Below are 57287 nucleotides of genomic sequence, written 5' to 3' on the forward strand. Positions count from 1 at the left end.
TTGCCCTAGACACGGTGATTCGCAAAACGGCGAAGATTGGGTACGAAGGCAACATCAAAGGCGCCCTGCTGGCCCCGCGGGAGCTACCCGCCACCAGCCCCGCTACCGACGTGGAACACGTCCGCCAGCAGCCCCAGGACTACACCATCGTGGACATCCGCAACCGCACCGAGGCCCGGCAGCCCATCTTCGAGAATGCCTTGGTGATTCCGCTGCCTGAACTGCGGGAGCGCGCCCAGGAAGTACCGACCAACAAGCCCGTGCTGGTGCACTGCGCCGGCGGCTACCGCTCGGCCGCCGGGGCCAGCATCCTGCAGGCCGCCCTGCCGCCAAGCGTACCCGTGTACGACCTGGGCGAGGCCATCAGCACCTTCCAGCCCCAATCGGCGCCAGTGTAGGTGGTAGTGCAACCTTTTTAGCTTAGCCCATACTCTCTTGGAAAGACCGGACCCGCCAGGTTCGGTCTTTCTGTTTATCAAGCAATAAGCTCCGATGCAAAAAACGTTATACCTGATATTAGTGGCTACTCTCACACTGGCCGCCTGTGACGAAGCCGATATTGAGAAGGGCACCCCAAGCTGCGTGCGGCAGAAAACCATCAACCTGGCCAGAGCTTCTACCTGCCAAGAAGGTGGAGCCAGTGTGGTGGAGTACACGTTTCAGGGCCAAACGGTGTACTCCTTCAACCCCGGCCAATGCTCCGTAGTAGGCGCGGAAATAACCGACGGGAACTGCAATACGCTGGGCTACATAGGCGGCCGAGGATTTGTGGTTAACCTCAAAATCAATGGGGAGCTGTTCAGCAATGCAGTGTATAAGCGCACTATCTGGGAGCAGTAAGCCTTTGTCGGGGTGGGGCATAGTGTGCATCAGGCAGATATCAATGCAACCTTCCGGCGCGGCCAATACTCCCAGAAAGACCAGACCCGCCGGGTTTAGTCTTTCTGTCTTATTTAATCCATAACCTCCATGAAAAAAGCGCTATACCCGATGCTGGCCGCAGCCTTGTTTTTATCTGCCTGTGATGAAGCGGATATAGAAAAAGGCACGCCCAGCTGCATCCGGCAGAAAACCATCAACCTGGAGCGTGACACGCCTTGCGACGAAGGTGCCTACGTGAAAGAGTATTTTTTCCAGGGCAAGACGGTGTACATGTTCGACTCAGGCAACTGCATTGCCGATGGCAGCGCCGAAGTAACGGATGCCGACTGCAACACGCTGGGATATCTGGGTGGGTTTGGAGGAAATGGAAAAATCAACGGTGAAGATTTTCGCTCTGCCGAGTACAAGCGCACTATCTGGGAGCAGTAGCGGCCCGGCATTTCCCTACCCCTCGCCCGGCCTGAACTTGCCGGGCGCTTTTCTTCCCCCCTTGAAGATGTAGTATCTTCGTAGTCATGCGCGTACTACACACCGCCGACTGGCACCTGGGCCAGCGGTTTATTCAGGGCCACGAGCGAACCGAGGAGCACCGTCATTTTCTGGAGTGGCTGGTGCAAACCGTGCGCGAGCAGCAGGTAGAAGTGCTGGTAGTGGCCGGCGACATCTTTGATACCGGCTCGCCCTCCAACCAGGCCCTGGAGCTGTACTATTCTTTTCTGCTGAGCATGCGCGGCACTACCTGCCGCGACATTGTGGTGGTAGGCGGTAACCATGACTCACCGGCCACTCTGAACGCCCCGGCCCGCCTGCTGCGCCACCTGCGCGTGCACGTAGTGGGCTGCGTGCCCGACTGCTTCGAGGACCAGGTGCTTGTGCTGGACGATGCCCAGGGCAAACCCGGACTGGTGGTGTGCGCTGTGCCCTTCCTGCGCGACCGGGACATTCGGCTCTCGGTGCCCGGCGAAACGGCCGAGGAACGAGAAGCCCGCATCAAGCAGGGCATAGCTGACCACTACAGCCGCTGCGCCGAGGTAGAGCAGGTGTGGCAGCTCAAGGACTTGGGGCTGCCCGTGCTAGCTACCGGCCACCTCTACGCCGCCGGCGCCGCTCCTTCTGATTCGGAGCGCACCATTCACGTGGGCAACCTGGGCCAGATTACCGCCGACCACTTCCCCTCCGTGTTCGACTACGTGGCGCTGGGACACTTGCACCGCCCGCAGCGGGTAGGCGGCCGGGAGCATATCCGGTACTCGGGCTCCCCTATTCCGTTGTCGTTTTCAGAAATCGACCATCCCAAGGAAGTGCTGCTGCTCGACTTCCGGGAGGGTAAGCTGGCGGAGCTGCAGAGCCTGCCGGTGCCGGGGGCGCGGCGGCTGGTGCGCTTCCATGGCACCCTCGACGAGGTAACCCAGGGCCTGACTACCTACGATAACACCGGCTACCCCCTCCCCGCCTGGGCCGACGTGCAGGTGCATTCCGAGCTAACCCAGCTGGAAGTGGCCGAAGCCCTGCTCAACGTGATTCAGGAGCTGGACCGCCGTCACCTGGAGGTGCTGGCCCGCCGCCACTTCCGCCTCGTGAAGCTACGCGCCCTCGGCGAGGCCGAGGAAACCGAGGAAGCCCCCCTCACCCGCAGCCTCCACGACTACACGGCGCGCGAGGTATTTGAGCAGCGCCTGGAAGCCGAGCCCGAAGACAGCCGTGCCGAGTTGCTCCGCACCTTCGATGAGCTGCTGGAGCGGATGTAGATTGACTTCCTAAATACTATTCTTGATTTGCCTAAACCTAGCTAATAATTCCCCTCCTTAGATAAGGAGGGGTTAGGGGTGGTTGAAAGACTAGAGTTAGAAATTAGAGCTAAACAGTCGTGCAGACGGCGGGTCAACCACCCCTAGCCCCTCCTCATCTGAGGAGGGGAACTAGTAGCTAGCTCTCGTCTAGCGTCAAACCTGTCCCCTATGTAGGAGCATAGTTCTCTAGCCCATACCAGCCCCACAAGCTTCCATCGGGCTCTGTGAATTCTTCCTGCAGCTGCAGACCCAGCTTTTCCAGCACCCGGCGGGAGGCTGCGTTGTCGAGCATTACGGTGGCGTTGATTTCCGGGAGTTGGAGCACGTTCAGGCCGTAGTGCAGGGTAGCGCGGGCGGCTTCGGAGGCGAAGCCCTGGCCCCAGTGCGGGGGTAGCAAACGGTAGCCAATGTCATAGTAGTTGGTGCGGCCGTTCACTTCGCTGTCGTTTACCAGTTTGAGGCCGCACCAACCGATAAACTCCTGCGTGTCCTGGCGCACCACGGCCCAGCGCCCGATGCCGTTGCGCTCGTACTGCTGCCGGATGTACCGGATGATAATCTCCGCCTCCGCAAGGGTGCTGATGGGCCTGTTGGGCACGTAGCGCAGCACGTCGGGGTTGGAATCGAGGGCCAGGATGCCGGGCGCGTCGGTGAGAGTGATGTCGCGCAGCAGCAGGCGGGGCGTTTCCAGGCGGATCATGGGCGCCGCACGGCGTAAATCAGCTCGTCGATGTATTCGCCGTGCTTGAAGAACGTTTTCTCGAAGCGCGCTTCCAACACGAAGCCGGCCTTTTCCAGCACCCGCTGGGAGCGGGGGTTGGTGCCGAAGGGCCGGGCGAAGATGCGGGTGATATCGAAGGTGCGGAAGCCGTAGTCCACCATCTGCCGCACGGCTTCCGTGATGATGCCCTGCCCCCAAAATGGCTCGCCCAGCCAGTAACCCAGCTCGGCGTTCTTGCGCTCAATGTTGGCGCGCACATGCAGCCCAATACCGCCCACCGCTTCGCCGCCTACCTCAATTGCCATAATGTTCACTGGGCTTTCCTCGGTAGCCAGGGCAATAAAGTCGCGGCCGTCTTCCTCCGTGTAGGGGTGCGGAAACTGGTCGTTCATGAACTGGGCAATGGCCGGGTTGTTAGCATAGCGGACGAGGCTAGGCAAATCGGCAGGCGCCCAGGGGCGAAGGGTGAAAGGCATATGGTGGAAGATGCTAGGGTAGCAACAAAAAGAAACGAAAAGGCCACCGAACAGAAAAAAACAACGTCATTCCGAGCGCAGCCTAGGAATCTCGCTTGGCTGACGTCAGGTTACCATTGCAATATCATAACGCGAGATTCCTCGGCTGCGCTCGGAATGACGTTCGAGTGATTCCAGGCTGGTTTCCATCTTCTACTTCCCCTTCACATAAAACGGAATATTGGCCGTGGCCACGTTGTCCTTGCCATCGTAGGCGTACACGAACAGCCGGTAGGCCCCCTCTTTGTTGGGCGCTTTGAGGGTCGTCTGGGCTTTGGCGCCGGCCGGAATGAGGCCGGGTATGGCGGCCGGTCGGCTTTCCCGGTCGCCGCCCGATTTGAGGTCGGTGCTTTCCGGAAGCAGCTCGTAGCGGTAAGTGAGCGGGTCTTTGTCGGGGTCGGTTACGGCGGCGGCCACGGGGTAGCTCTGGCCGGGCTGCAGCTGCACGTTGTCGGTAGCCTGCTTGCCATCCAGCTTAAAGCCAGCAAGGTGCGGGGCGCGGTTCTTCGGCCACTGCCCGCTCCAGAGGTACTGCATTACATCCACCACTTCCGACTCTTTGCCGTCCTCCGTGAAGATGCCGTACCAGGTGGGCGTGCGCTCCTGCTTCTGGCCCCAGAGGAACACGTAGGTGCCCAGGCACTGGGTTTTGTCTTTGGCCACGGAGGCCTCGTAGCGGCTCTGGTACACGGCAGCTTTCTGGCTGCTGGTTTCCTCTACGGAAGCCTTCCAAGGCGTAACGGGGCTTTCCCAGTGGCCGGTGGGTCCCCACTCCGCTACCACGTAGGGGCCGGTCCAGCCGGTGGTGCGTACCTGCTGCGGTATCTCAGCCAGGCCAGCGTAGGTGTTGATGCTCAGGATATCCACGGCCGGGCACTTGGCCTTGATGTAGTCCACCTCTTTCTGGTTGAGGCCGGCCAGCACAGTGCTGGTGGGGTGGTTGGGGTCCACCTCATGAATCATCTGGGCAATCTGCTGCACGGCGTCCCACACTTTGGGGTTGGTGTACTCCAGGTTCAGCTCGTTGCCGATGCCCCAGAACAGCAGAGCCGGGCTGTCTTTGTATTTCAGTACCTCGGCGCGGAGCTTCTGCAGCTGCTCAGCCACGGCCTGGGGGTTGTTGTAGTCGAAGCCGTGCCGCTCTCGGGCTACATCGAGGCCCATCATCACGGTGAGGCCGTTTTTCTGAGCTTCGGCCAGCACTTTGTCGGCGTTGTGAGTGCTCCAGGTCCGGATGGAGTTGCCGCCGTAGGCCTGCACCCGCTCCGGAAACTGGCCGCCGCCGGCCCCCTTAATGAAGTAGGGCTGGCCGCCGCGCAGCAGCTCGTAGCGGCCGTTGGCTTGTTTTACTTCCACCTTCACCGGGGCGTTTTGGGCGAAGGCGGGGGTAGCGAAAGAAAGCAGGGAGAGTAGCAGGCAGGGTTTCATAGATACACAGGGGGTAGCAGACAGGTCCGGCCCGGGGCCGTGAGCGTTAAAGTAACGGGTATTTTTCACTGATGCCCCTACCCCTGGTTTCCCGTCAGACCTTGTGCTCCGCCACCCGAACCGCCGCCGACACCTCCCTACCCTGCCAGCGCGGCCAAACCCGCACCAGCCACGCCGCGCCCGGCAGCGCCACCGTCATTGTGGACAGGGCCGCCACTTCCCAGAACGAAAATCCCGGCACCCGTACCAGCACCTCCGCCACCAGCGCCACGTAGAGCTCCAGCACCGACCCGTACATAAACCCAGCGTGCAGCTGCTGCCACGCGCGAGCAGGCTTACGCCGCAGTACCGGCGCCATACCGGCTACCAGGGTAAGCGCGCTGAGCACGGCTGCTACGTGGAAGATGCCGAAGCCATGGAACTGCCGGTAAATCCCGAAACAGGTAACCAGCATGACCGCCAACGCTCCTACATAGCCGTAGCCCAGCCGCTTGTGCAGCAGGCCAGACTTGGGGCGCACGAGCACGGTGGTGCCCAAAACCAAGGAAGCCAGAGCTGCCAGCAGGTGCACCAGGCCCCAGGAGCTATAAACAATACTGTGCATGTTGTGCGTACTTATTAGGCTGCCGATGGTTCGGCAATGGCAGCGGTGCCTGCCTGAACAGTACATACTCATCCGTATATCGTTTTTCGCGGGGGCGGGGGCCGGCCGTGCCTGTTCGCCGCCCGCCGGAGGCGGCCGCGGAAAAAAGTTGCTGCCCCGCTGTAACCATCCGAAACATGCCCGGTTTCCACGCCCGAATCCGGATACTCACCTGCCTTTTTCTGCTTCTGGCGCTCTCAGCTACCTGGTCAGGACCTGACTAGCGGCTGAACCCCAGCAACCTGCCCGCCTGCTGCCCTCCGACGCCATCTTTTGCGCGTCGCGGATTGCTGTTGCCTATGCGGAGCGGGGTCAGCCTTCTGCCGTGCCGTACTTCTCCCTACCCCCTTCACCTGCCTCTACCCTTGAACTCAACCTTCTACCCTCTTTCCCGGGCAAAAGCCAGCCGACTACTCCTGGGCTTGCTGCTCCTGCTGACGGCCCCGGTGGCCCTGGCCCAGCAGACGGGCCCGCTCACGGGCCTGGTACGCACCGCCGCCGGCTTACCCCTCGACTACGCCACCGTGACTCTGCACCGCGCGGCCGACTCCGTGGTGGTGAAAACCGAATTCAGCGACGCGGCCGGGGCCTACCGGTTTGAGCAGCTAGTCCCGGGCCGCTACCGCGTGTCGGCGGCGCAGGTGGGTTACGCGCGCGGCTGGAGCGCAGTCTTTGAATGGCCAACCAGCGCCCGGGCCCTACCCCCTATCAGCTTGCCAAACAGCGCGTCAACCCAACTCCGGGAAGTGCAGGTAGTGGGCCAGAAGCCGCTGTATGAGCGCCTGGCCGACCGGACGGTGGTAAACGTGGAAGGCTCGGCGCTGGCTACCGGCAACACCACCCTGGACGTGCTCAGCCGGGCACCCGGCGTCACGGTGGACGGCAACGACAACCTGGCTTTGCGTGGGCGGCAGGGCCTGCTGGTGCTTATTGATGGTAAGCGGCAGCCCATGACGGGCTCCGAGCTGGCCGACTACCTGCGTAGCCTACCGGCCGACCAGCTGAAAAGCATCGAGCTGATTACCAACCCGCCGGCCAAGTATGATGCCCAGGGCAGTGCAGGTATTATCGACATCAAGCTGAAGAAAGATCAGCGCCAGGGTACCAATGGCAGCGGCACCATCAGCTACGGGCGCGGGGAGTTCGGCAAGTTTACCACCAGCGCCTCCGGCAACCACCGCCGCAAAAACCTGAACGTGTTTGCGTCCACCACCTACACCCGGCGCAACAACTTCAGCGTCCGGAACACCTACCGCTCCTACTACGAAACCCTTGATGGGCAGCCGGTACTCGTAGGCTCGGCCGATCAGCGCAACTACCAAACCGGCTCCGACCACTTTCTGATCTGGCGGCTGGGGGCCGATGTGAGCCTGGCGAAGAATACCACCCTGGGCGGGGTAGTAACCAGCTTTGCCGTGCCCAGCCCGCGCCCAAATGGCATTGGCACCAACACTAGCACATTTTACGATGCCAACGGGCAGGTGCGCGACTTTTACACGGCCCGCAGCACCAGCCAGGGCTACAACCCCAACCTCACGGCCAACCTCAACTTCCGGCACACTTTCGGGGAAGCTGCGGCCACCAAGCGCGAGCTGACGGCCGACCTGGACTACGCCCGCTACTACCAGCACCGCCTCCAAAGCCAGACCACGTTCTTTGAGCTGTCGGGGCGGCCGCAGACCCTGCTGACCGGCGACCAGACCGGCGAGCTGCTTATTCAGGCCGCCAAGGCCGACTACACCCAGGCCCTGAGCGCCACGGCCAACCTGGAGGCCGGCGCCAAGGTGAGCCGGGTGTTTTCTGATAATGATGTGCTGTTTGAAAACACGGCGGAGGGCGTAACCACCGTGGACCGGGGCCGCACCAACCGCTTCCGCTACAACGAGGTTATTTCGGCGGCCTACCTGAACCTGAGCCGCAGCTTCGGGAAGCTGAACGCACAGGCCGGCTTGCGCGGCGAGCAAACTCACGCCACCGGCCAGCAGATGGTAGCCGCCGACAACTTCCGGCGCGACTACTACCAGCTCTTCCCGAGCGCGGCGCTGAAATACGTTGCCAACGACCGGCACGAGTGGGCGGCTTCGCTGAGCCGGCGCATCAACCGCCCCTCCTACCGCCAGCTTAACCCCTTCCGCTTCGTCATCGACCCGACCACTTCCGGCAAGGGCAACCCCGAGCTGCGCCCCGAAACCAGCTACAACCTGGAGTTAACCCACACGTTCCGGCAGAAATTCACTACCGGACTCAGCTACAGCCTCACCCGCGCCCCCATTACGGATGTGGCCCAGCCCGAGTCCGACACGTCCACCGTTTCGATGTACGTGAACCTGGACCGCCAGCACTACACGGCCCTCACGTTTACGGCTCCGCTCACGCCCGCCAAATGGTGGCAGGTGTACAACAATGCCGTGTTATATTACATCCACTACCAGGGCACGTTGGCCGGCACGGCTCTTAACCGCGGCCAGGGTGCCTTCACGCTCAGCAGCAACAGCACCTTCACGCTGGGCAAGGGCTGGGGCGCCGAGCTAAACGGCAATTACTACTCGCGGCAGCGCGTTGGTTTCTTTGTTTTCGAAGATTTCGGCCAGGTAGGGCTGGCCGTGCAAAAGGCTTTCTGGGAAAAGCAGGCCACCCTGAAGCTGGCTGCCACCGATATTCTTTACACCTCGCCCCTGCGCGCTACCTCCCGCTACACCAACTATCAGGAAAATCTGTTTCTGCGCCGCGACTCCCGCGTGGTAACCCTTTCTCTGGGCTGGAAGCTCGGCAACGACAAGCTAACTGCCACCAACCGCCGCAGCGGCGCCGAGGAAGAAAAGCGCCGGGCCCAGTAAGCAGCAGGTAAAACAGAGGCTGGAAGCACTGACGTTGAGGTAGCGCGGCATGCCCCAGACTGGGAAAGTCTTACTTTGTTGGGACGAGCTTGCCCCGGGTGTGTAATATTCGGAGCTTATAGCACATTGCCTGAAAACAGGCCACAAAATTGCAAGGAGGAGCAGCTGCCTCCCTTTTTCTGCCCGTGCTATTGCTATGGATATTCTTCGCCGTCATCATGTTTCTTCCTATGGTACCGGGAGCCAACCCCTGGTTTTCTCTCACGGATTCGGTACCGACCAGCAGGCCTGGCAATACGTGGCTCCGGCCTTCGCCGCCCGGCATCGAGTAGTGCTTTTTGATTTGGTGGGGGCCGGCTCCTCCGACAAATCTGCCTACGATTTCGCGCGTTACGGCACGCTGGCGGGCTACGCCGATGATCTGGTAAACCTGCTGCGTAGCCTACAGCTGCCCAAAGTGGTGTACGTGGGCCACTCCGTGAGCGGCATGATTGGGGTACTGGCCGCTATTGAGGCGCCGGAGCTGTTTGAGCGGCTGGTGCTGCTGGCGGCCTCCCCCTGCTACCTCAACGACGGCGAGTACCCGGGGGGCTTTGAGGCCGCTGACCTGGAAGAGCTGCTCGACTTTCTGAACCGCGACTACCGGGCCTGGTCCGACACTATGGTTCCCAATTTGGTAGGCGGCGACATGCGTCCCGAGCTGGTGGACGAGGTGCTGGCCAGCTTTTCGCGCGTTGAGCCCGCCATTGCCCGGCAGTTTAGCCGCGCGGCCTTCCTCTCCGACTACCGCGCCCAGCTCACCCAGCTTCGGGTGCCGTCCCTGATTATTCAGTGCGCCGAAGATTCCATTGCCCCTGCCGCGGTGGGCCGCTACCTGCACGAGAGACTGGCCGGCAGCACCCTGGAAATCCTGAACACCACCGGCCACTACCCTCACCTCAACGCCCCGGTGGCTACCATTTCCTGCCTGGAACGCTACCTGGGTACTCCCCTGGCCAGTGCTTAAGCCCTGAAACGCTGCCCGGCGGCTTGAATCCAGGCCGGATGGCTTCCATTCAACAGCTCAGGCCCGGTGTGTAGCACGCCGGGCCTGAGCTGTTGAATGGGGGCGACAGGGGCGCTACAAGGGCTCGTCGTTGCTGGTGTTGCTGGCACCGGGGTCAGCCCCCGCACCCCCGTCTGGGCCGGTAGTGGAGGCGGTGGCATCGGCGGGCATCTCATGGTCAGGTTCCGTCGGGGCCGCCGATGCTTTTTCTTCGGTATCGGGCGCTGCCGGGGTGCTTTCGGGGCGCGGCAGGTTGGTGCCTTTGTCGGCATCGGAGCTCTGTGTATCGGGGGTGCCTTTGGCGGGCAGAGTAGGTTCGGCTGGGTTGGGTGGGGCAGGGTTGGTTCGGGGGTCCATGGGGGGTAGTGTCTGGTAGTAACTGGGGTTACGAAGAGCTGCTCATGCGGCGGCGGCCCAACCCTGTGTACGCTGAAGCTGAACCGTTGGATATCACCAACCCTAGCAACCGCCTCTGCGTTATAGTAGCATTCACCATTTCCTTTGTCCATCATGAGCATCTTTGGTTCCAATAGTCCAAGCGGCACACTAGGAGGCCTGATTTCGGGCCTGTTCGGCGGCAGAAACGCCGTAAACTCTTCCACCGGCGCCTACAACACGCCGGCCCGCTCCGGCGGCAACCGCAAGCTGCTGGGCGGCGCCCTGCTGGCAGCCGGCGCGGCCTACCTCTACAACCGTAACCGCAACAAGAACGCTCAAGCCACCTCCTTTAACCCGAACCTGTAGGTTGCTGGCCTGAATAGTTGAAAGCCCCACCAATGACCAGTTTCGGTTAGTGGTGGGGCTTTTGTTTGCGTGGGGTCCGTGGTAGCTTATCTCTCAAAGGCACCTACAGCTACTTCTCTCTTCCGGGAGGTGCAGAAAGCCGTAGGAGCAGCTGCCAGGCCGCTCAATGTGCTTTATCCATCGAGCCTCTTCAGCGCTTCGGGCGCAACCGGCGTAAAGAAGTTTACCAGGTTACCGTCCGGGTCGCGGAACAGCAACGAGCGGTTGCCCCAGGGCATCGTGGTAGGCTCCTGCACTACGGCGCCGCGGAGCACCTCGGCCAGCCGCTGATAATCCGCATCCACGTCTGCTACGCGGAACTCCAGAATGACCGAGCGATTCTGCGCGGCGGCAGCAATTTCAGCGCCCCCAAACAGCTGCAAGGTGTGTGTACTGCCAATGGCCAAGGTAGCCGTAGGGGTCTGCAGCTCGGCAAAGTTTTCGGTGTAGTACGTCAGCGGCATACCGGTAATCTGCTCGTAAAAGTGCACCAGGCGCTTGATGTCGGCGGTGATAATTCGGACGGAGGCAAACTTCATGGAAGTAGGTAAAAAGTGAATGATGCCCCAAAGCACTACCCTCCCACTGACAGCCCTATGGCAGTCTGCACGGCCACCCCGAAAAAATTTACACCGCGTGGGGTAGGCCCAGACCGGCAATATACTCCGTGAGCAGCAGGTGCTCGGTCTTGGTAAAAGGCCTGGTGGTAGCCGTAAGCCGTTGGATGCGCGTCACCTTAAAGTCGCGGTAGGCCTGCCGCAGCTGGCACCAGCCCACTACGTGCCAGGCAAAGTTGTAGAACGCCAACCCTGTCGGCTCGATGTGCCGCTGGCTGCTGCGGCCGCTTTTGTCGCAGTACTCCATGGCTACCACTTTGCGCTCGGCCAGCGCCGACTGCAAGGTGGCCAGGTAATCGGCCGGACCGCGGAAGTACTCCGGCACGTGCATTTTGATGCTGCTGGTAAACTGCTGAAGCTTCGCTCGTTCCCGTTCGCGCAGCACGGCCTTCACCTTGGTCAGGGCAGTAGCGCAGTGTGCCTGAATGGAGGCATCGGCCAGGGTGGCGGCCAGGGTTTCCAGCAGCACCAGGGCATTGGCTTCCTGCGGGGTAAAGGACACTGGCGGCAGAAAGTAGCCCTGCACCAGAAAATAGCCCTTGTGCGGCTCGAAGCTCACCGGAATGCCTTGTTCGCCCAGGGCTTTGATGTCGCGGTACACCGTACGCACGCTAATGGCAAACTGCTCGGCCAGCTGCTCGGCCGTAACGTACTTTTTCGCCTGCAGCAGGGTAGTAATGCCGAAGAGGCGGTCAATGCGGTTCATGGGGAGTAGTGCGGTACTGAGTAGGAAGGTGCGTGACCGGTGCGGGTTATGCCACACGAAGCTCGCCCCCACGTTACCACTTCCACAGTTTCCCGGCGTGGCTGGCTACAAGATACCGCGTCAGATTCGCGTCAGGCAAAGGGCGGGCACATATGCTGGTGCGGCTAGAGCAGGCTACCAGCGAGGCGGCAGTTACTGGGCTTGTTTTTCCAGTACGTACACGTGCAGGCGTTTGCGGAGCTGAAACCCCATTTTTTGGTACAAAGCATACGCCGGAACATTGTCCTCATAGACGTGTAGGAAGGGAGTGTTGCCGGCTGCTAAAATGTGGCCCAGCTGATACCGAACCAGCTGGTGGCCATACCCGCGGCCGAGGTAGGCCGGGTGGGTACATACGGCGCTGATTTCGGTGTAGGGCGAGGGTTGTAGCCGCTGCCCGGCCATAGCCACCAACTGGCCGTCCTGGAAAATACCGTGGTAGCCGCCGAAGTCAATGGTGCGGGGTAAAAACGGCCCCGGATTCGTCAGGCTCGTCAGGGCCAGCATAGCGGGCACGTCCGGTTCCTGTAAGGCCACCACGTTACTGCTATCCACTGCGGGCACCTCCAAATGTGGATATACTAGCTGCAGCAGCTCTTTGTGCAGCAGCAGTTGCCAGCCAGGAGGTAGGGAAATAGGTTCTGGGGTGAACAGCACGGTAGGGGCACCGACAGGAGACAATTCATGCAGACAATGAAAGGCCTGCGGCGAGTAGTCAGCCAGCCCCGCAAAGGCTCCCACATCGCGCGGCAGAACCCAGGCCAGCTCATCGCCAATGGCCAAGGACTGGTTGCCGGTTCGCAGGGCGTTCCAAATGGGGTTATCCAGGGGGTGTTCCATAGCAGCAGGCAGGCAATACATGATGAATACGAACCGAATATATAAGGTGCTTCGCCGCCAGGTAACAACCCCAGCCAGCGCGAGTTTAGCGCAATCGGACTGGCGCTGGAGTATAATGTAGGTTTTCAACTCGCCTGCCAAAACGCTGACGTTCGGACGGCGCAGCACCGGCTTGCCGTTTTAGTGGCCGCGAAGACATAACCTATATCTTATAACTGAGCACCAATTATGCGGCAGTATAATGCGCAATAATTGGTGGGGTAGGCCGTAAGCAGCAGGGCGGTGAGCCTCAAAGAAACTACAATGTGCCCGTCCCTCGGGACGGGCAGCCGCACCCTGCAGCCCTACTACAACAGCAGCGGGCAGCCGGCCGCTACACGGAACGGTGCTCGGTACTTCTGGTGTTTCCTAGTTCACCATTTTTCCCGTACCAACATTCTACGATCTTTTAGCGGATTTTAAGAACGGTTTACGTGGTAGCCCTAACGGTTAAACTAAACCTTACGTCGCGGCTGGTTTGCTATAGGTGGCTTGTCTACTTACATTTGTAGTTGGCCACGATGTCTACCTGTTCAATAGGTATAGATTTGTAGTGAGTGGTTTTTCAAAAGTAATATATATGGATAACTTGTCATCTGACCGTGCCAAAGCGCCAAAGGCGCGCGCACCTCGCAATCAAACTCTTACAGTTGAACCTGCGGAAGAATCATCATTAATGGCAAAGACGATAACTGTGGAAATGCCAACAACAGTCGAAGCATTACAAGGGAAAGTCATTCATCAAGATTTATTCAAATGCTTGCCAAATCTACCAGCAAGATTTATAGACTTATTGATTATCGACCCGCCTTATAACCTCAGCAAAAAGTTTGGAAAGAGTAAATTCGCAAAAACATCAACCCAAAGCTATGGCGAATATGTAGAGAGCTGGCTTCTACCCCTATTGAGATGTTTAAAACCGGCAGCTTCTATTTATGTGTGTTGTGATTGGCCTTCATCATCGCCGATTCAACAGGTACTTGAAAAGCATCTTATCATTCGCAACCGAATTACTTGGGAACGTGAAAAAGGTCGTGGAGCAAAAACAAATTGGAAAAATTGCTCAGAAGATATTTGGTTTTGCACTTTATCAGAAGATTATTATTTTAATGTTGAAGCAGTAAAGCTGAAGCGAAAAGTAATCGCCCCTTATCGAGATGCTGCAGGTGATCCCAAGGATTGGGAAGAGAATAATAGTGGCAATTATCGTCTTACTCATCCTTCCAATTTATGGACTGACATTTCGATACCATTTTGGTCTATGCCTGAAAACACTGACCACCCCACTCAAAAGCCAGAAAAATTAGTAGCTAAACTACTATTAGCAAGCTCTCGGCCAGGCGATTTCGTATTTGACCCTTTTTTGGGCTCTGGTACAACTGCTGTAGTAGCAAAGAAACTAGGCAGAAATTTTGCTGGCGTAGAACTTGAGCCGGAATATTGCCAAATGGCTGTTAAAAGGCTCGAAGCAACTAAGTTTGAGGATTCAATCCAAGGCTATCATGATGGATATTTTTGGGAGCGCAATAGTCTAGCGGAGCAAAAAAATTCAAATAACCCTGACAAAACAATTCAATCCCCATTAGAGATAGAACCTAGGAAAAACAAACGTGGACGACCAAAGAAACAACAACTAGAGATTCATAATCTGTTTAATGAGTAATACCCTTCAAGATTTCATTGAGTTTGTAGAATCACAATCTGGCAAACTACGCAAGGCCCAGTTAGCAAATTTGGCTCAATCCACTTTTGCTCTAGTAAAAGACAGATCAGTTTATTATCGAGAAGAATTTGCTGTTCGATTTAGCACAGCTAATAGCTCAAACTTCAGCAATACTGTATTATCACTTTCAAATTTACAAAAATATGACACCCGCATCTTTCTTGTATGCCTCGTTACCCCAGATGCAAACTTTTTATTAATAGCTAATACTACATTTCTTAAGAAAATAAGTCACTCTTCACAAAAATTACGCATTGATAATATTAGGGGCAGTTTTAATGGCTCTGATATATTGCGAGAGTTTATTGGCACACCAAATATTCCTAAGCATTTCGACGAGCTGTTCTTAATACACAAAAATATAGATTTCTCAGAGAACCTGGCTCGATTAGTTGAAACAACCAACAATATAAGCCCAGTAGGCTCTAGGTTTCATGTTACTCCCAGCTCACAGTCAGTAATTTTGGAAGCTCCACAACGTGCTCATCAATTTATTAATTCTGAAGATGCCATCACGTTAAAATCCGAGTTAGATGAACAAGTAGCTAGGTTTCAGACAGAAATCATGGTGGCCGCTCTAATTGAAAACGTAAATATTAGAGGCCGCGTTATTGAATATTTAATTACCGGAGAAGATGAAACTTTCAAACAGGAGCTGTCTTCTTATCTAAATTCTAATAAAAACGAAACACTTAATTTCAGGACAAAGAACACTCTTGGAGACTACACACGTGTTTTTGAACATTTTATAACACAAACAGACGTTAAAACTAAAATCATGGTTTTGAGTTCTAATCCTAAAGGCTATAATCTGGATAAGATATTAGAATTCTTAAGCCAAGAAAAAACCGTCTTTATGTTCTATTTCGTTGGCATAACCACAGCCAGCCATGTTGAAACAGCTTTAATTTCAATGTTTCAACATGACTTACTAAATGCAACTATTGCATTAAAACATTGTGCCGGTAGAGCTTCGAGAGGAGTGACTCAGTTTAATGGAGAGATAATAAAAAAATTAATTAAGACTCCAAACAACTTTGTGAGTCAAGATGAGTCAATAGCGTTTCTTAATGAATTAATTGAATTGTAGATTAAATGTCCTTCTGTTATTAATACAGTCATTAATTCTTGCATAGATTCCGGGACCAACTTGTAGAACATCAAGCCCGGCCAACTATCCGCGTTGTTTATAGTGGTGTTACAGGAACCAGCTACTTACAGGCCCGGTCACGCTTCTTATCGGCGAGCTGCCAATTCACATTGACAGCGGTGTGTACGCTTAATGGCCAGAGCTTTGTACTTATAGCGGATTCCTGAACGGTATACGTAATAGCCGCACTGGCTGAACCATGCTTTGGCATCTTATCTGGTAATCTATTCAACAGTGGTTTGAATAGCTGCTTTGAGGGCTTCGCGGGTGCGGAACTAACACTTGGCCAATGTACAAAGCGAAACTGCTCTAGTTCAGCTCACCCATCACCTGAACTACCAGTCACGCCTGTGCGCTCATGCATAAGCTGCACGGCGGCCCGCCCCAGCCGGGCAACGCCGCCACCTAACTGGTCTGCTTCTATCGCCGTACAAGATTACCTGCCAAGGCTACGCTTACGCAGAAACGAGCCGCTACCTGCACCTACCGGAATCCCGACTCGGCAAATGCCCGCCACGTGCTGGCTTAAAACCATAAAATACGCTTGCATACATCCGCTTACGTATGACGCTCACCCGCAGCTACCTGTTATCGCATTTGTTTTAATGCCCGTAGCTCACTACCCGCGTCACCTTCCACTGTCCGTCGCGTAGGCGCCACACCATCATATTCTTGAATGTGCCGCAGTCGTCGCGGCCGTTCTCAACGTGGCAGAAGCGGTGCTGGTGGGTTTCCACGGCGCCGTAGCCGCTGATGGGGTACACCTCCAGGGTGCCGGGCACGAGCTGGCGGTTGAGGCCGGTGGTTTTGTTCTGGGCAAATAGGCTGCGGAAGCTCTGCATGGTTTGCTCGAAGCTGGTCAGGCCACCTTTGTCGTGGTAAAACTCCAGATCCTCGGCAAAGAAGGTTTGCAGCTGGGCGGCATCGTGGTGGTTGAAGGCTGCGAACATGGCGCTATCCAGGTGGGCAATGGTACGGTACAGCTCCAGGGATACGGGCGGAGGCGGCACAGCAGCCAGAGCGGCGGGTTTGGTGGCCGTGCAGGCCGAGGTGCAGAGCCCCGCCAGCAGCACGGCTACGGCGGTGGCATATGTTGCCGTTCGGGTTGGCATAGGGGGTAGGAAAAGTTGGGGCGGCCATGAGGCGCTTAAATATAGATAGGGTTCTGCACCCTACCCCTCATTCCAGCCGTGCGGGCAGCTCCTCCGTTGCCACCTCCCGGACCCAAAATCCGTTTGAAGGCAAATGCCCTCGGCAGAGCACCTTGCCTGCGCGGCGTACCAGGCAGGCAAAGCGAATTCGGAACCTAACCCCAGAGTACCATGGAAACAGCAGCGCCCATTCCTTCCGCCGCCTCCAGCTACGACGTAGCCCAAATTATGGGCGGCCTCTACGGCGACGGTATCATCGGTCTGAAAGGTGCCTTTAGTCGCGAGTGGGCCCAGCAGCTCCATGAGGACGTTACGCGCCTGTATGCCGAGGCCCTGCAGCGCCCCGGCGGCGCCCTGGGCCGCGGCCCCAAGCGCCACTACGTAGAAATTCACCCGGAAAACATCCGGGGGTTCGTGGAGCTGGCCACGCATCCGTGGGTGTTGGCCGTGTGCGAAGCGGTGCTGGGGCCGGAGTATAAAATCGTGGAAATTGGGTTTGATGTGCCCAACCCCGGCGCTATGAATCAGCCCTGGCACCGCGACTTTCCCGCCCCCGACGACACCATCATCGGCCGCCGCCTCAACTCCCTGGCCTTCAACCTGACTACCATCGACGTAACCGAGGACATGGGGCCCTTTGAGGTAGCACCCGGCACCCAGTGGGATTTGCCCGAGGACTTCGAGCACGGCATGTTTCCGCCCAAAAGCAACAGCCCGCGCTACGAGGCCCGCGCCCAGCGCAAAGTGCCCCAGATGGGCGACATCTCGGCCCGCTCGGCCCTGACCATTCACCGCGGCACGGCCAACCACTCCAGCAAGCCCCGGCCGGCGCTGGTACTGGGCGTGGATGCGCCCACCGCCAACAACGCCGAGCGCCACGACCTGCAAATCACCCGCGCCTACTATGCTACCCTCCCCGAAAGCCTGAAGCAGCACCTCACCTGCCGCCTGGTTGATCAGCTAGAACCCATCGTGCAGGCCCACACTATTGAAGGCTTGATGATGGGCGAGGCGTAGGAAGGGTTGAAAGCCCACGTACAAGCCCGGTTACGCTCCGGCTGTACTTCTGCCCGCTGGACTTCTCCATACTCCAAACCGTCATTCCGAGCGCAGCCGAGGAATCTCGCGTGCTGACGTTGCAATGGTAATCAGATAGCAGTATGCAAGATGCTGCGCCCTGCATGACCGTTCTTTCACAAAGCCAGAATTGCCGGCCACCTACCCTCCTCTCATGCCCATCCCCGACGACGACCACATCTACCAGAAGGCGCAGCTGGCCCCCATGACCGTTGCGGAAATCAATGAACTCACCCGCCGGGCCCGCGCCCTACCCCCCAGCGGCGACCAAACCCATGTGCTGGTGCCCGATGGCGAAGACCCCTGGGTTATTGCCCACGAAAACCAGCTGTACTACTGCACCGTGGACCGTTCGAAGCGGCAAATACTGGTCGCCCGGTTTTCCAGCCTCCCGGAAATGGCCACGGCGGAGCTGGTGCAGGTGTGGCCCGGCCCGGAGGGCCCTACCCCTGAATTCGTGGAAATATGGGCCCCGGAGCTGCAGTGGGTTGACGGCAACTGGTACATCTACTTCGCGCTTTACAACGCCCGCAACGGCGAGGAACGCCTCTACACCTTGCAAGCCACCAGCCCCGACGCCCAGGGCAGCTACAAGTTCAAAGGCCAGCTGGAAATCCCGACGGACCGCTGGGCCATTGACGGCTCGGTGCTGCCCATGCCCGACGGGCAGCTGTACTTCATATGGTCGGGCTGGGAGGGCTTCTCCAACACCAGCCAGAACCTCTACATCGCCCGGATGAGCAACCCCTATACCATTGCCTCCGACCGGGTGTGTATTTCGCGGCCCGAGCACTCCTGGGAAAAGCAGGGCTACCCCTACGTGAATGAGGGCCCGCAGGCCCTGGTACGCAACGGCCGCATCTTTATCATCTACTCCGCCAGCGGCAGCTGGACCGACGACTACTGCCTGGGCCAGCTTACCTACCTCGGCGGCGACCCGCTAGACCCGGCCTCCTGGCGCAAGGAGCCTCAACCCGTCTTTTCGAAAACCGACACCATCTTCGGCCCCGGCCACGCCTCGTTTGTGCAGATTGAGGGACAGGATTACATCATTTACCATGCTGCCCGCAGCAGCCAGGCCGGGTGGGCCCGCCAGATCCGGGCCAAGCCCTTTACCTGGCACAAAAACGGCTCGCCAGATTTTGGCGAGCCGCTGTAGCTGAAAGGCCTCTGGCTACAGATGCCATGCACCGGGGTGCCTACCCCTTAAGCAGGCTTCAACCTCCTGAGCGCACCTGATCAGCTTTCATTTCCCGTTGGGCAGCTTTTAGCTGGTGCTTTTTAGCTTGTAGCCGCTCCTGCTCACTTTTAGCCCGCAGCTTGGCCTCCTCGGTTACCCGCTCCTGCTCCTGAATTTCGCTTCGCAGCGACTCTATCCGTTGCTGGTCGCCGGTTATCATGGAGCCGGAGGTGGTGCCAGCGCCGGTGCTGCCGGAACCAGAGTTGAAAATAGAGCAGCCGATGATGGCCGGTAGTAGCAGCAATAAGCCGCCAGCAAGTGCATTTTTGAGTACACGCATAGTCGTAGGTAGATATGGTACTCTCTACTGTACCCACCCGATTACCTATTAGTTACTGTCGAGCAAATATTTATTTATCAGCATCTTATACTTACACCCATCTGTATTCTGATTATGATGAAGTAATTGGGCGCGCCGGATTGGCTCCCTGGTTCAGCCCGAAGCGGCTCCGGGACCAGGCCATTTACAGCCCGGCAACATCCGGAATGTATTGGCGGGCTTCTAGGTTACCTTTGTAGTTGCCATGGCCCCGCTAGTTTCGGGGTTGCTTCTGCTACCGGCCCATTCGTAGTACATGAAAATTCTCCGCGTCCGCTTTTACAATCTGAACTCCCTGCGCGGGGAGCATACCGTTGATTTCAGCCAAACCCCGCTTTCCGATGCGGGCTTGTTTGCCATTACCGGCCCTACCGGCGCGGGCAAAACCACCATTCTCGATGCCATTACCCTGGCCCTCTATGGTCAGGTGCCGCGCCACGAAACCAGCGGCCCCGAGCACGTGATGAGCCACGGCACCGGTGAAAGCTGGGCCGAGGTGGAGTTTGAAGTAAACGGCCAGCAGTACCGCAGCAAGTGGGGCCAGTACCGCGCCCGTAAGCGCCCCGAGGGCAAGCTCCAGGACCCCAAAATGGAGCTGAGCGAGCGGAAAGTAGCCGATAACGGCGAGGAAACCTGGCCTTTCCTCGAAACGATGAAGCGCAACGTACCCGTGCGCATAGCGGAACTGAGCGGACTAGAGTACAAGCAGTTTCTGCGCTCCGTGCTCCTGGCTCAGGGCGACTTCACCCGCTTCCTGAAAGCCCCGGCCGGCGAGCGGGCCCAGCTCCTGGAAAAGATTACCGACACCCGCAAATACTCCGACATTTCGCGGGCCGCCTTCGAGCAGGCCAAGCAGGAAAGCCTGAAAGCGGACCAGCTGCGGGCCGGGCTGGCTGGCGTGACGTTGCTTTCCCCGGAGGAGGTAGCGTTTCTGGAGGAAGAAGCCCAGCAGCTCACCACCCAGCTAAGCGCGGCCACCACCGCCCAGGAGCAGCTGCGCGAGGCCCGGCAGTGGCACCTGCGCCGGCAGGAGCTCCGCCGGAAGCTGGAAGCCACCCAGCAGCGTCAGCAGCAGCTCACTACCCAGGCCGAGACGCTGGAACCTCTGCGCCAGCGCCTGGCTTTGCACCAGCAGGCCGCCCCCTTCGCTACCGACTACGCCCTGCTGCGCCAAACCGATGAGCAGCTAGCGCGCCTGCGCCGGGACGCCGAGCAGCTACGCGGGCAGCTGCCCCAGCTACAGGAGCGCCGCACCACCGCCGAAACCGCCCGTACCAGCGCCCAGCACACTTACGCGCAAGCCGCCGCCACCAAGGACCAGCAGGACCCCAAGCTGCGGGAAGCCGAACTGCTGGACCATCAGATTCGGGAAAAGCAGCAGCGCCTGGAGCAGGGCAAGCAGGAATATCAGGAGCAAAATCAGCTCTGGAAGCAGCAAAACCAGGAGGCCACCCAGGCCGACGCCCAAAGCAAAGAGCAGCGCCAGCAGGTGCGGGAGCTGCGCGAGTGGCTGCTGCCGCGCACCGTGCTTGGCACCATAGCCGAGGCCCTGCCGCCCCTGAGCGGCTACCTGCAGGACTGGCAGTACATTCAGACGGAGCTGGCCGAGTTGGGCCGAACCCTGAAGCAGCGCCAGCAGCAGCTGGCCGCTGCCACGGCCACCGAGCAAACCAGCGCCGAGCTGCTGCGCGCAGCCCAAACCCAGCTGACCACGGCCACTGAGCAGCAATCCGCCGCCACCGCCGCCCGCCTCGACTGGCGCCACCAGCTTAGCCACCACGTAGCCCGCCTGCACCGTGAGGAGGAAACGCTAGAAAAAAGTCTGCAGGATCTGCGGCGGCTCATGCACGCCCATCAGCTAATCCTGACCCACGAAGATGCCCGCCAGCACCTGCACGCCGGGGAGCCCTGCCCGTTATGCGGGGCTCTGGAGCACCCCTACGCGGCCGGTGTGCTGGGGGTGAGTGAGGATTCTCTACTTCGGGACCGGGAGCGGGAACAGGCGCTTACCCAGCAAACGGTAGCCCTGAAAGGCCGCATCAACCGGCTAGTAAGCATCAGCGGGCTGCTGGACACCGACACCCTCCCGACTACCCCCGCCGACGCCGTGCTGCGCTGGCTGACGGAGGAAGAGGAAACCACCGTGCCGGGCATCGTGCGCGGACTGGTGCAGGAGCTCCGTACCCTGGAGCAGCAGCAGCAGCAGGCCCGCCTGGCCCAAACCCAGGCCGAAGCCGACCAGCGCAACGCCCGCCAGCAGCAGCAGCAACTGCAAATAGAGCTCAAGGAGCTGGAGCTGCGCCTGCAGGATGCCCAGGAGCAGGCGCCTAAAATCAAGGAAATCATCGGCAGCCTGCTGAAGTCGTTCGGGCTGGAATTTTCCGGCGAAAACGGCCCCGAGCTAGTGCGCCGCCTGGAGCAGGCCGGCGCTACTTACCGCCAAAAGCTGCAGCAGGCCGAAAAGCTGGAATGGGACCTGGAAGTAAACCAAGAGCGGGCCAACGCTGCCAAACAGCGCCGCGACGAGCTGCAGCAGTGGCTTAGCCAGCGGAAAACCGAGCTGCACAGAGCCCACACGGAGCTGCAACAGCAGCAGGAGCGCCGCCAGGAGCTGCTGCCAGATGCGGACGTGGCTCGTGCCCGGCAGCAGCTGGAAGAAGCCGTCCGCGCCGCCGATCAGCGCCGCCAGCAGGCCGAGCAACAGTTTCAGCAGCATGATACGGCCCTCACTGTGGCCGCCGCCCGCCTGCGCCAGCACGAGCAGGATGCCGGGCAGCAGCAGCAAACCCGGGAGGAGTGCTTCGCTACCTTAACTACGGCCCTCACCGCCGCCGGCCTCTCGCCCGACCCGGCCGCGCTGCCGGCCCTGCTCCTACCCCCCACGGAGCTGCAAACCCTGCAAACCCAGCTGCGCCGCCACGAGCAGGAAACCGCCCTGGCCGCGCAAACCCTGCAGGAAACTACCCAACAGCTGGAGCAGGAAGATGCCCGGGCCCGCACCCCTGAGCCCCTGGAAAGTATCGACGACCAACTCAGCTCTACCAACCAGCAGCTGGCCTCCCTGAATCAGCAGCTGGGGCAGCGGCAGGAGCGCCTGAGCAGCCACCGCGCCGGACAGGAGCGCCACGCCGCCCTGGCCGCCGAGCTGGAAAAGCAGCAGCAGCAGGCCCGCCGCTGGCGCCAGCTGGCCGAGCTGATTGGCTCCGCCGATGGCAAGAAGTTCAGCGAGTTTGCCCAGGGCCTCACGCTGGCGCGCCTCGTGGAGCTAGCCAACCGCCACCTGCACCGCTTCACCGACCGGTACCGCATTCAGCGCAATCCAGAGCAGCACCTCGACCTCCTGATTCAGGATGAGTACCAGGCCGGCGCGGTGCGCACCATGAACTCGCTGTCGGGTGGTGAGAGCTTCCTGGTGAGTCTGGCTCTGGCCCTGGGCCTCTCGGAGCTGGCCGGCCGCCGCACCCAGATTGACACCCTCTTCATTGACGAGGGCTTCGGTACTCTGGACCCCGATACGCTGGACGTGGCCCTCTCGGCCCTGGAAATGCTGCAGGGCACGGGCAAAACCATCGGCATCATCTCGCACGTTGAGGCGCTGAAGGAGCGCGTCACGACCCAGATCAGCGTCCGGAAGGGTGCGGGCGGCGTCAGCTCCCTGCAGGTGCTGGGCTTCGGACAGGAAGTGTAGCTGCTGATAATAAACTGTCATCCTGAGCAAAGCGAGGAATCTGGCCGAAACGGTTCAACGATTCAACCCAGATTCCTCGCTCCGCTCAGAATGACACTACTTACCTTCTCCTGCCTCCCGGATTTCGGCCCAGCTCCAGTAGCGCCGGGGTTCAACCCCAGCGTAGCCGGCCCGGAAAAACGCTACTACCTCTGCCTCCAGCCGCTCCGCCGGAATAGAGGAAGCATGGATGGGCCGTTGGTCGGGGTCGGCGTAGCGCTGGGGTTTGGTGAGGGTTTTGCCATCCAGGCGCAGCAGCGGGCCGGTATCGGTAACGCCATCGAAGGTCCAGCGGTGCGGTGCCAGCTCCTGGTCGTTGAGGCGGGTTGCCAGGCCCGTGAGGGGTAGGCGCGGCAGCGTGGGGCGGCTTTCCAGATCAATCCAAGTGGTGTACCTGTACTCGAATTCGTAGCGCTGCCCATCGTACAGGCTCAGTACCATATCGGCGCCGGCCGTGGCGCCAAACAGAGCGTAGTAAGGCAGCGGCGCGGGGGTGCGCACCACCACGAGCCCTACCTCGGGGTAGCGGCGCAACGTGGTAGCGGGGCTTTGCATCAGGGCCACGCCCTGCTTCACGCGCTGATACTCCGGCTCCCACACTGCCCGAACAGCTTCCGGATTACGCAACACTTCGGCAAAGCGCGGCAGAAACCACCCGAACTTCTCAGCCGAAGCCTCGTCTTCCCGCTGGCGCCGGGCCGGGGCGCCGAAAGGCTCGTAGAAGCGGGTCTTTTCCTCGGCATTTAGCCAGCACACCAGCTGCAGGGCGTGGTTGGCGAGCGAGTCAGCCCAGTTTATTTCGCGGAAGTCGCCGAGGGTGGCCACCAGCCGCAGCAGGTGCTCGTGCTCCAGGGCCAGCGCGGGGTTCAGCAGGGCCCAGACGCCCACAAACCCATCCACGTCAAAATGATTAGCCGTAACGGCCTGGGCTTCCAGGCCGGGGGTAGCGGGCTGGTGCAAGGCCCGCAGCACGGAACCGGCGCTGGTATCGTCGCGCAGGAGCTCCGGGGTGGCCGCGCCGCGCCAGTGGGCCAGCGTCAGGGCCGCGCCGGTGCCGGTGCTATCTACTACAATGGTGGGCTGCTGCCGCAGCCGGCGAAAAGAAACAAAGTGCTTTGGGGTCATGGCGGGGGTAGGAAGCCGCCCAAAGGTAAGGCCCGCAGCCTACCCCCGGCGGGCCCGGCGGTTGCTGATGCGCTCCACCCGGTTGCGCCGCACCCAGTGCAGGTACTTCTGCAGCTCCTCGGCCCCGCGCAGGCTTTCTACGGTGTTGTAGCGCCGGGCCAGCTCGCGGTTGGTGAGCAGCAAATGCACCGTGCTATGGCAGGGCTGGCACAGATCCACGACGGGGCCGTAGCGGCCGCCTTCTTCGCGGGGTACCAAATGATGACGCGAGGTATGCTGCACTTCTCGCTCGCACAAGCCGCACCGCGTTTCCGCTGATAAGGGCTCCGGTAACGTCCATCCGTGCTTTTTTCTTCGCATTGCTTCTTATTTTTCTGCTATCCGCTACTATAACACTATGGCAGCCGGCCGGATTCATTCTTGCTATTTTGATAAAATAAGAATCAAAATTTTGTTTGTGCTTTCAAATAACATCTATATTTGGTTGCGCCTCAGCTGCATACACCACGCAGAGGGGGCCACGGCTTCATTTCATTCGTTTCTCTCTTCAGACAACTACTGTTTTTTCACCTTTTACCGTTTTTCTATGCGCGTTTCTACTCCTGCTTTCTCTTTGTCTCGTGTGTTGCGGGTAGCAGGGTTGCTACTGGCACTGATGATTTTCTCGCCTACTACCTCCAAGGCACAAACGTGGCTGGTTTCGACGGATGCCTACGTGAAGCTGGGCGTAGTGGACAAGTTCAGCCAACTAGGCGCTTACACCGCTAAGTTTGTGGTTATCAACCAGGAAACAGGCAAAGAGTACACCCTCTCCAAGCAAATCCCCAAAGGCCAGAACGGCGTGGACGTTATTTTCCCCTCGGAGCCGTCGGAGGCCGACTACTTCAAGACCGACAGTGGCGAAGCCGCCGCTGCCCGTCCCGGCCGCTACACCTGGGAATGCCAGGTTGGCGGAAAAAAAGTGGTTGGGGGACGCTTTAGTTTTTCTGAAGTCGCAAATGATGTTACCTTGCTAGGCAAGAACTAACCCCCTCCTCTTCACCCACTCACTTACAAGGGAAAGCCCGGTGTTGCAGCACCGGGCTTTTTTGTGCTTCCCTCCCCGGAAAAACCCGTCACCCGGCCCGCTTTCCTGCGTAAAAGCCGGAGCGGCGGCGCGGTGCCAGCCGGCTTTTTGTGGTTGTATCGCATGCCGAAGAAATCGTTTTCCGAGCTCATCAACAGCCCCGGTATGCCGGTGCTGGTTGATTTTTATGCCGATTGGTGCGGCCCCTGCAAAACCATGGCTCCTATTCTGGAGCAGGTAGCGGCCCAGCACCAGGGCAAAATCAAAGTCATCAAGATTGATGTGGACCGCAACCCGGCGGCCGCCCAGCAGTTCCGGGTGCAAAGCATTCCGACCCTGATTCTGTTCCGGCAGGGCCAGCCGGTGTGGCGGCAGGCGGGCGTAGTTTCGGCTCAGCAGTTGGGCCAGGTGGTGCAGGGCGTGCTGAAGTAAGCCGGCGCGGAACCGGGAGTAAACTTACCGGGTGCCGTGAGGGTTGGGTAGAGTGTCCGTACTTTTGGACTCCTCTGTACTCCTGCCTCGAATGACCCTACGGCTCACTATTTTAAGTATTGTATTTCTGCTGGGCACGGTACTACCGCCACGCTTGCAGGCCCAGGTCCGGCATCAGCTGTCCGGGGTGGTGCGCGCCGCGGCAGGCGCGGGTGAGCCGCTGCCCGGCGCTACGGTGGCCGTGCCCGCGCTGGGGATTGGCACCACCACCGCCGATGATGGCTCGTACGTGCTGACGCTGCCGGCCGGCCGCCACCAGGTAGTAATTTCCTTTATTGGCTACACGACCCAAACCCGCGACGTAAATCTTACCCGCGACCAGCGCCTGGCCTTTCAGCTGGCTGAGGCGGGCAACGAGCTGGGCGAGGTAGTGATTGAGGGCTCGGGTTCTTTGGAGCAGAAGCTGCAAACCACCCAGATGAGCGTGGAGCGCATTACGGCCCGCGAGGCGCGGCTGCTGCCGGCTTTGTTCGGGGAGGTGGACATTCTGAAAACCCTGCAGTTGAAGCCCGGCGTGCAGAACGGCGGCGAGGGCACCTCGGGCCTGTTTGTGCGCGGCGGCTCCGCCGACCAGAACCTGGTGCTCCTGGACGATGCGCTGGTGTACAACCCCAGCCACCTGTTCGGGCTGTTTTCGGTGTTCAACTCCGATGCCGTGCAGTCGGTGGATTTGTACAAAGGAGGGTTTCCGGCCCAGTACGGGGGTAGGCTTTCCTCGGTGGTGGATGTGAAAATGCGCCCCGGCAACCCCGAGAAGTTCACGACCAGCGGAGGGCTGGGCCTGATTTCCTCGCGCCTGACCCTGGAAGGACCTATCAAGAAAGGCAAAGGGGCGTTTCTGGTGTCGGGGCGGCGCACGTACTTCGATGTGTTTACCCGCCAGATCAACAAGCTCAACAACGACGACCCCGACTACAACCCCATTCCCGACTACTATTTCTACGATTTCAACGCCAAAGCCAACTATAAGCTCGGCAGCAAGGACGAGCTGTTCCTGACCGGCTACCTGGGCAACGACGTGTTCGGGTTCAACTCCCAGAATGGCTTCAACTTCGATTTCAACTGGGGTAATACGGTGGCGGCCCTGCGCTGGAACCACGTGTTCAGCCCCCGGCTGTTTCTGAATACCACGGCCTCGCTGACCAAATACAAATACCAGATCAGCAACAAGCTCGACCAGTTCGGCTTTAACCTTTCCTCCGACATCCGGGACCTGACCCTGCGCTCCGACCTGGACTATACTCCCAACGAACGGCATGCCCTGCGCTTTGGGGTTACGGCCACGCACCACCGCTTCGGGACGGGCCGCCTGCAGGCTGGCTCCCAGGATGGCAGCGTTAACTTTGGCTCCGATATTACTTACTACGGCACCGAGGCCGGCCTCTACGCCTCTGACACCTACAAGCCCTCCGAGAAGCTGCAGCTGGAGTACGGCCTGCGCCTCTCGGGCTTTAAGTCGGGCTCCGATGCGTACGGCGGGCTGGAGCCGCGGGCAGCGGCCCGCTACTCGCTTACGCCCAACGTATCCCTGAAAGGCAGCTACGCCCTGATGTACCAGTATGTGCACCTGGTCACGAACACGGGCGCCTCGCTGCCGACGGATATCTGGTACCCCTCGCGGCAGTCGGTGAAGCCCCAGCGCAGCCAGCAGGTAGCGGGCGGCGTAAGCTGGCTGCTCGGCGACGGGCGCTACCTGCTCACGAATGAGGTGTACTACAAGTGGGCCCAGCGCCAGATTGATTTCAAGGACGGGGCCCAGCTGTTCGTGAACCCTGAGCTGGACTCGGAATTCCTGTTCGGGAAGGGTTGGGCTTACGGCAACGAGCTGTACTTGGAGAAAAAGCAGGGCCGCACCACCGGCTGGGTGGGCTACACACTTTCTTGGACCAAGCGGCAGTTTCCGGCCCAGCGCGGCACTAACGGCATCAACAACGGCCGCCCCTTCTACCCTACCTACGACCGGCGCCACAACCTCACGGTAGTGGTCCTGCACCAGCTGAATCAGCGCATCAACCTCACGGGCTCGTTTGTGTTTACCTCCGGGGCCGCCACTACCCTGCCGCTGGCCCGCTTCGCGTTTCAGGACACGCCCGGTTCCAACCCCGGGGCGGTGCCCATTTATCCGGAGCGCAACACCTACCGCCTGGCCCCTTACAACCGCCTGGATCTGGGGCTGGTGTACAAGCTCAAGCCCCTGCGGCAGGGCGGCGAATCGGACCTGACGTTTAGCGTGTACAACGCCTACAACCGCCGCAACCCCTACTTCGTGTACTTCGACCAGGTGAAAAACGAGGATACCAATACCGTAATCAACTACCGGGCCCGGCAGGTTTCCCTGTTCCCGGTCATTCCGTCGGTTACTTACAACTTTAAATTCTGAGTGCGGATTATGCGGACTACTTGCTGGATTTCGCGGATTTTAGGGCCGAAAACCCGCCGGCTGCCTGGGGCACTGCTGACCGGGGCGGGCGCGGTAGCAGCCGGACTGCTGAGCAGCTGCGGCCTGCAGAAAGATATTGACGTGGAGCTACCCGCCTACCCCGCCCAGCTGGTGGTAGAAGCCTACCTCGAAAACGGCCGCCTGCCCCGGATAGCCGTGTCGGAGTCGGTGCCTTACCTGGCTGAGCCCCAGGTGCAGGTGCCCACCGATGTGACCGTGGTACTGACCCGGCCCAATGGCACTCGCGACACGCTGCGCTACGCTCCCGGCCTGAACATGAGCACTGATAAGGCCTACACCCACAGCGGCCGCACACGGCTGGTGGCCCGCCCCGGCGACGTGTTTCAGTTGGAGGCCTACGACACCCGGGGCCGGCGCGTAACGGGCTCGGCCACCATGCCGGCGCTGGTGCCCATCGACAATATCCAGTGGCAGTTTGATACGCAGCCCGCCGAGCGGCGGCAGGCCTACCTCACGGTGAAGTTTCAGGACCCGGCCGCTACCACCGACTATTACCGCTTTCAGGTGCACAAGAGCAGCCTCGGCCACGACCCCGACGTGGAATACACCGTGGAAGACCGCCTGACCAACGGCCAGGCCATTACCCTGGGCACGTCCTACGAGTTCAAAGCCAACGATACGCTCTTCGTCACGCTCTACCACCTCGACCGGCCTTACTACCAGTTTCTGCAGTCGGTGCAGGATGCGCGCAACGCCAACGGCAACCCATTTGCCCAGCCTTCGGCGGTCCGGAGCACCGTGACGGGCGGGGTTGGCGTTTTCACGGTGCTCAGCTACCAGCGCCAGCGCGTGATTCTGAGGTAGCGCCTGGGCCTACCCCATAAAAAAAGCGCCGCGGCCCGATGGGTCGCGGCGCTTTTGCGTGTACTAGCGAGCAACCCGCCTACAGCTTTTCCAGCACCCGGCGCAGCAGGGCCGTCAGGCGGGGCTCGGCCACGGCGGCGGTACGCAGAATGTCAGCAATGTCCACCTTCTTGAGCTTGCCGGGGGCACACAAGTCGGTAATAACGGACACGGCCAGCACAGGCAGACCCATATGCACGGCGGCAATAACTTCGGGCACGGTGCTCATACCCACGGCATCGGCCCCAATGGTGCGCAGGTAGCGGTACTCGGCAGGGGTTTCGAGCATGGGGCCGGGTAGGGAAGCATACACCCCGCGGCGCAGATACTGCCCCAGGCCCAGTTCCTGAGCGGCTTCTTCGGCCAGCTGGAGCAGGCCGAGGTCGTAGGGCTCCATCATATCGGGGAAGCGGGGACCCAGCTCGTCGAGGTTTCGGCCGATGAGGGGGTTGGTGGGCTGCAGGTTGATGTGGTCCTCCAGCAGCATCAGGTCGGAGTAGTCGTAATCGGGGTTGAGGCCGCCGCTGGCGTTGCTCACGAACAGGCGCTGAATCCCGAGCAGCTTCATCACGCGCACCGGAAACACCACCTGCTCCATGGTATAGCCCTCGTAGTAGTGGAAACGGCCATGCATCACCAGCACCCGCTTGCCGGCCAGGGTGCCCGCCAGCAGCTCACCGGCGTGGCTTTCCACCGTAGAAACCGGGAAGTGCGGAATATCGGCGTAGCTGAAGCGGTGGGCTACCTCCACTTCTTTGGCCAAAGCCCCCAGGCCCGTACCGAGGATGATGCCCGCTTCGGGCTGGAAGGCTTGGAGCGTTTGGCGAAGGTAGGCGGCGGCTTCGTGGAGTTCGTGCATGGAGTAGGAGTTGTCAGTTATCAGTTGCCCGTTGTCAGGATGTCTTAACCGCAAGGTTTGTAAAAAGTCTGTCATCCTGAGCACGGCGAAGGACCTTACCGCGTCAGCACGAGCCGCAATAACGACTTGTTCTGGCGTGATAAGGTCCTTCCCTGTGCTCAGGATGACAGTGGGGGTAGCCGATTAGCTGCTACTTACCATCAACTGCTTACTGCACGTTCACCTCGAACGGCATCCGCATCTGGGCGCCTTTCATTTCTGAGAGCTTTTTGTACTGCTGGTACATGGGGTACATGGGGCCCATTTCCTCGCGCACCATGCGCATTTTGGCTTCCTCGGAGAACGAGCTGAACAGGCTCTCTGCAAAGGACTTCTGGCGCGGCAGCTTCTGGATGCGGTAGTCGCCTTCTTTCAGGTTGGCGCGGCGGGCGGCAATGCGCAGGGCATCGTCGTAGGAGCCCAGCACGTCCACGAGGCCGCGGGCCTTGGCTTCCGTGCCCGACCATACCCGGCCCGAGGCCAGGCGGCGCAGGCGCTCTACCGGCATGCGGCGGCCCTGGGCGGCTTTGGTGGTGAAGTCGGCGTAGATGCGATTGATTTCGGCCTGGAACTGGCTTTGCTCGAAGGGTGTGAGGGCGCGGGTGATGGTGGGGAAGTCAGAGAACTTGCCGGTAGTCACGCGGTCCGTGGTTACGCCAATTTTGTCGCGCAGGAAGGGCTCGATGTTCGGCAGTACGCCAAACACCCCGATGCTGCCCGTGATGGTGGTCGGGTGGGCCACAATCGTGTCGCAGCCCATGGCAATGAAGTAGCCGCCCGAAGCCGCCACGTCCGACATGCTGGCAATAATGGGCTTCACTTTCTTGGTCAGCATCACCTCGCGGTAGATGATGTCGGAAGCCAGCGAAGAGCCGCCGGGCGAGTTGATGCGCAGCACCACGGCCTTCACTTTCTTATCGAGGCGGGCTTTGCGGATGGCCTCGGCAAAGCGGGTGCTGCCGATGCTTTCGTTGCCGCCCTTGCCCGTCACAATGTCACCTTCGGCGTACACCACAGCAATGCGGTTGCCGCTGGTGCTGCCTTCCTCGTCGTCATCATCGGCCTTTTCGTAGTCAGAAAGCTCAATCAGGCTGAGCTTGTCGTCCTTCTCTACCCCCAGCTTGCCCTTCATGTAGTCAGTAGCCTGGTCGTAGTAGCCCAGGTCGGTCACCAGCCCGAGGAGCTTGGCGTCGTCGGCGTTGTGCACCAGCATGGAATCGGAAATAACCTTGAGGCGGGCCGGCGCGATTTTGCGGGCGGCAGCTACCTCGGCCAGCATGGCGTTGTTCATGGAGTTCAGAAACGACGAAGTTTGCAGGCGAGCCGAATCCGACATGTTGGTGCGGAAGTAAGGCTCCACGGCGCTCTTAAACGAACCTACCCGGAAAATCTGGGCCTGAACGCCCAGCTTATCGAACAGGTTTTTGTAGTACATCGTCTCGGAGCTGAGGCCGTTGAACTCCAGCGTACCCTGGGGGTTCAGGTAGATCTTGTCGGCCACGGAGGCGAGGTAGTAGCTTTTCTCCGACTGGGCATCGGTGTACGACACCACAAACTTGCCCGACTTCTTGAAGTCGAGCAGGGCGTTGCGGATTTCCTCCATGGAAGCCATGCCGCCCTGCACCAACTCCAGATTCAGGAAAATGCCCTTGATGTCGTCGTCAGCTTTGGCGCGGCGGATGGCGGCTTTCAACTCATCGAGGCCAATAGAGCTGCTCTGCCCGCCCGTAAAGCCCGACAGTGGGTTGTTGAACTCCCGCTCGCCAATCGGCTTATCGAGCTTAAGCTCCAGCACCGAGTTGCTGGCCACGGTAACTTCTTTGTCGGAGGAAGCAGCGGCGGCAATCAGAGCCACCAGCAGCACAACCCCTACCAGAGCAAACAGCACGAGGCCGGTCAGCGTCGCCAGCACGTACTTAAAAAATTGTCTCATCGTCAGTCAGGAAATTGAATAGTCAGATCGGTCTTGAAACAAAAGTATTGGCTTTTCCTCCCCTATTCCGGCTATTCAACCAACGGGCAGTTTTGGGGCGGGAACGGGCGAGGATTGGGGTGTGAGGGGATTTGTAGGGTAAGAGGGTGTGCGGGTAGGAGTTTAGGAGGGGAGGAGGATGTGAGCCTACGAGCTGAGAGTGAGCGGTGGAATATATGTTGTCATCCTGAGCGCAGCGAAGGACCTCTACCGAGGGTAACCTCTTTGATTAGCCAGAGGTAGAGGTCCTTCGCTGCGCTCAGGATGACAACTCTACTTCCAATTACTCTTGCCTCCAAACTCTTACCTGCACACCCTCTTACCCTCCTACCCCCATATCCTCTCACCCTAAAACTTCCTTCCTAAACTCCTACCCTCCTACCCTCACACCCTATTTAGTATCCATACTTCTCGCCCCACAATTGCCGTAGGCGCTCCTGGGCTTTAGCTTCGGCGGGGTTGTGGCCGGGGCGGTAGAACACGCGGCCACTTAGGGCTTCGGGCAGGAACTCCTGGTAGGCGAAGTTGCCTTCGTAGTCGTGCGAGTACATGTATTGGTTGCCGTAGCCCAGCTCCTCCATGAGCTTGGTGGGCGCGTTGCGCAAGGCAATGGGCACGGGCTGCACGCCCTGCTGGCGCACCAGGGCCCGCGCCTCCCGAATGGCTTTGTAGCTGGCGTTGCTCTTGGGCGAAGTAGCCAGGTACACCACCGTCTGGCCCAGGATAATATCCGACTCCGGCATGCCGATGACCGTTACGGCCTGGAAGCAGCTTTGGGCCAGCATGAGGGCATTGGGGTTGGCCAGGCCCACGTCTTCGGAGGCCAGAATGAGCAGGCGGCGGGCAATAAACTTCACATCTTCGCCGCCTTCCAGCATCACGGCCAGGTAGTACAGCGCCGCGTTGGGGTCGGAGCCGCGGATGCTTTTGATAAAGGCCGAAATGACATCATAGTGCATCTCGCCGCCTTTGTCGTAGCGGGCGAGGTGCTGCTGGGCCAGCTGCTGCACGGCCTCGTCGGTGATGATGATTTCGCCGGTTTCGGGGGTAGGGCGGCTGGCTTCTACTACTATTTCCAGCAGGTTCAGCAGCTTGCGCGCATCGCCGCCGGAAATGGTGAGCAGGGCGTTGTAGTCCTGCACGCGCACCTTCCGCTGTTTCAGAATGTCGTCTTCGGCCAGGGCTTTGTCCACGAGGCTGGTCAGCACGTCCTTGCCCAAGGGCTCCAGCACGTACACCTGGGCTCGGCTCAAAACGGCCGGAATAACCTCAAAAGACGGATTTTCGGTGGTAGCCCCAATGAGCGTGACGACGCCTTGCTCTACGGCTCCCAGCAGCGCATCCTGCTGGCTTTTGCTGAAGCGGTGAATCTCATCAATAAACAACACGGTGCCGCGCTGCTTGCGCGCCCGCTCTATTACCTCGCGCACATCCTTCACCCCCGCATTAATGGCCGACAGCGCCGCGAAGGGCAAACCCAACTCCTGGGCCAGCAGATTCGCCAGCGTGGTTTTGCCTACCCCTGGCGGGCCCCACAGGATAAGCGAGGGCAGGCGGCCGGCGTTGAGGTAGCGGCGCAGCACGCCCTCGGGTCCGATGAGGTGCTGCTGCCCGGCGTACTCCTGCAACGTGCGCGGGCGCATGCGCTCGGCGAGCGGGGCACCGGGGCGCGGCAGGTTGGGCTGGGCGGAGGGGGTAGGGTCAGAATCGAACAGGGAGCCGGTGGCCATAGGAAAGGAAGCTCAGGTGAAAGGCGCCGCACGGAGCCGCAGGTAACGCCCGGCGCCCCGGCGCGGTCTAGCGCCGCCACCGGGCGCCGGGCGCGGGTAACAAAGGTAACTACGGCGCTCAGCGAGTTTGCGCTGCGGTGGCGCTGCGGACTGCTACCTTCGCAGCCAGATGAAAAACTCGTTGAAAGTACACGTGGCCCTGTTTGTGGTAGCCCTGATTTACGCGGCCAACTACAGCATATCCAAGGATGTGATGCCGCGCTACATGGGCCCGTTCGGGTTGGTGCTGCTGCGCGTGGTGGGCGCTACCGTGTTCTTTGGCGTGCTGAGCCGGCTGGTAGCGCCCCACGACCGGATTCAGGGCCGCGCCGACCAGCTGCGGGCGGTGGCCTGCGGGGTGCTGGGCATCGGGCTGAACCAGCTGCTGTTTTTCTCGGGCCTGAACCTGACTTCTCCCATCAACGCCTCCCTTATCCAGACCATTGCCCCGGTGGTAACGGTGCTGGCCTCGGCCGTGCTGCTGGGCGAACGGTTGACCCTGCCCCGACTGCTGGGCATCGGGCTGGCGGGCGTGGGGGCGGCCAGTATCATTCTGAGTCGGGGGCCGGTGGCCGCGGGCGGACAGGATGGCTTTTTGGGCAATCTTTACATCTTGCTCAATGCCACGGCTTTCGGGGTGTACTTAGTGCTGGTGATGCCCCTCATGCGCAAGTACCACCCGTTTACGGTGCTGGCGCGCATTTTCCTGGTGGGGGCCGTGCTGGCCGTGCCCGCCGGCTGGCAGCAGGTGCAGGCCGCCGACTACGCCAGCTTCCCGACAAGTATTTGGGTGGCTATTGCTTACATGGTCATCTGCCTGACCATCTTGGCCTACCTGCTCAATAACTGGGCCCTTAAATACGCTTCGCCTTCCCTGCTGGGCGCTTACATCTACCTGCAGCCGGCGCTGGCCGTGCTCATCGCCGTGGCCCTGGGCAAGGATGCGCTTACGCTCTCGAAAGCTCTGCAGGCCCTGCTGATTTTTGCGGGCGTGTTTTTGGTGAGCCGCAAGCCCCGGCAGCCTCAGCCCGCCCCGGTGCCGCTGGAGCCGGTACAGGACTAACAGAGCCGGCCTACTTGTCCTTTACAATCAAGGCGAGGCATCTGGGTTGTTTTCTTTCAGGTGACCCAGATTTTTCGCTTAGCTCGGAATGATAGGGCGGCTGGTCTGAGGTTGCCAAGGGGGTAGCACGGCACCGACCGCGGCTTCTTTCCGTAGTAGATTTTTTCGGCTATCTGGTCCCGTCTGCCGTTCGGCCAAGGTGCTGTATTGTCCCTCCCCGCTCCCTTCATGCCCCTACCCTCCTCTCCCGCCCCAACGGCCCCGGAAGCCCCGCCTACCCTCTGGACGCCCTTTACTTACGCCATGTTCCGCGCCATCTGGATTGCCTCAGTGGTGTCGAACATTGGTACCTGGATGCAGAACGTGGCGGGCGTCTGGCTGGTCACCACGCTTACTTCCTCGGCGCTGCTGGTGGCCCTCATGCAGACGGCGACCAGCCTGCCCGCCTTCCTGCTGAGTATGCCCGCCGGCGCCATGGCCGACCTCATCGACCGGCGCCGGCTGCTGCTGCTCACACAGGCCTTTATGGCCGTAGTAGCGCTGCTGCTGGGCGTGCTTACGCTGCTGGGCGAAATTTCGGCCCTGGGCGTACTGGCTTTTACCTTTCTGCTGGGCATTGGGGCGGCCATCAACGCGCCCGTGTGGCAAACGGTAACCGTGGAGCTGGTGCCGCGCCGGGTGCTGGGGTTTGCTATTACCCTGAACGGGGTCAGCAACAACATTGCCCGGGCCCTGGGGCCAGCCATTGGTGGCGCCATCATTGCCTACTACTCCCCGGGCTGGGTGTTTCTGGTGAATGCCGTGTCGTTTCTGGGCACGTTTGCCGTGGTGTATGCCTGGAAGCGGGAGGCCGAGGTAAGCAGCGGGCCAATGGAAAACTTTGTCGGGGCTCTGCGGGCGGGGCTGCGCTACGTGCAGTATTCGCCGGCCATTTACGCGGTGCTGGTGCGCACGTTTGCCTTCGCCTTCGGGGCCAGCGCCATGTGGGGGCTGCTGTCGGTAGTCACGGCCCGGCGCCTGCACCTGAGCTCCGATACCTACGGGGTGCTGCTCTCCTGGCTGGGAGCCGGGGCCATTACCGGGGCCTTCCTGATGGGGCGGGCCGGCAATCAGCTCACCTACAACCAGCGCGTGCTCATCGGCTCGGCGGTTTTCGTGGGCACCAACGTGGCCCTGGCCCTGGTTTCTTCGGTGTACTGGCTGTATCCGGTCATGTTCTTTTCGGGCATCGCCTGGCTGATGACCATGACCAGTTTCAGCACCACCGTGCAGCTGCATGTGCCCAAATGGGTGCAGGCCCGGGTGGTGAGCCTGTACATGCTGGTGTTTCAGGCGGGCCTCTCCTTTGGTAGCATGGTGTGGGGCGAGCTGGCCGACCGCACCTCTCTGGAAACCGCCCTGCTGGCTACGGCCGCCTGGATGCTCCTGAGCTTGCTGCTGGCCATTCCCTACCCCATGCGCTCAGCCGAAGGCCTCAACCTGGAGCCCGCCGACCACTGGCCCGCCCCCGCCGTGCCGGGCCCCGATATTGACCCCGACGATGGCCCCGTGGTGGTGATGGTAGAGTACGAGGTGGCCGTGGCGGATCAGCCCGCCTTCCGCGAGGCCGCCGCCCAGCTCACCCGCCTGCGCCTGCGCGACGGTTCCCTGCGGGCCGGCGTCTTCACCGATATTGCCCGGCCTACCCGCATCACCGAGTTTTTTTACGTGGCTACCTGGGGCGAGCACCAGCGCCAGCAGCAGCGCTTCACCAAGGAAGACCAAGCCGTGGAAGCCCGGGTCCGGCAGTTCCATACCGCCCCGGAGCCGCCGCGGGTTACCCGCTTCCTGGCCTTTCCCAAGTCGTTGAATGTAGAAATGACCCCTACCTACGAAACCGGAGAAGGCCCCCAGTAGCCAGGGGGCCGGAGTTTGGCGGCGGTTGCGTAGTATTGGGCCGGGCGGCTGCCAATGGGCGCCGCCTCCATCTGCCTTTTCTGCCTTCCGCTATGAAACTACCCCTGCTCCTTTCCTTGCTTGCCATGCCCCTGCTACCCCCGGCCCTGGCCCAAACCCCCACCGTGGTTACGGCTACGGCAGCCAATCCGCAAGTAAAAACCGCCAACGGGGTGCTGGCCGGCTTGGTTACGGCCACGGGCATCCGCACTTTTCAGGGTGTGCCGTTTGCGGCCCCGCCAGTGGGCGAGCTGCGCTGGAAGGCCCCGCAGCCGGTACAAAGCTGGTCGGGGGTACGGGCGGCCACGCGGTTCGGCCCCCGCGCCATGCAGCTGCCCATCTATGGCGACATGAACTTCCGCTCCGATGGGGTGAGCGAGGACTGCCTCTACCTCAACGTTTGGACGCCGGCCAAACCCGGGAAGCAGAAGCTGCCGGTGCTGGTGTATTTCTACGGGGGCGGCTTTATTGCCGGCGACGGCTCAGAGCCGCGCTACGACGGCGAAAGCATGGCCCGCCGCGGCATCGTGGCCGTTACGGTGAACTACCGCCTGGGCGTATTCGGGTTTCTGGCTCACCCCGAGCTGACCCGGGAGTCGCCGAACAAGGCTTCGGGTAACTATGGCTTCCAGGATCAAACGGCCGCCCTGCGCTGGGTGCAGCAGAACATTGCGGCCTTCGGCGGCGACCCGAAACAGGTAACTATTGCCGGCGAGTCGGCGGGCTCCATGTCGGTTAGCGCCCAGATGGCTTCGCCCCTCTCGAAAAACCTGTTTGCCCGCGCCATTGGAGAAAGCGGCTCCATGCTGAACACCGGCTTCGGGCCGGTTCCGCTGGCGGAAGGCGAGCAGGCGGGCGTGGCGTTTGCCACCAGCCTGGGGGCAACTTCCCTGGCCGCGCTGCGGGCCCTGCCGGCTCAGCAACTGCTGGAGGCCGCCGGCAAACCCGGTACGCCCCGCTTCGCCCCTACCCTCGATGGCTACTTCTTTCCCCAGAAGCCCGCTGCCATTTTCGCGGCTGGGCAGCAGGCCCGCGTACCGCTGTTGGTGGGCTGGAATTCCCAGGAAATGACACCTCCCTTCCTGCTCGGTGCTGAGGCCCCTACCCCCGAAAACTTCCGTAAGGCCCTGCAGCGCCTCTATGGACCCCAGGCCGAAGAAGCACTACGTCTCTACCCCGCCGCTACCCCCGAACAGGCCGAGCAAGCCGCCACCGACCTGGCCAGTGACCGGTTTATCAGCTACAGCACCTGGAAATGGGCCGATGCCCACGCCCAGACCAGCGGCCAGCCGGTGTACCGCTACCTCTACGCTCGGCCCCGCCCGGCTATGGCACCCGAAATGGGCAACGCTACCACCGGCCTGGCCGGCGGGGTAGTAAAGCAAGCCCCGGCAGCGGCCCCGGCCCCGCCCGCTAAGGGCGCCGTGCACTCGGCCGAAATTGAGTATGCTTTGGGCAACCTGCCGGGTAACAGGGTCTTCGCCTGGACCCCCGACGACTATAAGGTATCCGAAACGATGCAGGGCTACTTTGCCAACTTCATCAAAACCGGCAACCCCAACGGCAAGGGCCTCCCTACCTGGCCCGCCATTGTTCCCGGCCAGGCCTCGCAGCAGCTGCGCATTAACGTCACGACGAAAGCGGAGCCGGAGCAGCACCGGGCGCGCTACCTGTTTCTGGATCAGCAGGTCGGAAAGTAGTCGGGCTGGCACCGGGAGTTCCGGATTTTCCGGCGCGGCAACAGGCCCCGGCCGGAACTCGTGCACAACGCCGGCGGCCAGGGGGCGTACACTATGCTGCGCCGTGTGCAGGCAGTAGCTACCGCTGCGCTGCATTTCGCTATTCTTTCCTCCTAAACTTCTGGTTGCATGAAAATGAAAGCATCACCCGTCTGGATCGGGGCTCTGGTAGCGGGCAGCACCGCGGCCTTTTACTTCTGGCAGAAAAAAAGCAACTCCAACTCGAACCCCACCCAGCCCCTCGCCGATGCGGGCACTTCCGCCGGCATAGCATCGGGTGCTACCCCCAGCAGTTCGGGCAACCGCACCCCCACCGCCGAAAACGGCCACGTCCGCGACGTGAAAGCCACCGACCTGCCCGCTCCCGATACCGGCACCAACTTCACGGTGCAGGGCGACGTGCACGAACCCAGCAACAACGGGTAGCCTTAGCTTGAGCTTTCTTATTACACCGGAGTCGGGCATTTGCCTGGCTCCGGTGTTGCGTTTTCGGAGGGTTTGTATTTGTATTTTACTATATAATTCTTTGTCTCGGGGCCAACGCTGAACTTTGCGGGGTAGCATTTTCTACCTCTCTGCTCAGCCCAAACCCTACCCGTTGGACGCCCCGGAAACCCGTAAAATCATTCACCTCGACATGGATGCCTTCTATGCCTCGGTGGAGCAGCGCGATAACCCGGCGCTGCGCGGCAAGCCTGTGGCCGTGGGTGGGGCCCGGCAGCGGGGCGTGGTAGCGGCTGCCTCCTACGAGGCCCGGCAGTTTGGGGTGCGCTCAGCCATGCCCTCTACCACGGCGGTGCGCAAGTGCCCCGAGCTGATTTTCGTGAAGCCCCGATTTGAAGTGTACAAGGACGTTTCGCGGCAGATTCGGGCTATTTTTGCGGAGTACACGCCCCTGATTGAGCCGCTTTCCCTGGATGAGGCCTATCTCGACGTCACCGAAAACCTGAAGGGCATAACGCTGGCCACGCAGGTTGCCCGCGAGATTCGGGCTGAAATTCTGCGCCAAACTCAGCTTACGGCTTCGGCAGGCATTTCCTACAATAAGTTTCTGGCCAAGCTCGCCTCCGACTACCGCAAGCCTAACGGGCAGTTCGTCATTCGGCCCGACCAGGGCATGGACTTCGTGGAAAAGCTAGGGGTAGGCGAATTTCATGGCATCGGGCCGGCCACGGCGGCCCGGCTCAACAGCCTGGGCATCTTTACGGGCCTCGATCTGCGGCAACAGTCGGAGACTTTCCTGCGCCAGCACTTCGGCAAGGCTGGCTCGCACTACTACCTCATTGCCCGCGCCCAGGACCACCGCCCCGTGGTGGCTGACCGCCTGCGCAAATCCATCGGCTCGGAAACCACTTTCGAACACGACCTACTGACGCCCGAAGAGTTGGTGGACGGCCTGCAGCCCTGCCTCGACTCGGTGTGGCAGCACTGCCAGCGCACGGGCCTGCGCGGGCGCACCGTCACGCTCAAGGTCAAGTACACCGATTTCCAGCAGATTACCCGCAGCCGCACGCTGTTCGGCCCGGTGCCTACCCCCGAAGCCTTTGCCCACCTCAGCCACGAGCTACTAACTGGTATTCGGCCCATCAGCAAGGGCATCCGGCTGCTGGGCATCTCGCTTTCCAACCTCGAAACGCCCGAGGAAGCCGTGGGCAAGCAGCTGGCCCTGCTGCTGTAAACGCAAAACCGCCCCGACTTATACAGCCGGGGCGGTTTCGGTGGAAAGCCAGTGACCTTATTGGGGGTCAGCTTTTACTTTCGACTTTTTCTTTTTGTCCTTCATTTTTACGTCGGCAGGCGTAGTAGTCGTGGGGCTCATGGTGCCCGAAGTGCTCGACTGGGTTTCTACCGTGGTGGTAGTAGTGGCCGGCGTAGTAGTGCTCTGGTTGATCATCGAGCCCGAGGTAGTACCCTGCATAGGCTGGGTGGGCTGCGTCTGGATAGTGGTGCTCTGCGCAGGCTGAGTCGTGGTAGTGGTGGTAGTGCTGGAGTTGGTTTGGGCGTTAGCGGCCGAAATACCAGCTACACATACAGCGGCAATAGCAAGGAGCTTTTTCATAGCAGAGAGTGAGTCGAGTGGAACTTAGGAAACCAGCCGCGCGGCCAGCTTCTGACAGCCTCTAACGCAGCTCACCCGGGAATGTTGTAATCCACCCCGATTTTGTCCTAGTTTCTACTCTTACGTACTGTTGAGCCGCGAAAATATTTTTACTTCAGCAGCTCGTGCAGCACGGTTTGCATGGAAAATACCCGGTTGCCCGCCTCCTGAATCACCAGGGAATTCGACGAGTCCAGAATGGCGTCTGACACTTCCACGTTGCGGCGCACCGGTAGGCAGTGCAGGAACTTGGCGTCGTTGGTGCCGGCCATGTGCTCGGGCGTCAGCATCCAAGCGGGGTCGTTGCTGATAACCTGGCCGTAGTTATGGTAGCTGCTCCAGTTCTTGGCCTGCACGAAGTCGGCGCCTTCCAGGGCCTTCTTCTGGTCGTACTCGATGCGGGCACCTTTCGTGAACTTGGGGTCCAGCTCGTAGCCCTCGGGGTGAGTTATCACGAAGTCTATCCAGTCAACTTCCGAAAACCAGTCACAGAACGAGTTGGGCACGCACTGGGGCAGGGCACGCACATGCGGGGCCCAGGTCAGCACCACCTTCACGCGCTCCTTCTGCTTGGTTTCGGCTACCGTAATCAAGTCAGCAAACGACTGCAGCGGGTGCAGCGTGGCGCTTTCCAGGCTAATAACCGGCACGGTGGCGTACTTCAGAATCTTATTGAAGACTTCCTCGCTATAGTCGGCCTCGCGGTCCTTGAGCGTGGGGAAGGTGCGCACGCCCAGCACGTCGCAGTACTGGCTCATCACGGCAATGGCCTCCTTGATGTGCTCCTGCGTGCCGCCGTTCATCACCGCGCCATCGGCCATTTCCAGCGTCCAGGAGTCGGCGCCGGCGTTAAGCACCCAGGCTTGCGCGCCCAGGTTGTAAGCCGCCTTCACCGAGCTAAGCCGGGTGCGCAGGCTAGGATTGAAGAAGATCAGCCCAACGGTTTTGTTCTTGCCGATGTGCTGGTAGCCGTACGGATTCGCCTTGATTTCCAGGGCTTGCTTAAGTAAGGTTTTATAGTCGCCTGCATCGGCGAAAGAGGTGAAGTTTTTCATGAGGAGAGTGTAGCGCGAGGTCTCAATTCGCGTTTCGTCGCAAAAATTGAAGCAAGACTACTGTGGAGTGCGTTGAAGGAGAAGAGTGTAGTAACGTCTATAGAAATCATAGTCTTTAATAGAGTCTTCCTTAGAGTAAAGCTTAAGGGTGTCGCCCTTCATGGCGAAAAGCTCCTTATGAAAGGAGCCCTTCTTTTTGCGGTTTGAATCTAATACTAAGTACTTACCTCGACGCTGCCACTTGCCTTTGTCCCTCGATACACCCTTGCTGTGGTGGTACCAGGAAGAATAGGTAAAGGTTGAGTCCGAGTGAAGGGTAAGTGAAATACCTGAATAGCCCCAACGGCCTCCTTTATAGACCTGAGCCGTTGGCTCAGTCCCAAGAACAGTTGCTACTAATGCGGGCCAGATAAATAGTTTCATTTGAATTCCGATAATGACTGTGTTGTGAACAAAGTAAGAACGTCATGCTGAACGCAACCGAAGCGGCCCTAATATTTCGTCCTCACGACAGGAGTTAGCTATAGGGAGAGGTGCTTCGGCAAGCTCAGCATGACGTTCTTTTACTGCTACATATCACATATTCCGCTATCCCGCCTTATACTCGTTCCAGCTCTTGATCTTCAAGTCCTTCATTTCCAGCTTGCAGAAGGCCTGGATGAAGGCTTTGGCCAAGCGGGCGTTAGTGAGCAGCGGGATGCCGAAGTCGATGGCGGTACGGCGGATTTTGTAGTCGTTGTCCAGCTCGCCCTTCGACAGGTTCTTTGGGATGTTGATGACCAGGTCGATCTTCTTCTCCTTGAGGTAGGTTAGCACGTTGGGCTCCTGGTAATCGTCGGGCCAGAACAGTAGGCTGCTGGGAATGCCGTTTTCGGCGAAGAAGCGGTGCGTACCCTGCGTGGCGTAGATGGTGTAGCCCTTCTTCACCAGCAACTCTACGGCCGCGAGCAACGCCACTTTCGACTTGATCGGCCCCCCGGAAATCAGTACCGACTGCTGCGGAATCTTGTAGCCCACGCTCAGCATCGACTTCAGCAGGGCCTCCTCAGCCGTGTCGCCCAGGCAGCCTACCTCGCCGGTGCTCACCATGTCTACGCGCAGCACGGGGTCGGCGCCGGGTAGGCGGGTGAAGGAGAACTGCGGGGCTTTCACGCCCACGAAGGGTAGGTCGTACACCCGCTCGCTCTCGTCGCGCGTCACTTTCTTGCCCAGCAGCACCTGCGTGGCCTTCTTAATCAGGTTGTTGCCCGATACTTTCGACACGAAGGGGTAGCTGCGCGAGGCCCGGATGTTGCACTCAATCACCCGGATTTCGCCGTTTTTATCCAGGAACTGAATGTTGAACGGCCCGCTGATTTCGTAGCGCTTGGCAATCTTCTCGGCAATGGTTTTCAGCTTCCGAATGGTGCGCACGTACACCTTCTGGGGCGGGTAGTACATGGTGGCGTCGCCGGAGTGGACGCCGGCAAACTCCACGTGCTCGGAAATGGCATAGCTCACGATTTCGCCCTTGTCGGCCACCGCGTCTAGCTCAATTTCCTTGGCATCCTGCATAAACTCCGACACTACTACGGGGTACTCAGCGCTTACTTCGGCGGCGGCTTTCAGGAAGGCCTCCATCTCAAACGCGTTGGAAACCACGTTCATAGAAGCTCCCGACAGCACGTAGCTCGGACGAATCAGCACGGGGTAGCCTACCTCGCCCACAAACTCAAACATGGCGTCCAGCGACGTCAGCTCCTTCCAGCGGGGCTGGGCAATGCCCAGCTCATCCATGATGCTCGAGAACTTGTGGCGGTTCTCGGCCTCATCAATACGGGCCGGAGCCGTACCCAGAATGGGGGCCTTGGCATCGGCCAGACGGGTAGCGAGGTTGTTCGGAATCTGGCCACCGGTGGAGAGAATCACGCCCTCCGGCTGCTCAAACTCCAGAATGTCCATCACCCGCTCGAAGCTCAGCTCCTCGAAGTACAACCGGTCCGACACGTCATAGTCGGTCGATACGGTTTCGGGGTTATAGTTGATAATAATGGTTTTGTAGCCCTCTTCGGCGGCCGTCTGCACGGCATTCACGCCGCACCAGTCGAACTCCACGGAGCTGCCGATGCGGTACACGCCCGAGCCCAGCACCGCAATCGACTTGTTAGTTTCCGGCTGCAGGTCGTTCTCGGTGCCGTGGTAGGTGCTGTAGAGGTAGTTGGTTTTGGCCGGGAATTCGGCCGCCAGCGTGTCAATCTGCTTGATAACCGGCAGCACGCCCAGGGCCTTGCGGCGGGCCCGCACCAGCAGCTCGTCGGCTTTCACGTCGCCTTGGCCCAACAGCTTCACGGCAATTTGCTGGTCCGAGAAGCCGGCTTTCTTTACCTCGCGCAGTAGGCCAGTCTCCAGGACGTCTAGGCCACTGCCGCGCTGGGCGGCTAGCTGGTTGCTCAGCTCGAAAATGGTGTACAGGCGCTGCAGGAACCAGTGGTCAATCTTGGTCAGATCGTGCACCTGCTCCAGGGTGTAGCCGGCCTCAAACGCCAGATTGATGGCGAAGATGCGCTCCTCGTTTGGCTCGCTCAGCAGCTTGTCGATGGTGGCGTTGTCTACCTGCTCGGGCTTGTTGGCTACAAAGCCGCGCTTGCCGGTATCCAGCATGCGCAGACCCTTCTGAATGGCTTCCTCGAAGGATTTGCCGATGGCCATGACCTCGCCCACGCTCTTCATGGCCGAGCCAATCTGCCGATTCACACCTTCAAACTTGCCCAGGTCCCAGCGCGGCAGCTTCACCACCACGTAGTCCAGAGCCGGCTCGAAGAAGGCCGAAGTAGTCTGCGTTACGCTGTTTTTCAGCTCTGACAGTGAGTAGCCCAGGCTCAGCTTGGCTGCTACAAAGGCCAGCGGATAGCCGGTAGCCTTAGAAGCCAGCGCCGAGGAGCGCGACAGACGGGCATTCACCTCAATTACGCGGTAATCCTCCGACACGGGGTCGAGGGCGTACTGAATGTTGCACTCGCCTACAATGCCGAGGTGGCGAATGGTCTTGATGCCGATGCTGCGCAGCTTGTGATACTCACGGTTACTCAGCGTCTGCGAAGGCGCCACCACGATGCTCTCCCCGGTATGGATACCGATGGGGTCGAAGTTCTCCATGTTGCAGACCGTGATGCAGTTATCGTACTGGTCGCGCACCACTTCGTACTCCACTTCCTTCCAGCCTTTCAACGACTCTTCCACCAGAATCTGCTCGGAGGTGGTGAAGGCTTTCTGGGCCAGGGCCCGCAGCTCGTCCATGTTGTTGGCGAAGCCGCTACCCAGGCCCCCCAGCGCAAACGCCGCCCGCACGATGATGGGGAAACCGATTTTCTCGGCTGCGGCCAGCGCGTCGTCCATGGTCGTCACGGCCACGCTGCGGGCCGAAAGGACGCCAATCTGGTCGAGCTTCTCCTTGAAAATGTCCCGGTCCTCGGTGTCGATGATGCTCTGCACGGGCGTGCCCAGCACCTGCACGTTGTATTTCTCAAACACCCCGGCGCGGAACAGGGCTACGGCGCAGTTCAACGCGGTCTGGCCACCAAACGCCACCAGAATGCCATCGGGCTTCTCCTTCTTAATGACTTCCTCCACGAAGTAGGGCGTCACAGGCAGGAAGTACACGTCGTCGGCAATGTTGTCCGACGTTTGTACGGTGGCGATGTTGGGGTTGATGAGGATGGTGCGGATGCCTTCCTCTTTCAGCGCCTTGAGGGCCTGGGAGCCGGAGTAATCGAACTCACCGGCCTCGCCAATTTTCAGCGCGCCGGAACCGAGGATGAGAACTTTCTGTGGTTTTTCCATTCTAGGGGTTAGGGTAACAGGCCGCTAGGGCGGTCATGTTAAAAGGCAGTCGTGCTAGGCCGGCTACAGCCGGTGGTTTAGGTGGGCAGAGAAGGTGTTACTTGGAAAAGAGGGTATCGCTCCGCACGATTTCCCAGCTACCGGATGCCCGTTTGGTCATCCAGAGTTTGATGGTGGCATTGGCCCGCTCGCCGTCCAGTAAAAAGCGGAAGACGAGCGAGTCTTTTTTAGCACTCAGGTTCTCCACCTTGAAGTTCTTAGAGTGTGTTTTTCCTGTTCTGTTAGTTATTCCGGGAGAAACTCGAGCCGAACTCATTGCCTGGGCAATCAGGTCGGCTGGCTGCCCCAACACGGCTTTCAGTAGCGTCCGCTGGCCCAAGTTCTTCACAAAGTAGAACCCCGCGAAAGCCAGAACGCCCAACAACACATATCCCCAGGTCGGAAAATTTTTGCTTTTCGATGGCACGGGAAAGGGCGTGGTTTACTCAGTGAAAATGGTATCGCTTTTCAGCATCTTCCACTCGCCAGATGGCTGCCTCATGACCTTGGTCTTGATGGTAGCGGTGGCTTTCTCGCCTTTCAGCACGAGCCGAAAGGTCACGGAGTCCTCCTTTGGACCTGGCTTCCCGGCGTCAAACTTTTTCGAGACAATCTTCCCGGTGCGGCTCAAAATCCGAGGCGAGACTTTGGCACCATTCAGCGCCGAAATAACGAACTCCGATTGCTTGCCCATGGCCAGCCGGACCACGTCTTCCGCCTTGATCCTCTTGATGAGGTAGTACCCCACGAAGGCCAAGATTCCTAGCGCCACATAGACCCAGCTTCGCGTACCTCCGCTTTTTTCTTGCATAGTGCTTATGCCTTAAAAGTGACTGAACTGAAAATAAGGAACGTCATGTGCTCCAACTGCTTCATAGGGCCAGGGGTCAAATGCTCGGCTACTTACTGGAAAAGCAGCGGCTGCGCTCCGCATCACAGATGGGGTAGTGAGAGTCTGGGCCAGTCTACTTGGCGGCTTTGTGCTCGGCTACTGCTTTCAGGAAGTCATCGAACAGGTACTCCGTATCCTCGGGGCCGCCGGCGGCTTCGGGGTGGAACTGGGTGGAGAAAAAGGGCTTGGTCTTGTGCTTGATGCCTTCACAGGTGCCGTCGTTCAGGTTCTCGAACAGCATGGTCCACTCGGCGGGCAGCGTGTCGGTATCTACTGCGAAGCCGTGGTTTTGGCTGGTGATGTAGCTGCGCTTGGTGCCCGTGAGCAGCACCGGCTGGTTGTGGCTGCGGTGGCCGTACTTCAGCTTGAACGTGTCGCCTCCTGCCGCCAGGCCCATGAGCTGGGAGCCCAGGCAGATGCCGAAAATGGGCTTATCCTGGCCTAGCGCGGTTTGCAGGTGACTGATGGTGGCGGTGCACATCTTCGGGTCGCCGGGGCCGTTGCTCAGGAACAGGCCGTCGTAGTCGAGCTTGGTGAAGTCGTAATCCCAGGGCACCCGAATCAGCTCCACGTCGCGCTGGAGGAAGCAGCGGATGATGTTGGTTTTGGTACCACAGTCAACGAGCACGATTTTGTGCTGGCCGTTGCCGTAGTGCTTTACCTCGGTGGGACTTACCTGGGCCACGAGGTTGTCCTGGTTGGGGTCGTGCAACTCCACATCTTCTTCGGCCACAATCTTACCCAGCATGGCGCCTTTCTCCCGCAGGATTTTGGTGAGCATACGTGTATCCACCCCGAAGATGCCAGGGATGTTGTACTCCTTGAGCCAGTCGCCGAGGCTCTTGGCGGCGTTCCAGTGGCTGTGCTCCTCAGAGTAGTAGTTCACCACCAGGCCGGCAATGTGGATCTTGTCCGACTCGAAAATCTTCGAAATCGACTCGTACAATTCCTCGCCGGGTACGCCGTAGTTACCCACCATGGGGTAGGTCAGCACTAGAATCTGGCCGGCGAAGGACGGGTCCGTCAGGTTTTCGGGGTAGCCGGTCATGGCCGTGCTAAACACCACCTCGCCCGCGGCGGAGGTAAATGCGCCGAAAGAAGTACCCTCGATTGCGGTGCCGTCTTCGAGAATGAGTTTTACCGATTTAGCGTTTTCCACTCTGTTATGCGAAAAAAGGGTTTACTCTATGGATGATTTTCTGCGGTATTCAGGCACGCCGGGCTCTTGCTCATTGTGGTGGGCTGAGGGAGGCAAGTGCGCCTATCATCCCCGCCGTGACCGTATCGCGAAAATCCGTTCCGCGTGGCGCTGCAGGCGCCAGGACAGAACCGCGTAGTGCCGAACACTCGCCTACGGCTCGTCGCGAAACAGATTTTCGCGCTACGGCTCGCTGTCGGAACCGCCCGGATACAATTTCGGCTGGAACAGAACCAAAAATCAGAGGTCTATTCCAGCCGAACGATGACTTAACCCAAACGGGAGCGAAAGAAGATATATCAATCGGTCCCGCACCCAGCCGCTTCCGGATGTCAGGCATCAGGAAGTCAGGCGGGCACGACTGCTGAAAGGAAATGAGGGAGGCCGTTCTTTCACGGAAAGAACCAGCCGGTTGCTGCGCAGGAGTCACCAATGGCAGCGTGCAGCTAATCAGAAGGGGAGCCTGGCTCTTAAACCTCGTCGTGCTACTCATTGGGGCTGCAAGTTAGGCCACAAGTCGCTTACTTTTTTACCTCGGCCGGAATAAGTGTGTACAACGCTTGCAGGAACCGGTCAACTTCGGCCTTGGTGATGTTCAAGGGGGGTAGCAGACGGAGTACCGTGGGGTCGGAGGCATTGCCAACGAAGATGTGGAAGTCCGACAGCAGCTTATCGCGCACGTCCTTGATGGGGAAGTCGTACTTGATGCCTACCATCAGGCCCCGGCCCCGGATTTCCTCGGCGCCGGCATTGGCTTCCAGCTCCGAGCGGAGGTAGTGGCCTAGCTCAGTAGCGTGGTTTAGCAAATCTTCTTGCTCAATCACCTCCAGCACCGCTAGAGCAGCGGCGCAGGCCAAGTGGTTGCCACCGAAGGTAGTTCCCAGCAGACCATAGGATGCTTTCAGCTCCGGCGCAATCAGGATGCCGCCGATGGGGAAGCCATTGCCCATGCCTTTCGCCACCGAAATAACATCAGGGCGAATGCTGGCGTGCTGGTGCGCGAAGAACTTGCCGCTGCGGCCGTAGCCACTCTGCACTTCATCGGCAATCAGCAAGGCGTCGTACTGCTTGCACAGCGCGGCTAGGCCAGTCAGGAACTCATCGGCAGGCATAATGATGCCGCCTACCCCCTGGATGGGCTCAATGATGGCCGCACAGACGTCGCCGCCTTGCAGCACCTGCTCTACTGCAGCCAGGTCATACTCCACGAAGGAAATAGCGTGGTCGGCGTTGAAAGGCGCCACAATTTTCGGGTTATCGGTAGCGGCTACCGCGCCGGAAGTGCGGCCGTGGAAGGCGCCTTTAAAGGCGAGTACGCGCTTTTTGCCGGTGTGGAAAGAAGCCAGCTTCAGCGCATTCTCGTTGGCCTCGGCGCCGGAGTTGCACAGGAACAGCGAGTAGTCCTCGTAGCCCGACACCTGGCCTAGCTTGTGCGCCAGCTGCTGCTGAATTGGAATCTGCACCGAGTTGGAGTAGAAGCCGATGTTCTGCAGTTGCTCCGTAAGGCGCTGTACGTAGTGCGGGTGGCTGTGGCCGATGGAAATAACGGCGTGGCCACCGTAGAAATCCAGGTACTCCTGGCCTTTATCGTCCCAAAGTTTCGCCCCCAATGCCTTTACGGGCGTGATGTTGACGAGCGGATATACATTGAAAAGCTCCATGTTGTAGAAGTGAGAGCTGAGAGGTTAGAACTTAGAGCAAGCCATTGGAACAGTAAAAAGAACGTCATTCCGAGCTTGCCAAGGAATCTCGCGTGCTGATGTTGTGCTGGTAATCCGGACGTCAGCACGCGAGATTCCTCGACTTAGCTGCGCTGCGCTCGGAATGACGTTCGAGCGGGTTAAAACAGCCCCGCTTTCAATCCTAGGCCAGTCGTTTCCGGTAGACCGAACAGCAGATTCATGTTCTGCACAGCTTGGCCCGAAGCACCCTTTACCAGGTTATCAATAACCGAGGTGATAAGCAGTTGCTTACCGAATTTCTGCACGTGCAGCAGACATTTATTGGTGTTTACTACCTGCTTCAGGTGAATCTCCTTGTCCGACACCGTGGTGAACGGCGCATCGGCGTAGAACTTCTGATACAACTCGCGCGCCTCTTCCTGGGTCAGATCCGACGGCGTATAGACGCTGGCGAAAATGCCCCGGGAGAAGTTGCCGCGGTACGGGATGAAGTGCATGGCGCTTTCCAGCTGCGGCTGCAGCTGCGCCAGGCTCTCCCCGATTTCGCCGAGGTGCTGGTGCGTAAAGGGCTTGTAGATGGACACGTTATTCGTGCGCCACGAGAAGTGCACCGTCTCCGATAGGCTCTGCCCCGCGCCCGTGCTGCCCGTAATGGCCGATACGTGCACGTCGTCCGTCAGCTTTCCGGCCTGAGCCAGGGGTAGCAAGGCCAGCTGAATAGCCGTGGCGAAGCAGCCAGGGTTGGCAATGCTTTGAGCCTGCTGGATGCGGCTCCGGTTCAGTTCTGGCAGCCCGTACACAAACTCCCTACCCCCAAACTCGGCGTCAACCTCCAGGCGGAAGTCATTGCTGAGGTCGATGATGTGAGTGGTTTCGGGTAGCTCGTGCTGGGTTAACCAGGCTTTAGAGTTACCGTGACCCAGGCACAAGAACACTACGTCTTCGTCACCAGCCAACTCCGAGGCAAACACCAGGTCCGTCTCACCCACCAAGTCGTCGTGGACTTGGTAGATGGGGTTGCCGGCGTTGGAAGAACTGACAATGGCGCCCAGCTCCGCGTACTCGTGGTGCAGCAGAATGCGGACAAGCTCACCGGCCGTGTAGCCGGCGCCGCCTACGATGCCAACCTTAATTTTCATCGTTGAAAGAGGAGTGAATGCGCAGTTGGTTGCTGAAGATTTTGATGAAGCCTTTGGCGTCGCGGCCATCCCAGGCGTCGTTTTCTTCCCCGTAAGTGGCTACTTTAGAGCGCATCATGTCGTACTTCGACTCGATGCCTTGCAGCTCGAACTGGTAAGGCTTTAAGGTCACAAATACCTTACCCGACACCCGCTCCTGCGACGACGTGAGGAAGGCCTCCATATCGCGCATTACCGGGTCGAGGTACTGGGCCTCGTGCATCAGCGTACCGTACCAGTTGGCGATGTAGTCTTTGTGCAGCAGCTGCCAGCGGCTGGAGGTGTGCTTCTCCAGCAAGTGGTGGGCCTTCAGCAGAATCAGCGGCGCGGGAGCTTCGAAGCCCACGCGGCCTTTGATACCCAGGATGGTGTCGCCCACGTGGGTGTCGCGGCCAATGGCGTAGGTCCCGGCCAGTTCATTCAGGGCCTGAATCAGCGCTACGGGGCTCATGGTCTTGCCATTCAGCGCTACCGGCTCCCCTTTCTCAAAGGTAATTTCAAGGGTGGAGGGCTTGGTTTCGCTGAGTTGGGTGGGGTAGGCCGACTCCGGCAGGGCCTGGTTCGACGTCAGGGTTTCGACCCCGCCCACGCTGGTGCCCCAAATACCTTTGTTGATTGAGTATTTGGCTTTTTCCCAGCTCATCTCCACCCCGTTCCGCTGCAGATAGTCAATCTCGGCCTGGCGGGAAAGCTTCTGGTCCCGGATGGGGGTGATGATTTCCGTGTGGGGCGCGATAACCGAGAAAGCCACATCAAAGCGCACCTGGTCGTTGCCGGCGCCGGTGCTGCCGTGGGCAATATAGTCGGCCTTGTGCTCGCGGGCATACTCAGCCAAAGCCAGGCTCTGAAACATCCGCTCCGCGCTGACACTCAGGGGATAAGTATCGTTCTTGAGTATATTGCCAAAGATGAGGTAGCGCAGGCAGTCCTGGTAGAAACGCTGGGTCACGTCAATCACCTCGTGCTTCGCGGAGCCCAGCTCATAAGCCCGCTTCTCGATGGCGGCTAGCTCTTCTTCAGAAAAGCCACCGGAGTTAACAATAACCGTGTGTACTTCCAGACCCAGCTCCCGGGTCAGATAGACAACGCAGTAGGACGTATCCAAGCCGCCGCTGTAAGCTAAAACTACCTTTTTCATTTAGTGGCAAAGAGGTTTTTTGGAATGTTTCGCTTGGCAAAGTCCCATTAACAAGCACGAGGTAAAGGCGCGGGACAGGGTACCTCGCTGCTGGTTCCGGGGGGCTACTCACCGGCTGACCACACTCTTGCAAGGTCCTATCTTGCTCGTGGTCAACCCAATAAATGACTGTTCAATACTGAGCTATTGCTCCCGGCTGATGATGTCGATGGTGGCCTGACTGAATTTGTCGTTCAGTGTGTCGTACACCATGCCGGTGCACAGGCACATTTTGCGCTGGTTGTCCATCAGGATGCCGTAGTTTTTGCAGCTGGAGCAGCCCTTCCAGAAGTCGTCGCTCTGGGTCAGTTCGGGAAAGGTAACGGGCCGGTAACCCAGCTCGTTATTGATCTTCATGACGGCCGCTGAGGTAGTAATACCGAATATTTTAGCTGCCGGATACTTCGTGCGCGAGAGTTCAAACACGCGGTGCTTAATCGCCCGGCCCAGGCCCTCTTTGCGCAGCTCCGTATTCACAATCAGCCCCGAGTTCACCACGAATTTATGGTCCTCAAAGGTTTCGATGTAGCAAAACCCGGCCAGCTCCTCTTCCAGAAAGGCAATGATGGCATCACCCTTTTCCATCTTCTTAATCAGATAGTTAGGGTCGCGCTTGGCAATCCCGACCCCGCGCGTTCTGGCGGACTCGGCATACCATTGACAGAGAGTTTCCACATACTGCGCATCAGCAGCATTGGCTACGCGTAAAATCATGGTCGAAGCTCGGTTGGTTGCCGTGGGGTTCGGCAACAGACTCAGAAAGACAATCGGGGGAAGAGAAGGAGCGCAGCAGCCGGACAAGGCTACGCGGCCGCCGGTACCGTGTTCAGTACCAGCACAAAAGCCCGGAAAAGACGGAACCCTTCTGCACAGTCCCGCTTCACGGGCTACTTACTGTACGCAGGGGGAGAGGGATGCACTACGGCCTACACTCGTGTCAATTCGTTACTCAGAGAAACTTTCTTCCGTGGGGCGCTACTCGTTGGGGCCCCTTCACCGGGTATGGTCTTTATGACAACCGGGCGAATTATTGCACGCCAGCTCTTAAGCTGGCATTGTTCGCACGACCAGGGTAGGTCGTCGCAGAAGCGCAATAGAAGAGAGAAGAGTCATTGACAGCAGCCGCAGAGCGGCGTGGGGTGTTTCTGCGGTTTTAAATGAGCTGAACCGCTAAATCGTTGCAAAACTAGATGTTTTTTTTTGGAAACTTTGCCGGCCCGGCCGCAAAAAAAGTTCCCGCCGGCCGGTTGCCATAAGTGCGCCGCGACCGACGCGGCCACAGCATTTGGCCTTTTCCAGCCTCCTACGCCATTTTTTCCATACTACCTGCTCCATGCGCGAAAGCCTGAAAATTTTTAAGATTGGCGGCGGCATCATTGACGACGATGCGCAGCTGCGCCAGTTTCTGACGGAGCTGGCCCGCATTCCGGGGTCCAAAATATTGGTGCACGGTGGCGGCAAAGGCGCCAGCCAGATGCTGCAAAGCCTCGGGATTGAGCCGAAAATGGTGCAGGGCCGCCGCATTACCGACGCCCCTACCCTCGACATCGTGACCATGTTCTACGCCGGCAAAACCAACAAGCAGGTGGTGGCGCTGCTGCAGGCGGCCGGCGTGAATGCCCTTGGGCTTTCCGGCGCCGACGGTAACGTTATCCGTGCGGTGAAGCGGCCGGTAGTCGACGTAGATTATGGTTTCGTGGGCGACCTGCCTGCCGATGCGGTGCACGTGGAGTTGCTGCATCAGTTGCTGCAAGCCGGCCTCATGCCCGTATTCTGTGCTATTACGCACGATGGCCAGGGGCAACTGCTCAACACCAACGCCGACACTATTGCCAGCGCGCTGGCCCGCGCTTTGGCAGTGGCCTACGAGGTGGAGCTGCACTTCTGTTTCGAGAAAGATGGTGTGCTGCGTGACCTGAACGACGATGCTTCCGTCATTCCGCAAATCACCGCCGAGGAGTACCAGCAGTTCAAAGCTGCCGGCGTAATTGCCGCCGGCATGGTACCCAAGCTTGATAATGCGTTTGCGGCGCTAGAGGCCGGCGTGGAGCGGGTAGTGATAGAAAATGCGCTGCGCATCAACGAGCCGGTAAAAACTGTGCTATGCGTCTCCTAGAAGAAAAGCTGGCCCGGCTGGCTATCATTTTGCTTAAAGACTTAATTCAGATTCCTTCTTTCTCTCGGGAGGAAGCTAGAACTGCTGCTGCTATCAGTTCTTTTTTGCGGCATAACGGCGTGCAGCCCCAGCGCGACGCGAACAACGTGTGGGCTGTATCCAAGCACTTTGATCTGGCCAAACCTACCATCCTGCTCAACTCCCACCACGATACCGTCAAGCCCGGTGCTACTTGGTCCTATGACCCATTTGGCGGGGTAGTGGAAGGCGACAAGCTCATAGGGCTGGGCAGCAACGATGCAGGCGCTTCGGCAGTGAGCCTGCTGGCTACGTTCCTGTACTTCGAACACCAGCAGACCCCGCCGCCCTTCAACCTCATCTGCGCCATTACGGCCGAAGAGGAAATTTCGGGCGCCAACGGCATCCGGCGGCTGCTGCCCCTCCTACCCCCTATTGACCTGGGAATCGTGGGCGAGCCCACCCAAATGGATTTGGCCGTAGCCGAAAAAGGCCTGGTGGTGCTAGATTGTGTAGCGCACGGCCGGACCGGCCACGCGGCCCGCGAGGAAGGCGAAAATGCCCTCTACAAAGCCGTAGCCGACATTCTCTGGTTTGAGCAGTTCCGCTTTCCGGAGGTGTCGGAGTTGCTGGGACCAGTGAAAATGACCGTGACGCAGATTCAGGCCGGCTCCCAGCACAACGTGGTGCCCGACCGCTGCAGCTTTGTGGTGGATGTGCGCACCAATGAGCTGTACTCTAACCAGGAGGTAGTGGAGCTGGTGCGTCGGCACGTTACTTCCGATGTTACGCCGCGCTCCACTCACCTGAACTCCTCCCGCATTGCCCTGGAGCACCCGCTGGTGCAGCGAGGGGTAGCGCTGGGCCGCCGCACCTTTGGCTCGGCCACCCTCTCCGACCAAAGCATGATGCCGTTTACCACCGTCAAGATAGGCCCCGGCGACTCGGCCCGCTCGCACACACCCGACGAGTACATTCTGCTCAGTGAAATCCGAGCGGGGGTGCAGGGCTACGTAGCTTTGCTCGACGGGCTGCGGCTGTAGCGCCAAGCTTGCGCTTCGGGTATCATACACGCCGCAGCCACCACTCTGTTTAATCATGCGCGAAGCGTGCGCTTCGTGCTACACTCCGCTAAGCGGTTACCGTCATACGCATGAAAATCTGGGATAAAGGCATTGCCGTCGATAAGAAAATAGAACAGTTTACGGTGGGCCGCGACCGGGAGCTGGATATGTACCTCGCGCGCTTCGATGTGCAGGCGTCCGGGGCTCAGGCCAACATGCTGGCCAAGGCCGGGCTGATTTCCGAAGAGGAAAACAGGCAGCTGCAGCAGGGCCTCACCGAGCTGGCCGCCCAGCTGGAGGCCGGGACCTTTACCATTGAGGCTGATTTCGAGGACGTGCACTCGAAAATTGAGTTCTACCTCACTGAAAAGTTCGGCGACGCGGGCAAGAAAATCCATACCGCCCGCTCCCGCAACGACCAGGTTCTGACGGCTATTCAGCTGTTTCTGAAGGATTATACCAAACGCGCCGCTACCAAAACGCTGGGGCTGGTGGAAGTGCTGCTGCAGAAAGCCGAGGCCCATAAGCAGGACCTGATGCCCGGCTACACCCATTTTCAGGCCGCTATGCCCAGCTCCTTTGGCCTCTGGTTTTCGGCTTATGCCGAGCACCTGCTTCTGGACCTGGCGTTGTTTGAAGCGGCCCACACCGTAGCCGACCAGAACCCCCTGGGCTCGGGTGCCGGCTTCGGCTCGTCTTTCCCCATCGACCGGCTGCAGACCACACAGGAAATGGGTTTTGGCCAGTTGGCCGTGAGCAGCGTGGGTGCCCAGATGCTGCGGGGTAAAACGGAAAAAACCCTGGCTTTTGCCCTGGCCGGTATGGCTGCTACCCTGGCCAAAATGGCCTATGACCTGGTACTTTATAACTCCCAGGATTTGGCGTTTGTGGAGCTGCCAGCCGCGTTTACTACTGGCTCCAGCATCATGCCCCACAAGAAAAACCCCGATGTATTCGAGCTGATTCGAGCCCGCTGCAATGCCCTACAGGCCCTACCGAATACACTCATGCTGGCAACCAGCAACCTGCCCAGTGGCTACCACCGTGACTTCCAGATTCTTAAGGAGCTGCTTTTCGAGCCAATGACCCAGTTTCTGGATATCCTCGATATCGTGCTGTTTGCCCTTCCCCAGTTACGCATCAAGCCCCAGCTGCTCAGCCAGCCGAAGTATGACGCGGTGTTCTCGGTAGAAAATATCAACCAGCTTATTCAAAGCGGCACTCCTTTCCGCACGGCTTATAAAGAGGTAGGACAGGCCGTAGAAAATGGTAGCTACCAGCCGCACCGGGAGTTCCAGACTACCCACCTGGGCAGCGTGCACAACCTGGGCCTAGCCGAAATTCAAGCCAAGGTTGCGCGTTTCCGGGCAGGTAGTGCCTTAGTGGCAGAGTAAACAGGCCCGCCCTAAGTTTTCAGCTGCTCTGAGTTTTAGTGGGGGCATAGACTCTCGGTCAGGTTCAGCCTACCCTTTGCTGATTGGTCAATCGAGGCAGTCATCATTCTAATGACAAAATTTTGAACACATCTATTTAATATTCACTATCAGTATGTTACATCACAAAAAATACTTGGTGAGTGATTACTTACAAAAATAAGTGAGCTAATACTTACTAGGTTGCCGATTCTTTCTTACTATTGCATCACCAACCCGGTAGCTAATCCCACTAACTGCCGGTAGATAATTCCCACGCCCTGATTACCCGGATGAACCCCACCCCATCCGGTACCCTTCGAGGACCGCGCAGCTGTACCCCCGGCGCTGCTGCCCGCTGGTTATCGAAACCCACGTAGCCGGCCGATTTGGTAGCCCCAAATCGGCCGGCTTCTGTTTTTACCTGTTTTATAGACCGAAGCTGCTATTGGTAATCTGGGCTGTATCGTAAAAAAATAACTGATTTTAACGCGTAAGCCCCGAACTTGCGGCGTTTCTACTGTTTCAGGCAAGAAACTTAGCGCGGCTGGAGCCGCACCACCATCCAACGAATCGTATGACGAACCGCAAACAGCACATTGCAGAGGTAGCATTGCAGCTATTTGGGGACAAAGGCTTCGAGAATACTTCCACCCAGCTGATTGCTAAGGCCGCGGGAGTTTCAGAAGCACTTATTTTCAAGCATTTTGGCTCGAAAGACCAACTTCTGGAGTTTGTAATCCGCAACGGCTACAAGCGCATTATTGAAGACAACCGCGGTGGCCTGGCCGAGCCCGATCCGCTGGCTTTTATTCATAGTGTTATTGAGTTACCCTTTAAGCTGGTGCAGGCCGAACCGCACTTCTGGAAACTGCAGTACCGCCTCGCCGACTCCGAAATGGCC

The 57287-nt window shown here is 59.3% G+C and carries 50 protein-coding genes (2 of these 50 running past the window's edge); 25 read left to right on the top strand and 25 right to left on the bottom strand.

Going from position 1 to position 57287, the window contains the following annotated elements; all coding sequences use genetic code 11:
* From FGZ14_RS09845 to sbcD, 4 genes are all read left to right on the top strand, one after another.
* Positions 1–398: the 3' end of an MBL fold metallo-hydrolase gene (locus FGZ14_RS09845; protein ID WP_139923767.1), read on the top strand. It extends 985 nt beyond the left edge of the window; only the last 398 of its 1383 coding nucleotides appear in the window; its start codon lies off the left edge, out of view; its stop codon occupies positions 396–398.
* Positions 399–492: 94 nt separating this feature from the next.
* Complete coding sequence (locus FGZ14_RS09850; RefSeq protein ID WP_139923769.1) at positions 493–840, top strand: hypothetical protein; 348 nt, start codon at positions 493–495, stop codon at positions 838–840.
* A gap of 129 nt (positions 841–969) precedes the next feature.
* A complete protein-coding gene (locus FGZ14_RS09855; RefSeq protein WP_139923771.1) occupies positions 970–1311 on the top strand; it encodes a hypothetical protein in 342 nt (113 codons plus the stop codon).
* Positions 1312–1397: 86 nt separating this feature from the next.
* The gene (gene sbcD / locus FGZ14_RS09860; protein ID WP_139923773.1) at positions 1398–2630 is read left to right on the top strand and encodes an exonuclease subunit SbcD; all 1233 of its coding nucleotides are present in this window, start codon (positions 1398–1400) and stop codon (positions 2628–2630) included.
* Positions 2631–2838: 208 nt separating this feature from the next.
* Here sbcD and FGZ14_RS09865 read toward each other — a convergent pair whose 3' ends face one another.
* The 4 genes from FGZ14_RS09865 to FGZ14_RS09880 all read right to left on the bottom strand — a co-directional run bounded on the left by FGZ14_RS09865 (position 2839) and on the right by FGZ14_RS09880 (position 5940).
* Complete coding sequence (locus FGZ14_RS09865; protein WP_139923775.1) at positions 2839–3372, bottom strand: GNAT family N-acetyltransferase; 534 nt, start codon at positions 3370–3372, stop codon at positions 2839–2841.
* Positions 3369–3869: a GNAT family N-acetyltransferase gene (locus FGZ14_RS09870; protein WP_139923777.1), complete on the bottom strand. Its 501-nt coding sequence runs from the start codon at positions 3867–3869 to the stop codon at positions 3369–3371. Before FGZ14_RS09870 ends, FGZ14_RS09865 begins: the two co-directional genes overlap by 4 nt.
* Before the next feature lie 192 nt (positions 3870–4061).
* Complete coding sequence (locus FGZ14_RS09875) at positions 4062–5336, bottom strand: glycoside hydrolase family 2 TIM barrel-domain containing protein (RefSeq protein ID WP_139923779.1); 1275 nt, start codon at positions 5334–5336, stop codon at positions 4062–4064.
* 94 nt (positions 5337–5430) lie between these two features.
* Positions 5431–5940, bottom strand: a complete 510-nt coding sequence (locus FGZ14_RS09880) for a hypothetical protein (RefSeq protein WP_139923781.1) — start codon at positions 5938–5940, stop codon at positions 5431–5433.
* Positions 5941–6344: 404 nt separating this feature from the next.
* On the opposite strand from FGZ14_RS09880, the gene FGZ14_RS09885 reads away from it, so the two are divergent.
* Together FGZ14_RS09885 and FGZ14_RS09890 are read left to right on the top strand one after the other, a co-directional pair.
* Positions 6345–8816 carry a TonB-dependent receptor gene (locus tag FGZ14_RS09885; RefSeq protein WP_257883395.1) on the top strand — a complete coding sequence of 824 codons (2472 nt, stop codon included), beginning with the start codon at positions 6345–6347 and terminating at the stop codon, positions 8814–8816.
* Between the two features lie 196 nt (positions 8817–9012).
* On the top strand, positions 9013–9822 hold the full coding sequence (locus FGZ14_RS09890) for an alpha/beta fold hydrolase (RefSeq protein ID WP_139923786.1): 810 nt from the start codon (positions 9013–9015) through the stop codon (positions 9820–9822).
* A gap of 114 nt (positions 9823–9936) precedes the next feature.
* Here FGZ14_RS09890 and FGZ14_RS09895 read toward each other — a convergent pair whose 3' ends face one another.
* Positions 9937–10218, bottom strand: coding sequence for a hypothetical protein (locus FGZ14_RS09895; RefSeq protein WP_139923789.1), 282 nt, complete (start codon positions 10216–10218; stop codon positions 9937–9939).
* Positions 10219–10371: 153 nt separating this feature from the next.
* Between FGZ14_RS09895 and FGZ14_RS09900 the strand changes: the two genes are divergently transcribed.
* A complete protein-coding gene (locus FGZ14_RS09900) occupies positions 10372–10605 on the top strand; it encodes a hypothetical protein (RefSeq protein ID WP_139923791.1) in 234 nt (77 codons plus the stop codon).
* A 173-nt stretch (positions 10606–10778) separates the two neighbouring features.
* Here the strand turns inward: FGZ14_RS09900 and FGZ14_RS09905 are convergent, their stop codons facing one another.
* The 3 genes from FGZ14_RS09905 to FGZ14_RS09915 form a co-directional block, all read right to left on the bottom strand.
* The gene (locus FGZ14_RS09905) at positions 10779–11183 is read right to left on the bottom strand and encodes a VOC family protein (RefSeq protein WP_139923793.1); all 405 of its coding nucleotides are present in this window, start codon (positions 11181–11183) and stop codon (positions 10779–10781) included.
* Between the two features lie 88 nt (positions 11184–11271).
* Positions 11272–11967: a YafY family protein gene (locus FGZ14_RS09910; protein ID WP_139923795.1), complete on the bottom strand. Its 696-nt coding sequence runs from the start codon at positions 11965–11967 to the stop codon at positions 11272–11274.
* 192 nt (positions 11968–12159) lie between these two features.
* Complete coding sequence (locus tag FGZ14_RS09915) at positions 12160–12846, bottom strand: GNAT family N-acetyltransferase (protein ID WP_180754582.1); 687 nt, start codon at positions 12844–12846, stop codon at positions 12160–12162.
* A gap of 619 nt (positions 12847–13465) precedes the next feature.
* On the opposite strand from FGZ14_RS09915, the gene FGZ14_RS09920 reads away from it, so the two are divergent.
* Complete coding sequence (locus FGZ14_RS09920) at positions 13466–14548, top strand: DNA methyltransferase (protein ID WP_139923799.1); 1083 nt, start codon at positions 13466–13468, stop codon at positions 14546–14548.
* Positions 14541–15698, top strand: coding sequence for a hypothetical protein (locus FGZ14_RS09925; protein ID WP_139923802.1), 1158 nt, complete (start codon positions 14541–14543; stop codon positions 15696–15698). The genes FGZ14_RS09920 and FGZ14_RS09925 overlap by 8 nt, the downstream gene beginning before the upstream one ends.
* A 662-nt stretch (positions 15699–16360) precedes the next feature.
* Here FGZ14_RS09925 and FGZ14_RS09930 read toward each other — a convergent pair.
* Positions 16361–16870: a nuclear transport factor 2 family protein gene (locus tag FGZ14_RS09930; protein ID WP_139923804.1), complete on the bottom strand. Its 510-nt coding sequence runs from the start codon at positions 16868–16870 to the stop codon at positions 16361–16363.
* 210 nt (positions 16871–17080) lie between these two features.
* Here FGZ14_RS09930 and FGZ14_RS09935 point away from each other — a divergent pair, with 210 nt between their 5' ends.
* Complete coding sequence (locus FGZ14_RS09935) at positions 17081–17926, top strand: phytanoyl-CoA dioxygenase family protein (RefSeq protein WP_139923806.1); 846 nt, start codon at positions 17081–17083, stop codon at positions 17924–17926.
* Between the two features lie 214 nt (positions 17927–18140).
* Positions 18141–19145 (top strand): glycoside hydrolase family 43 protein, encoded by a 1005-nt coding sequence (locus FGZ14_RS09940; protein ID WP_139923809.1) that lies wholly within the window; start codon positions 18141–18143, stop codon positions 19143–19145.
* 58 nt (positions 19146–19203) lie between these two features.
* Here FGZ14_RS09940 and FGZ14_RS09945 read toward each other — a convergent pair whose 3' ends face one another.
* Complete coding sequence (locus tag FGZ14_RS09945) at positions 19204–19506, bottom strand: hypothetical protein (RefSeq protein WP_139923811.1); 303 nt, start codon at positions 19504–19506, stop codon at positions 19204–19206.
* 295 nt (positions 19507–19801) lie between these two features.
* On the opposite strand from FGZ14_RS09945, the gene FGZ14_RS22250 reads away from it, so the two are divergent.
* The gene (locus tag FGZ14_RS22250) at positions 19802–23233 is read left to right on the top strand and encodes an AAA family ATPase (protein WP_139923813.1); all 3432 of its coding nucleotides are present in this window, start codon (positions 19802–19804) and stop codon (positions 23231–23233) included.
* 96 nt (positions 23234–23329) lie between these two features.
* Here the strand turns inward: FGZ14_RS22250 and FGZ14_RS09955 are convergent, their stop codons facing one another.
* Both FGZ14_RS09955 and FGZ14_RS09960 read right to left on the bottom strand, forming a co-directional pair.
* Positions 23330–24397: a DUF6687 family protein gene (locus FGZ14_RS09955; protein ID WP_139923815.1), complete on the bottom strand. Its 1068-nt coding sequence runs from the start codon at positions 24395–24397 to the stop codon at positions 23330–23332.
* A gap of 39 nt (positions 24398–24436) precedes the next feature.
* Positions 24437–24655, bottom strand: coding sequence for an HNH endonuclease (locus FGZ14_RS09960; RefSeq protein WP_257883200.1), 219 nt, complete (start codon positions 24653–24655; stop codon positions 24437–24439).
* 328 nt (positions 24656–24983) lie between these two features.
* On the opposite strand from FGZ14_RS09960, the gene FGZ14_RS09965 reads away from it, so the two are divergent.
* The 4 genes from FGZ14_RS09965 (at position 24984) to FGZ14_RS09980 (ending at position 29220) form a co-directional block, all read left to right on the top strand.
* Entirely contained in the window at positions 24984–25424 is a 441-nt protein-coding gene (locus tag FGZ14_RS09965; RefSeq protein ID WP_139923819.1) for a hypothetical protein, read from the top strand.
* A 162-nt stretch (positions 25425–25586) separates the two neighbouring features.
* Entirely contained in the window at positions 25587–25895 is a 309-nt protein-coding gene (gene trxA / locus FGZ14_RS09970; protein ID WP_139923820.1) for a thioredoxin, read from the top strand.
* A gap of 91 nt (positions 25896–25986) precedes the next feature.
* Positions 25987–28335: a TonB-dependent receptor gene (locus tag FGZ14_RS09975; RefSeq protein WP_139923823.1), complete on the top strand. Its 2349-nt coding sequence runs from the start codon at positions 25987–25989 to the stop codon at positions 28333–28335.
* A gap of 9 nt (positions 28336–28344) precedes the next feature.
* A complete protein-coding gene (locus tag FGZ14_RS09980) occupies positions 28345–29220 on the top strand; it encodes a DUF4249 domain-containing protein (RefSeq protein ID WP_139923825.1) in 876 nt (291 codons plus the stop codon).
* A gap of 79 nt (positions 29221–29299) precedes the next feature.
* On the opposite strand, the gene FGZ14_RS09985 is transcribed toward FGZ14_RS09980, so the two are convergent.
* From FGZ14_RS09985 to FGZ14_RS09995, 3 genes are all read right to left on the bottom strand, one after another.
* A complete protein-coding gene (locus tag FGZ14_RS09985; RefSeq protein ID WP_139923827.1) occupies positions 29300–30118 on the bottom strand; it encodes a purine-nucleoside phosphorylase in 819 nt (272 codons plus the stop codon).
* A 208-nt stretch (positions 30119–30326) separates the two neighbouring features.
* Positions 30327–32090: a signal peptide peptidase SppA gene (gene sppA, locus FGZ14_RS09990; protein WP_139923829.1), complete on the bottom strand. Its 1764-nt coding sequence runs from the start codon at positions 32088–32090 to the stop codon at positions 30327–30329.
* Between the two features lie 434 nt (positions 32091–32524).
* Positions 32525–33859 (bottom strand): replication-associated recombination protein A, encoded by a 1335-nt coding sequence (locus tag FGZ14_RS09995; RefSeq protein ID WP_139923831.1) that lies wholly within the window; start codon positions 33857–33859, stop codon positions 32525–32527.
* 169 nt (positions 33860–34028) lie between these two features.
* Here FGZ14_RS09995 and FGZ14_RS10000 point away from each other — a divergent pair, with 169 nt between their 5' ends.
* The 5 genes from FGZ14_RS10000 (at position 34029) to dinB (ending at position 40313) form a co-directional block, all read left to right on the top strand.
* Complete coding sequence (locus FGZ14_RS10000; RefSeq protein WP_139923833.1) at positions 34029–34961, top strand: DMT family transporter; 933 nt, start codon at positions 34029–34031, stop codon at positions 34959–34961.
* Positions 34962–35189: 228 nt separating this feature from the next.
* Entirely contained in the window at positions 35190–36857 is a 1668-nt protein-coding gene (locus FGZ14_RS10005) for an MFS transporter (protein ID WP_139923835.1), read from the top strand.
* Positions 36858–36949: 92 nt separating this feature from the next.
* A complete protein-coding gene (locus FGZ14_RS10010; protein ID WP_139923837.1) occupies positions 36950–38596 on the top strand; it encodes a carboxylesterase/lipase family protein in 1647 nt (548 codons plus the stop codon).
* Positions 38597–38764: 168 nt separating this feature from the next.
* Positions 38765–39061 carry a hypothetical protein gene (locus FGZ14_RS10015; RefSeq protein WP_139923839.1) on the top strand — a complete coding sequence of 99 codons (297 nt, stop codon included), beginning with the start codon at positions 38765–38767 and terminating at the stop codon, positions 39059–39061.
* Positions 39062–39233: 172 nt separating this feature from the next.
* Positions 39234–40313 (top strand): DNA polymerase IV, encoded by a 1080-nt coding sequence (gene dinB / locus FGZ14_RS10020; protein ID WP_139923841.1) that lies wholly within the window; start codon positions 39234–39236, stop codon positions 40311–40313.
* 57 nt (positions 40314–40370) lie between these two features.
* Here the strand turns inward: dinB and FGZ14_RS10025 are convergent, their stop codons facing one another.
* The 10 genes from FGZ14_RS10025 to FGZ14_RS10075 form a co-directional block, all read right to left on the bottom strand.
* Positions 40371–40694 carry a hypothetical protein gene (locus FGZ14_RS10025; protein ID WP_139923843.1) on the bottom strand — a complete coding sequence of 108 codons (324 nt, stop codon included), beginning with the start codon at positions 40692–40694 and terminating at the stop codon, positions 40371–40373.
* 149 nt (positions 40695–40843) lie between these two features.
* Complete coding sequence (locus FGZ14_RS10030) at positions 40844–41788, bottom strand: N-acetylornithine carbamoyltransferase (RefSeq protein WP_139923845.1); 945 nt, start codon at positions 41786–41788, stop codon at positions 40844–40846.
* Positions 41789–42376: 588 nt separating this feature from the next.
* Positions 42377–45607: a carbamoyl-phosphate synthase (glutamine-hydrolyzing) large subunit gene (gene carB / locus FGZ14_RS10040; protein WP_139923849.1), complete on the bottom strand. Its 3231-nt coding sequence runs from the start codon at positions 45605–45607 to the stop codon at positions 42377–42379.
* Positions 45608–45704: 97 nt separating this feature from the next.
* On the bottom strand, positions 45705–46073 hold the full coding sequence (locus FGZ14_RS10045; protein WP_139923851.1) for a hypothetical protein: 369 nt from the start codon (positions 46071–46073) through the stop codon (positions 45705–45707).
* Positions 46074–46088: 15 nt separating this feature from the next.
* Positions 46089–46457 carry a hypothetical protein gene (locus FGZ14_RS10050; protein ID WP_139923853.1) on the bottom strand — a complete coding sequence of 123 codons (369 nt, stop codon included), beginning with the start codon at positions 46455–46457 and terminating at the stop codon, positions 46089–46091.
* A gap of 154 nt (positions 46458–46611) precedes the next feature.
* Positions 46612–47697, bottom strand: coding sequence for a glutamine-hydrolyzing carbamoyl-phosphate synthase small subunit (gene carA, locus FGZ14_RS10055; protein ID WP_139923856.1), 1086 nt, complete (start codon positions 47695–47697; stop codon positions 46612–46614).
* 560 nt (positions 47698–48257) lie between these two features.
* Entirely contained in the window at positions 48258–49397 is a 1140-nt protein-coding gene (locus FGZ14_RS10060) for an aspartate aminotransferase family protein (RefSeq protein ID WP_139923857.1), read from the bottom strand.
* Between the two features lie 179 nt (positions 49398–49576).
* Positions 49577–50557 (bottom strand): N-acetyl-gamma-glutamyl-phosphate reductase, encoded by a 981-nt coding sequence (gene argC, locus FGZ14_RS10065; protein ID WP_139923860.1) that lies wholly within the window; start codon positions 50555–50557, stop codon positions 49577–49579.
* On the bottom strand, positions 50547–51734 hold the full coding sequence (argG, locus tag FGZ14_RS10070) for an argininosuccinate synthase (protein ID WP_139923862.1): 1188 nt from the start codon (positions 51732–51734) through the stop codon (positions 50547–50549). Before argG ends, argC begins: the two co-directional genes overlap by 11 nt.
* Before the next feature lie 183 nt (positions 51735–51917).
* Complete coding sequence (locus FGZ14_RS10075) at positions 51918–52487, bottom strand: GNAT family N-acetyltransferase (RefSeq protein WP_139923863.1); 570 nt, start codon at positions 52485–52487, stop codon at positions 51918–51920.
* 619 nt (positions 52488–53106) lie between these two features.
* On the opposite strand from FGZ14_RS10075, the gene argB reads away from it, so the two are divergent.
* The 4 genes from argB to FGZ14_RS10095 form a co-directional block, all read left to right on the top strand.
* The gene (gene argB / locus FGZ14_RS10080) at positions 53107–53889 is read left to right on the top strand and encodes an acetylglutamate kinase (RefSeq protein WP_139923865.1); all 783 of its coding nucleotides are present in this window, start codon (positions 53107–53109) and stop codon (positions 53887–53889) included.
* Positions 53877–54950, top strand: coding sequence for a M20 family metallo-hydrolase (locus FGZ14_RS10085; RefSeq protein ID WP_139923867.1), 1074 nt, complete (start codon positions 53877–53879; stop codon positions 54948–54950). Before argB ends, FGZ14_RS10085 begins: the two co-directional genes overlap by 13 nt.
* Positions 54951–55060: 110 nt before the next feature.
* Positions 55061–56365, top strand: a complete 1305-nt coding sequence (gene argH, locus FGZ14_RS10090) for an argininosuccinate lyase (protein ID WP_139923868.1) — start codon at positions 55061–55063, stop codon at positions 56363–56365.
* A 595-nt stretch (positions 56366–56960) separates the two neighbouring features.
* Positions 56961–57287 carry the 5' portion of a TetR/AcrR family transcriptional regulator gene (locus tag FGZ14_RS10095; RefSeq protein WP_139923870.1) on the top strand. The gene runs 207 nt beyond the window's last position, so the window shows 327 of its 534 coding nt (coding positions 1–327); the start codon lies at positions 56961–56963; its stop codon lies beyond the right edge, outside the window.

It is taken from the genome of Hymenobacter sp. DG01 (genome assembly GCF_006352025.1).
GTDB lineage: Bacteria > Bacteroidota > Bacteroidia > Cytophagales > Hymenobacteraceae > Hymenobacter.

Coding starts and splice junctions, on each gene's coding strand:
- FGZ14_RS09850 (WP_139923769.1), top strand. CDS start 493: ATGCAAAAAACGTTATACCTGATATTAGTGGCTACTCTCACACTGGCC.
- FGZ14_RS09855 (WP_139923771.1), top strand. CDS start 970: ATGAAAAAAGCGCTATACCCGATGCTGGCCGCAGCCTTGTTTTTATCT.
- sbcD (WP_139923773.1), top strand. CDS start 1,398: ATGCGCGTACTACACACCGCCGACTGGCACCTGGGCCAGCGGTTTATT.
- FGZ14_RS09865 (WP_139923775.1), bottom strand. CDS start 3,372: ATGATCCGCCTGGAAACGCCCCGCCTGCTGCTGCGCGACATCACTCTC.
- FGZ14_RS09870 (WP_139923777.1), bottom strand. CDS start 3,869: ATGCCTTTCACCCTTCGCCCCTGGGCGCCTGCCGATTTGCCTAGCCTC.
- FGZ14_RS09875 (WP_139923779.1), bottom strand. CDS start 5,336: ATGAAACCCTGCCTGCTACTCTCCCTGCTTTCTTTCGCTACCCCCGCC.
- FGZ14_RS09880 (WP_139923781.1), bottom strand. CDS start 5,940: ATGCACAGTATTGTTTATAGCTCCTGGGGCCTGGTGCACCTGCTGGCA.
- FGZ14_RS09890 (WP_139923786.1), top strand. CDS start 9,013: ATGGATATTCTTCGCCGTCATCATGTTTCTTCCTATGGTACCGGGAGC.
- FGZ14_RS09895 (WP_139923789.1), bottom strand. CDS start 10,218: ATGGACCCCCGAACCAACCCTGCCCCACCCAACCCAGCCGAACCTACT.
- FGZ14_RS09900 (WP_139923791.1), top strand. CDS start 10,372: ATGAGCATCTTTGGTTCCAATAGTCCAAGCGGCACACTAGGAGGCCTG.
- FGZ14_RS09905 (WP_139923793.1), bottom strand. CDS start 11,183: ATGAAGTTTGCCTCCGTCCGAATTATCACCGCCGACATCAAGCGCCTG.
- FGZ14_RS09910 (WP_139923795.1), bottom strand. CDS start 11,967: ATGAACCGCATTGACCGCCTCTTCGGCATTACTACCCTGCTGCAGGCG.
- FGZ14_RS09915 (WP_180754582.1), bottom strand. CDS start 12,846: ATGGAACACCCCCTGGATAACCCCATTTGGAACGCCCTGCGAACCGGC.
- FGZ14_RS09920 (WP_139923799.1), top strand. CDS start 13,466: ATGGATAACTTGTCATCTGACCGTGCCAAAGCGCCAAAGGCGCGCGCA.
- FGZ14_RS09925 (WP_139923802.1), top strand. CDS start 14,541: ATGAGTAATACCCTTCAAGATTTCATTGAGTTTGTAGAATCACAATCT.
- FGZ14_RS09930 (WP_139923804.1), bottom strand. CDS start 16,870: ATGCCAACCCGAACGGCAACATATGCCACCGCCGTAGCCGTGCTGCTG.
- FGZ14_RS09935 (WP_139923806.1), top strand. CDS start 17,081: ATGGAAACAGCAGCGCCCATTCCTTCCGCCGCCTCCAGCTACGACGTA.
- FGZ14_RS09940 (WP_139923809.1), top strand. CDS start 18,141: ATGCCCATCCCCGACGACGACCACATCTACCAGAAGGCGCAGCTGGCC.
- FGZ14_RS09945 (WP_139923811.1), bottom strand. CDS start 19,506: ATGCGTGTACTCAAAAATGCACTTGCTGGCGGCTTATTGCTGCTACTA.
- FGZ14_RS22250 (WP_139923813.1), top strand. CDS start 19,802: ATGAAAATTCTCCGCGTCCGCTTTTACAATCTGAACTCCCTGCGCGGG.
- FGZ14_RS09955 (WP_139923815.1), bottom strand. CDS start 24,397: ATGACCCCAAAGCACTTTGTTTCTTTTCGCCGGCTGCGGCAGCAGCCC.
- FGZ14_RS09965 (WP_139923819.1), top strand. CDS start 24,984: ATGCGCGTTTCTACTCCTGCTTTCTCTTTGTCTCGTGTGTTGCGGGTA.
- trxA (WP_139923820.1), top strand. CDS start 25,587: ATGCCGAAGAAATCGTTTTCCGAGCTCATCAACAGCCCCGGTATGCCG.
- FGZ14_RS09975 (WP_139923823.1), top strand. CDS start 25,987: ATGACCCTACGGCTCACTATTTTAAGTATTGTATTTCTGCTGGGCACG.
- FGZ14_RS09980 (WP_139923825.1), top strand. CDS start 28,345: ATGCGGACTACTTGCTGGATTTCGCGGATTTTAGGGCCGAAAACCCGC.
- FGZ14_RS09985 (WP_139923827.1), bottom strand. CDS start 30,118: ATGCACGAACTCCACGAAGCCGCCGCCTACCTTCGCCAAACGCTCCAA.
- sppA (WP_139923829.1), bottom strand. CDS start 32,090: ATGAGACAATTTTTTAAGTACGTGCTGGCGACGCTGACCGGCCTCGTG.
- FGZ14_RS09995 (WP_139923831.1), bottom strand. CDS start 33,859: ATGGCCACCGGCTCCCTGTTCGATTCTGACCCTACCCCCTCCGCCCAG.
- FGZ14_RS10000 (WP_139923833.1), top strand. CDS start 34,029: ATGAAAAACTCGTTGAAAGTACACGTGGCCCTGTTTGTGGTAGCCCTG.
- FGZ14_RS10005 (WP_139923835.1), top strand. CDS start 35,190: ATGCCCCTACCCTCCTCTCCCGCCCCAACGGCCCCGGAAGCCCCGCCT.
- FGZ14_RS10010 (WP_139923837.1), top strand. CDS start 36,950: ATGAAACTACCCCTGCTCCTTTCCTTGCTTGCCATGCCCCTGCTACCC.
- FGZ14_RS10015 (WP_139923839.1), top strand. CDS start 38,765: ATGAAAATGAAAGCATCACCCGTCTGGATCGGGGCTCTGGTAGCGGGC.
- FGZ14_RS10025 (WP_139923843.1), bottom strand. CDS start 40,694: ATGAAAAAGCTCCTTGCTATTGCCGCTGTATGTGTAGCTGGTATTTCG.
- FGZ14_RS10030 (WP_139923845.1), bottom strand. CDS start 41,788: ATGAAAAACTTCACCTCTTTCGCCGATGCAGGCGACTATAAAACCTTA.
- carB (WP_139923849.1), bottom strand. CDS start 45,607: ATGGAAAAACCACAGAAAGTTCTCATCCTCGGTTCCGGCGCGCTGAAA.
- FGZ14_RS10050 (WP_139923853.1), bottom strand. CDS start 46,457: ATGCAAGAAAAAAGCGGAGGTACGCGAAGCTGGGTCTATGTGGCGCTA.
- FGZ14_RS10060 (WP_139923857.1), bottom strand. CDS start 49,397: ATGGAGCTTTTCAATGTATATCCGCTCGTCAACATCACGCCCGTAAAG.
- argC (WP_139923860.1), bottom strand. CDS start 50,557: ATGAAAATTAAGGTTGGCATCGTAGGCGGCGCCGGCTACACGGCCGGT.
- argG (WP_139923862.1), bottom strand. CDS start 51,734: ATGAAAAAGGTAGTTTTAGCTTACAGCGGCGGCTTGGATACGTCCTAC.
- FGZ14_RS10075 (WP_139923863.1), bottom strand. CDS start 52,487: ATGATTTTACGCGTAGCCAATGCTGCTGATGCGCAGTATGTGGAAACT.
- argB (WP_139923865.1), top strand. CDS start 53,107: ATGCGCGAAAGCCTGAAAATTTTTAAGATTGGCGGCGGCATCATTGAC.
- FGZ14_RS10085 (WP_139923867.1), top strand. CDS start 53,877: ATGCGTCTCCTAGAAGAAAAGCTGGCCCGGCTGGCTATCATTTTGCTT.
- argH (WP_139923868.1), top strand. CDS start 55,061: ATGAAAATCTGGGATAAAGGCATTGCCGTCGATAAGAAAATAGAACAG.